Annotated in this window: 47 protein-coding genes and 1 pseudogene; 21 read left to right on the plus strand and 27 right to left on the minus strand. The window is 62.5% G+C overall.

Going from position 1 to position 52013, the window contains the following annotated elements:
• Window positions 1–203: 203 nt before the first annotated feature.
• Window positions 204–1199, minus strand: a complete 996-nt coding sequence (locus ATY75_RS20625; RefSeq protein ID WP_088938981.1) for a transporter — start codon at window positions 1197–1199, stop codon at window positions 204–206.
• A gap of 214 nt (window positions 1200–1413) precedes the next feature.
• Here ATY75_RS20625 and ATY75_RS20630 point away from each other — a divergent pair, with 214 nt between their 5' ends.
• Window positions 1414–3192 carry an acyl-CoA dehydrogenase gene (locus ATY75_RS20630; protein WP_088938982.1) on the plus strand — a complete coding sequence of 593 codons (1779 nt, stop codon included), beginning with the start codon at window positions 1414–1416 and terminating at the stop codon, window positions 3190–3192.
• A gap of 29 nt (window positions 3193–3221) precedes the next feature.
• Window positions 3222–3977, plus strand: coding sequence for a crotonase/enoyl-CoA hydratase family protein (locus ATY75_RS20635; RefSeq protein ID WP_088938983.1), 756 nt, complete (start codon window positions 3222–3224; stop codon window positions 3975–3977).
• A gap of 6 nt (window positions 3978–3983) precedes the next feature.
• Here ATY75_RS20635 and ATY75_RS20640 read toward each other — a convergent pair whose 3' ends face one another.
• Window positions 3984–5009 carry an MBL fold metallo-hydrolase gene (locus ATY75_RS20640; protein ID WP_088938984.1) on the minus strand — a complete coding sequence of 342 codons (1026 nt, stop codon included), beginning with the start codon at window positions 5007–5009 and terminating at the stop codon, window positions 3984–3986.
• Window positions 5010–5129: 120 nt separating this feature from the next.
• Complete coding sequence (locus ATY75_RS20645; RefSeq protein ID WP_064837063.1) at window positions 5130–5948, minus strand: oxidoreductase; 819 nt, start codon at window positions 5946–5948, stop codon at window positions 5130–5132.
• Window positions 5949–6033: 85 nt separating this feature from the next.
• Between ATY75_RS20645 and ATY75_RS20650 the strand changes: the two genes are divergently transcribed.
• Window positions 6034–6489 (plus strand): helix-turn-helix domain-containing protein, encoded by a 456-nt coding sequence (locus ATY75_RS20650; protein WP_064837065.1) that lies wholly within the window; start codon window positions 6034–6036, stop codon window positions 6487–6489.
• Between the two features lie 47 nt (window positions 6490–6536).
• On the opposite strand, the gene ATY75_RS20655 is transcribed toward ATY75_RS20650, so the two are convergent.
• The gene (locus ATY75_RS20655; RefSeq protein WP_088938985.1) at window positions 6537–7787 is read right to left on the minus strand and encodes a class I SAM-dependent RNA methyltransferase; all 1251 of its coding nucleotides are present in this window, start codon (window positions 7785–7787) and stop codon (window positions 6537–6539) included.
• Window positions 7784–8530, minus strand: coding sequence for a TlyA family RNA methyltransferase (locus ATY75_RS20660; RefSeq protein WP_088939015.1), 747 nt, complete (start codon window positions 8528–8530; stop codon window positions 7784–7786). Before ATY75_RS20660 ends, ATY75_RS20655 begins: the two co-directional genes overlap by 4 nt.
• A 132-nt stretch (window positions 8531–8662) precedes the next feature.
• Here ATY75_RS20660 and ATY75_RS20665 point away from each other — a divergent pair, with 132 nt between their 5' ends.
• Window positions 8663–9655 carry a DUF4424 domain-containing protein gene (locus tag ATY75_RS20665; protein ID WP_088938986.1) on the plus strand — a complete coding sequence of 331 codons (993 nt, stop codon included), beginning with the start codon at window positions 8663–8665 and terminating at the stop codon, window positions 9653–9655.
• A 233-nt stretch (window positions 9656–9888) separates the two neighbouring features.
• Entirely contained in the window at window positions 9889–11826 is a 1938-nt protein-coding gene (locus ATY75_RS20670; protein ID WP_088938987.1) for a methyl-accepting chemotaxis protein, read from the plus strand.
• A 226-nt stretch (window positions 11827–12052) separates the two neighbouring features.
• Here ATY75_RS20670 and dxs read toward each other — a convergent pair whose 3' ends face one another.
• Complete coding sequence (gene dxs, locus ATY75_RS20675; RefSeq protein ID WP_064837073.1) at window positions 12053–13969, minus strand: 1-deoxy-D-xylulose-5-phosphate synthase; 1917 nt, start codon at window positions 13967–13969, stop codon at window positions 12053–12055.
• Window positions 13970–14254: 285 nt separating this feature from the next.
• On the opposite strand from dxs, the gene ATY75_RS20680 reads away from it, so the two are divergent.
• Window positions 14255–16231 (plus strand): phospholipase D-like domain-containing protein, encoded by a 1977-nt coding sequence (locus ATY75_RS20680; protein ID WP_088938988.1) that lies wholly within the window; start codon window positions 14255–14257, stop codon window positions 16229–16231.
• A 40-nt stretch (window positions 16232–16271) separates the two neighbouring features.
• On the opposite strand, the gene ATY75_RS20685 is transcribed toward ATY75_RS20680, so the two are convergent.
• The 4 genes from ATY75_RS20685 to ATY75_RS20700 all read right to left on the minus strand — a co-directional run bounded on the left by ATY75_RS20685 (window position 16272) and on the right by ATY75_RS20700 (window position 19342).
• Window positions 16272–17195: a pirin family protein gene (locus ATY75_RS20685; RefSeq protein WP_088938989.1), complete on the minus strand. Its 924-nt coding sequence runs from the start codon at window positions 17193–17195 to the stop codon at window positions 16272–16274.
• 115 nt (window positions 17196–17310) lie between these two features.
• Window positions 17311–18078 (minus strand): SDR family oxidoreductase, encoded by a 768-nt coding sequence (locus tag ATY75_RS20690; protein ID WP_064837079.1) that lies wholly within the window; start codon window positions 18076–18078, stop codon window positions 17311–17313.
• A 74-nt stretch (window positions 18079–18152) separates the two neighbouring features.
• Window positions 18153–18404 carry an exodeoxyribonuclease VII small subunit gene (locus tag ATY75_RS20695; protein ID WP_047613900.1) on the minus strand — a complete coding sequence of 84 codons (252 nt, stop codon included), beginning with the start codon at window positions 18402–18404 and terminating at the stop codon, window positions 18153–18155.
• A gap of 2 nt (window positions 18405–18406) precedes the next feature.
• Window positions 18407–19342, minus strand: a complete 936-nt coding sequence (locus ATY75_RS20700) for a histone deacetylase family protein (protein WP_088938990.1) — start codon at window positions 19340–19342, stop codon at window positions 18407–18409.
• A gap of 189 nt (window positions 19343–19531) precedes the next feature.
• Here ATY75_RS20700 and ATY75_RS20705 point away from each other — a divergent pair, with 189 nt between their 5' ends.
• A complete protein-coding gene (locus tag ATY75_RS20705) occupies window positions 19532–19933 on the plus strand; it encodes a thioesterase (protein ID WP_088938991.1) in 402 nt (133 codons plus the stop codon).
• Here ATY75_RS20705 and ATY75_RS20710 read toward each other — a convergent pair.
• Window positions 19930–20553 carry a 2'-5' RNA ligase family protein gene (locus ATY75_RS20710; RefSeq protein ID WP_088939016.1) on the minus strand — a complete coding sequence of 208 codons (624 nt, stop codon included), beginning with the start codon at window positions 20551–20553 and terminating at the stop codon, window positions 19930–19932. The two genes, ATY75_RS20705 and ATY75_RS20710, sit on opposite strands and share 4 nt — an antisense overlap.
• Before the next feature lie 182 nt (window positions 20554–20735).
• On the minus strand, window positions 20736–21122 hold the full coding sequence (locus ATY75_RS20715) for an ectoine synthase (RefSeq protein WP_088938992.1): 387 nt from the start codon (window positions 21120–21122) through the stop codon (window positions 20736–20738).
• Window positions 21123–21361: 239 nt separating this feature from the next.
• Here ATY75_RS20715 and ATY75_RS20720 point away from each other — a divergent pair, with 239 nt between their 5' ends.
• From ATY75_RS20720 to metG, 3 genes are all read left to right on the plus strand, one after another.
• Complete coding sequence (locus ATY75_RS20720) at window positions 21362–22255, plus strand: LysR substrate-binding domain-containing protein (RefSeq protein ID WP_088938993.1); 894 nt, start codon at window positions 21362–21364, stop codon at window positions 22253–22255.
• Between the two features lie 103 nt (window positions 22256–22358).
• Window positions 22359–23516, plus strand: coding sequence for a hypothetical protein (locus ATY75_RS20725; RefSeq protein WP_088938994.1), 1158 nt, complete (start codon window positions 22359–22361; stop codon window positions 23514–23516).
• Between the two features lie 566 nt (window positions 23517–24082).
• Window positions 24083–25642, plus strand: a complete 1560-nt coding sequence (metG, locus tag ATY75_RS20735; protein ID WP_088938996.1) for a methionine--tRNA ligase — start codon at window positions 24083–24085, stop codon at window positions 25640–25642.
• 583 nt (window positions 25643–26225) lie between these two features.
• Here metG and ATY75_RS20740 read toward each other — a convergent pair.
• From ATY75_RS20740 to ATY75_RS20750, 3 genes are read right to left on the minus strand one after another with little or no spacing between them, the layout of a single operon-like run.
• The gene (locus ATY75_RS20740) at window positions 26226–26789 is read right to left on the minus strand and encodes a biotin transporter BioY (protein ID WP_088939017.1); all 564 of its coding nucleotides are present in this window, start codon (window positions 26787–26789) and stop codon (window positions 26226–26228) included.
• A 24-nt stretch (window positions 26790–26813) separates the two neighbouring features.
• Window positions 26814–27422 carry an energy-coupling factor transporter transmembrane protein EcfT gene (locus ATY75_RS20745; protein WP_088938997.1) on the minus strand — a complete coding sequence of 203 codons (609 nt, stop codon included), beginning with the start codon at window positions 27420–27422 and terminating at the stop codon, window positions 26814–26816.
• Window positions 27422–28096, minus strand: coding sequence for an ABC transporter ATP-binding protein (locus ATY75_RS20750; RefSeq protein ID WP_088938998.1), 675 nt, complete (start codon window positions 28094–28096; stop codon window positions 27422–27424). The genes ATY75_RS20745 and ATY75_RS20750 overlap by 1 nt, the downstream gene beginning before the upstream one ends.
• 328 nt (window positions 28097–28424) lie before the next feature.
• On the opposite strand from ATY75_RS20750, the gene ATY75_RS20755 reads away from it, so the two are divergent.
• The gene (locus ATY75_RS20755; protein ID WP_088938999.1) at window positions 28425–29615 is read left to right on the plus strand and encodes a winged helix-turn-helix domain-containing protein; all 1191 of its coding nucleotides are present in this window, start codon (window positions 28425–28427) and stop codon (window positions 29613–29615) included.
• Window positions 29616–29784: 169 nt separating this feature from the next.
• Here ATY75_RS20755 and ribB read toward each other — a convergent pair whose 3' ends face one another.
• From ribB to ATY75_RS20770, 3 genes are all read right to left on the minus strand, one after another.
• The gene (gene ribB / locus ATY75_RS20760; RefSeq protein ID WP_088939000.1) at window positions 29785–30888 is read right to left on the minus strand and encodes a 3,4-dihydroxy-2-butanone-4-phosphate synthase; all 1104 of its coding nucleotides are present in this window, start codon (window positions 30886–30888) and stop codon (window positions 29785–29787) included.
• An 8-nt stretch (window positions 30889–30896) separates the two neighbouring features.
• Window positions 30897–31994 (minus strand): chorismate synthase, encoded by a 1098-nt coding sequence (aroC, locus tag ATY75_RS20765; RefSeq protein WP_088939001.1) that lies wholly within the window; start codon window positions 31992–31994, stop codon window positions 30897–30899.
• Window positions 31995–32145: 151 nt separating this feature from the next.
• Complete coding sequence (locus ATY75_RS20770) at window positions 32146–35319, minus strand: EAL domain-containing protein (protein ID WP_088939002.1); 3174 nt, start codon at window positions 35317–35319, stop codon at window positions 32146–32148.
• 241 nt (window positions 35320–35560) lie between these two features.
• On the opposite strand from ATY75_RS20770, the gene ATY75_RS20775 reads away from it, so the two are divergent.
• Window positions 35561–35821 (plus strand): DUF1344 domain-containing protein, encoded by a 261-nt coding sequence (locus ATY75_RS20775; RefSeq protein ID WP_049736051.1) that lies wholly within the window; start codon window positions 35561–35563, stop codon window positions 35819–35821.
• 174 nt (window positions 35822–35995) lie between these two features.
• Here ATY75_RS20775 and ATY75_RS20780 read toward each other — a convergent pair whose 3' ends face one another.
• The 4 genes from ATY75_RS20780 to ATY75_RS20795 form a co-directional block, all read right to left on the minus strand.
• Entirely contained in the window at window positions 35996–36586 is a 591-nt protein-coding gene (locus tag ATY75_RS20780; RefSeq protein WP_088939003.1) for a histidine phosphatase family protein, read from the minus strand.
• 21 nt (window positions 36587–36607) lie between these two features.
• Window positions 36608–37426 carry an enoyl-ACP reductase FabI gene (fabI, locus tag ATY75_RS20785; RefSeq protein ID WP_049736024.1) on the minus strand — a complete coding sequence of 273 codons (819 nt, stop codon included), beginning with the start codon at window positions 37424–37426 and terminating at the stop codon, window positions 36608–36610.
• 122 nt (window positions 37427–37548) lie between these two features.
• Window positions 37549–38751: a DnaJ C-terminal domain-containing protein gene (locus ATY75_RS20790; RefSeq protein ID WP_088939004.1), complete on the minus strand. Its 1203-nt coding sequence runs from the start codon at window positions 38749–38751 to the stop codon at window positions 37549–37551.
• A 269-nt stretch (window positions 38752–39020) separates the two neighbouring features.
• A complete protein-coding gene (locus ATY75_RS20795) occupies window positions 39021–39479 on the minus strand; it encodes an RT0821/Lpp0805 family surface protein (protein ID WP_064837105.1) in 459 nt (152 codons plus the stop codon).
• 65 nt (window positions 39480–39544) lie between these two features.
• Here ATY75_RS20795 and pdxH point away from each other — a divergent pair, with 65 nt between their 5' ends.
• Window positions 39545–40165 (plus strand): pyridoxamine 5'-phosphate oxidase, encoded by a 621-nt coding sequence (gene pdxH / locus ATY75_RS20800; RefSeq protein ID WP_003584693.1) that lies wholly within the window; start codon window positions 39545–39547, stop codon window positions 40163–40165.
• 6 nt (window positions 40166–40171) lie between these two features.
• Here pdxH and ATY75_RS20805 read toward each other — a convergent pair whose 3' ends face one another.
• Window positions 40172–41209 carry a polysaccharide deacetylase family protein gene (locus ATY75_RS20805; protein WP_088939005.1) on the minus strand — a complete coding sequence of 346 codons (1038 nt, stop codon included), beginning with the start codon at window positions 41207–41209 and terminating at the stop codon, window positions 40172–40174.
• A 215-nt stretch (window positions 41210–41424) separates the two neighbouring features.
• Here ATY75_RS20805 and ATY75_RS20810 point away from each other — a divergent pair, with 215 nt between their 5' ends.
• Together ATY75_RS20810 and ATY75_RS20815 are read left to right on the plus strand one after the other, a co-directional pair.
• Window positions 41425–42708: a D-alanyl-D-alanine carboxypeptidase family protein gene (locus tag ATY75_RS20810; protein WP_088939006.1), complete on the plus strand. Its 1284-nt coding sequence runs from the start codon at window positions 41425–41427 to the stop codon at window positions 42706–42708.
• A gap of 59 nt (window positions 42709–42767) precedes the next feature.
• Window positions 42768–43085 (plus strand): MazG nucleotide pyrophosphohydrolase domain-containing protein, encoded by a 318-nt coding sequence (locus tag ATY75_RS20815; RefSeq protein WP_088939007.1) that lies wholly within the window; start codon window positions 42768–42770, stop codon window positions 43083–43085.
• A gap of 19 nt (window positions 43086–43104) precedes the next feature.
• Here ATY75_RS20815 and ATY75_RS20820 read toward each other — a convergent pair whose 3' ends face one another.
• The 3 genes from ATY75_RS20820 to ATY75_RS20835 form a co-directional block, all read right to left on the minus strand.
• A complete protein-coding gene (locus tag ATY75_RS20820) occupies window positions 43105–43596 on the minus strand; it encodes a GNAT family N-acetyltransferase (protein ID WP_088939008.1) in 492 nt (163 codons plus the stop codon).
• A 17-nt stretch (window positions 43597–43613) separates the two neighbouring features.
• Entirely contained in the window at window positions 43614–45029 is a 1416-nt protein-coding gene (tldD, locus tag ATY75_RS20825) for a metalloprotease TldD (protein WP_088939009.1), read from the minus strand.
• A gap of 371 nt (window positions 45030–45400) precedes the next feature.
• On the minus strand, window positions 45401–46066 hold the full coding sequence (locus ATY75_RS20835) for an invasion associated locus B family protein (protein ID WP_190241396.1): 666 nt from the start codon (window positions 46064–46066) through the stop codon (window positions 45401–45403).
• Window positions 46067–46382: 316 nt separating this feature from the next.
• On the opposite strand from ATY75_RS20835, the gene coxB reads away from it, so the two are divergent.
• From coxB to ATY75_RS20865, 6 genes are all read left to right on the plus strand, one after another.
• Window positions 46383–47267 carry a cytochrome c oxidase subunit II gene (gene coxB / locus ATY75_RS20840; RefSeq protein ID WP_064837119.1) on the plus strand — a complete coding sequence of 295 codons (885 nt, stop codon included), beginning with the start codon at window positions 46383–46385 and terminating at the stop codon, window positions 47265–47267.
• Window positions 47268–47284: 17 nt separating this feature from the next.
• On the plus strand, window positions 47285–48985 hold the full coding sequence (ctaD, locus tag ATY75_RS20845; protein WP_088939012.1) for a cytochrome c oxidase subunit I: 1701 nt from the start codon (window positions 47285–47287) through the stop codon (window positions 48983–48985).
• A 66-nt stretch (window positions 48986–49051) separates the two neighbouring features.
• Window positions 49052–50002, plus strand: coding sequence for a heme o synthase (locus tag ATY75_RS20850; RefSeq protein ID WP_088939018.1), 951 nt, complete (start codon window positions 49052–49054; stop codon window positions 50000–50002).
• Window positions 50002–50142, plus strand: a complete 141-nt coding sequence (locus tag ATY75_RS34675; RefSeq protein ID WP_088939013.1) for a hypothetical protein — start codon at window positions 50002–50004, stop codon at window positions 50140–50142. The genes ATY75_RS20850 and ATY75_RS34675 overlap by 1 nt, the downstream gene beginning before the upstream one ends.
• Window positions 50139–50747 (plus strand): cytochrome c oxidase assembly protein, encoded by a 609-nt coding sequence (locus ATY75_RS20860; protein ID WP_088939014.1) that lies wholly within the window; start codon window positions 50139–50141, stop codon window positions 50745–50747. Before ATY75_RS34675 ends, ATY75_RS20860 begins: the two co-directional genes overlap by 4 nt.
• Before the next feature lie 61 nt (window positions 50748–50808).
• A complete protein-coding gene (locus ATY75_RS20865) occupies window positions 50809–51687 on the plus strand; it encodes a cytochrome c oxidase subunit 3 (RefSeq protein ID WP_064837125.1) in 879 nt (292 codons plus the stop codon).
• Between the two features lie 222 nt (window positions 51688–51909).
• Here ATY75_RS20865 and ATY75_RS34055 read toward each other — a convergent pair.
• Window positions 51910–52013: pseudogene (locus tag ATY75_RS34055) on the minus strand (IS110 family transposase); the annotation flags it as partial.

Here is a 52013-nt window from a genome sequence, read left to right on the forward strand (position 1 = left end):
ATCAGGGCGATCGCCAGAATCCGGTTGCTCTATCGACTGCGCGAGCCGCCGCGAAGGCGACGATCCATCGCACATAGACAGCTAAGTTAGCGCATATGGGGTCAAGCCCGAGGAGGACGGAGGGTGGGGCAATCTCTGCGGCAAGAACCGTGACGTTTGCTGAAATAGCAGCGGAATTGCCAACGCCCACCGCACTTCTCAATTCAAAGAATATCCACCCGCCGCAGCAGCCACCAGGCAAAAGCGATCGAGGCGACGATGAGGGCGACGGCGTATTCGGTGCCGTAATCGCCGACGGCGAAGGGCAGGTTGGCGGTGTTCATGCCGAAGAAACCGGTCACCAGGGTCGGCGGCAGCAGGAAGGCGGTCATGATCGACAGCAGATAGAGGTGGCGGTTGGTTTCGGAGGATTGTTTCGAATCGATTTCTTCGTGCAGCAGGCGCGCCCTGTCCTGCAGCGCATAGATATCGTGGTCGACCGTTTCCAGCCGGCTCGTCAGCCGCCGCGCCACGTCGTCGAAACCGAAGGGCATTTCGTCGTCGTCGGCGGCCGCGGCGCGGCGCATCAGCGCCAGCACCGTGCGCAGATGCCGATGCAGCCTGACCACGGTTCGCCGGACCGGCGCCAGCCGCCGGCGTTCGTCGCGCGGCGCATTGTCGTAGACGAAATCCTCGATCAGGTTCAGTTCATCGGTCAGTTCGATGACGATCGAAATCAGCGTGCGCTGAAACTCGATCACCAGCAGTTCGAACAGATCGACCGGCCGCGAGAATTTGCCTGGATTCTTCTCGATCAGCGCCCGCGCCCGTTCGACGCTGCGCAGCGGCTGCAGCCTGGTGGTGATGATGAAGCGGTCGGACATGGCGAAATGCAGCCAGCCGAGATTGTTGGTATCCTCAGCGAAATCGCGCTGGCAGTCGACGAGGGTGCCGTAGAGCATCTGCTCGTCGACGGTGATGGTTGCATGCGTGTCACGCGTCGTCAGCGCCGATTTTGCGTCCTCTGTCAGCCCGGTGAGCGTTTCGAGCAATGCCGGCACGCGGGCGTCGACCAGGTTGAGGTGCAGCCAGTAGAAGCAATTGTCGGCGGTCAGATCCGCCACCGTCGCACTGTTGTTCAGCCGCACCGCGCTCTTGTCATCCTGCGAAAAGCGATAGGCCCAGACAAAACCGGGTATATTGACGGGCAGTGTATCCATTGGTCGCCGATCCTTTGCGAAGGCGATGTCCTTACAGGCTCTTCATGACGGCTATTTGCGCAGGGGTGCAAGAGCTCGGCGCCGTTTCCGGCGAATTATCGCATGGCGGGCGGGGAAATCGAAATTGACGTTTACGTAAAAATCAATTAGCCCTTTGCCTCGGAGGGCTTTGCCCAAATACAGGAAGTGCAGGCCGGTCCCGCGGAGGAAGACAATGTATAAGGCGCCCGTCGAGGAAATTGCGTTCACGTTGAAGCACGTAGCCGGCATGGGCGAAGCGCTTTCACAAGGGTTTCTCGGCGATCTCGGCGAAGATCTGGTCGATGCGATCCTCTCCGAGGCGGGACGTTTTGCCACAGAGGAAGTGGCGCCGCTCGCCGACATCGGCGACCGCCAGGGCGCCCGTCTGGAAGACGGCGAGGTCAGGCTGCCGGACGGCTGGCGCGATCTCTATCGCAACTGGATCGCCAGCGGCTGGAACAGCCTGACGGGGCCGGAAGCGTTCGGCGGCCAGGCCTTGCCGCATATGCTGAACGTTGCCGCACTGGAAATGTGGAATTCCGGCTCTATGGCCTTCGCGCTCGCCCCGACGCTGACGATGGGCGCCATCGAAGCGGTCAGCACCCATGGCAGTCCGGCGCTGAAGGAAACATATCTGGCAAGGATGGTATCCGGCGAATGGACCGGCACCATGAACCTGACCGAGCCGCATGCCGGCTCCGATCTCGGCGTGCTCAAAGCCCGCGCCGAGCGCCGCGCCGATGGCAGTTACCGCCTCTTCGGCCAGAAGATCTTCATCACCTGGGGCGAGCACGACGCGGCCGACAACATCATCCATCTGGTGCTCGCACGCCTGCCGGATGCGCCGGCCGGCACGCGTGGCATCTCGCTCTTTCTCGTGCCGAAATTCCTGGTGAAGGACGACGGCTCGCTCGGACCCCGCAACGATCTGTTCTGCCACTCGCTGGAGCACAAGCTTGGCATCCACGGCTCGCCGACCTGCACGATGATCTATGGCGACGGCCGGTTCGGCGACGAAAAGGGTGCGATCGGCTGGCTGGTCGGCGAGGAGAACAAGGGCCTCGCCTGCATGTTCACGATGATGAACAATGCCCGTCTGGCGGTCGGCATGCAGGGCGTGGCGATCGCCGAAGCCGCCACCCAGAAGGCACTCGCCTATGCCAAGGAACGCACCCAAGGCAGGGCGCCCGGCTGGGCCGGCGCCGGCATGAGCCCGATCGTCGAACATCCCGATGTCATCAGGATGCTGCTGACGATGAAGGCGCTAACGCAAGGGTCGCGCGCCATCTCCTATGCCTGCGCCCATGCGATCGACATGTCCCACCGGGCAGGCGATAGCAGCCGCCACTGGCAGGAACGCGCCGCGCTGCTGACGCCGATCGCCAAATCCTTTTCCACCGATGCCGGAGTCGACGTCGCCTCGCTGGGTGTTCAAGTGCATGGCGGCATGGGCTTCATCGAGGAGACCGGTGCGGCGCGGTATCTGCGCGACGCCCGCATCGCGCCGATCTACGAGGGCACCAACGGCATCCAGGCAATCGACCTCGTCACCCGCAAGCTGCCGCTCTCCGGCGGCGATCAGGTGAAGGGCCTCATCGCTGAATTGAAGGGGATCGCCGATAGCGTCCGCCGCTCCAATCTCGATGGTTTCGGTGAGACCGCCGTCAGGCTCGACGCAGCGCTTTCAGATCTCGACGCGGCGACCGCCTGGCTGACGAAAATGCTGGCCGATGGCAAGGCGGCCGAGGCGCTCTCGGGTGCGACACCCTATCAGCGCCTGTTCGGCCTCGCGCTCACCGGCTGTTATCTCGCCAAGGGCGCTCTCGCCGAAAGCGGCGATGGCAGGGGCGAGGGCCGCATCGCGCTCTGCCGCTTCGCCGCCGAAAACCTGCTGGCCGAGACCGCAGCCCTTCGCGACCGCGTCGTCAATGGCGCGGCAAGCCTTGTCGCCGCCCGCATCCTGCTCGCCTGAGGCGACCCCAAGACCTCTGAGGAGATTTCATGACCGATCACATCATTGTCGAGCAGCCTTCCGCCCATCCCGGCGTGCAGCTTATCCGCTTCAACCGGCCGGAGAAGAAGAACGCCATCACCCGCGCCATGTACCGGACAATGGCCGATGCGCTTAAGGCGGCGGACGCCGATCCCGCCATCCGCGCCACCGCCTTTCTCGGCACCGAGGGCTGCTTTTCCTCAGGCAATGATCTGAACGACTTCCTTGCCGCCGCAGTCGGTGGCGGCGGCCTGGAGCAGGAGATTCTCGATTTCCTCTATGCGCTGGTGAAGGCGGAAAAACCCGTGATCTCCGGCGTCGACGGTCTGGCGATCGGCATCGGCACGACGATCCACCTCCATTGTGACCTGACGATCGCCTCGAGCCGCAGCCAGTTCCGCACCCCCTTCGTCGATCTGGCGCTGGTGCCGGAGGCGGGGTCCAGTCTCGTTGCGCCGCGGCTGATGGGCCAGCAGCGCGCCTTCGCCCTGCTGGCGGCCGGCGAAGGCTTTTCGGCCGCCGAGGCCAAGGACGCCGGTCTCATCTGGAAAGTGGTCGAACCCGGCGAAGTCGATGCCATAACGCTGGCGACCGCCGCCCGGCTCGCCGCCAAACCGCCGGAAGCGCTGCGCATCGCCCGCGATCTCATCCGCGGCGATAGCGGCGAGATCATCGCCCGCGTCGACGAGGAGGCCCGCCACTTCTCCGCCCGCCTGAAAAGTGCGGAGGCCCGGGCCGCCTTCGAAGCCTTCGTGCGCCGCTAAACCGCTTCACACTTTTGCTGGAGTTGCTTGGACCGCCGGCACATTGAAGACCTCACCGGCCCTGAGCGGCCGGAACCGTTCCGCGGGAATATCGTGCGCGCGCATTGCATCTTGCAATGCCCTCGTCGGCGCATCGACCGCTTCATTCGTCAGTTGGAACGTCGCGAAGTGATGCCCCGCCACATAGGCGGCGTTTGCCAGCGTCATCCCGATCACCGCCTCCTGTGGATTCTGGTGCTGGCCTTGCATGAACCATCGCGGCTCATAGGCGCCGAAGGGTAGAATGGCCAGTCGAAAGCCGCCATGCTTCTGCTGTGCGGCTTTGTAATTGATGCCGTGGTGAAAGCCCGTATCGCCGACGTGATAGATCTTTCCGGCCGGAGTCGACAAAACGAACGAGGCCCAGAGTGCCATGCGGCGATCTCTGCCGCCGCGGGCGGACCAATGATGGGCCGGTTCCGCATCGATGCTGATTCCGGCGTGCGCAATGCGCTCGCCCCAGTCCATCACTGTTGTCTGTAGAGCGGGCACGGCGCGGTGGATGATCGTGTCGTTGCCGAGCGGCGTCACCACACGCGGCCGATGCTGCGCATGCAGCCGTCTGAGCGTTGCGATATCGAGATGATCATAATGATTGTGCGTTACCAGCACGAGATCGATCGGCGGCAGATCATCGAATGCGATGCCCGGTCGGACGACGCGTTTCGGCCCGGCAAAGGTGAAAGGGCTGACGCGCTCCGACCACACCGGGTCGGTGAGGATATTGAGCCCGGCGACCTGCACCAGCATCGTCGCATGCCCAACCATGGTCACCCTCAGATCCCCGCCGTCGACGCGTGGATCGGGCTTGGCCGCCGGATATGGGCTTGGGACCGACCGCGGCCAACGCGCACGGCCACCACCGAATTGCCACCGCAGCAAATCGCGGAAACCAAGCGGCTCAATCCCGTCCGGATTGAAGAAGTATGTGCCGTCGAAGTGATCGGACACCGGGCCGGCATAATAGGGGTTGCGTCGTTTGGTCTTGCGCATTCAGAAGCGGTTTCCTTGGCCTAAAGCGCGTCGCGATCTTTCAGATTCGCCCCTTGCGCTTTCGGTCTATGTTTTTATGCATGTCGGCTCGAAATCTGAATCCTATTCTCGATTAAAGAGTCAGGCTGAGGCCGGAAACTCATTGACCTTGCGCAGCAGGCTGTCGACCAGCCGCTCCGGGAGGTAGCGGCGAAGCGAGCGGACCTGGCGCGACTGCTTGCCGGCGGAATAGCGCAGCTTCGGCTTCTTCGCCGTTGCGGCTTTGACGACCATATCAGCGACAATCTGCGGCGCATCGCCACTCTCCACCCACTTGCGCATCAGCGCTTCGCTGCGGGCGCGCTCCGAAGCATAGGCCGGAAGAGGCTGGTCTGCTCGTGTCAGATTTTCCTCGAAGGATGTTCTGGTGACGCCGGGTTGGACGAGAACCACGCGAATGCCGAAGTTGCGCACTTCATGATCGAGCGATTCCGAATAGCCCTCGAGCGCATGTTTGGTCGAAGCATAAAAGGCGTTGTAAGGAGCCGGAATAAGGCCGAGGATCGAGCTCATGTTGATAATCCGGCCGCTCTTCTGCTTGCGCATGACCGGCAGGACGGCATTGGCGACGCGTGCCACGCCGAAGACGTTGACGTCGAAAAGCTGCTGGGCCTGCGTGATCGAGGATTCTTCGGCGCCGCCGATGAGGCCGATGCCGGCATTGTTGACGACAAGGTCGATGCGGCCGGTTTGTTGGACGATCTCCGCAACAGCCGCCTGCACCGATGCTTCCTCAGCCACATCGCAGATCAGCATCGTTATCCCGGGCCTGTTGCCGACTGGTTTGCGGCTGGTCCCGAACACGCGGTAGCCGGCCTTTACCAGAGATTCAGCCGTCGCAAGGCCGATCCCTGAGGACGCTCCAGTGACCAGTGCAACGTTTCTGCTTTTGTCGATCATATCGTCAGCTTTCAAAGGTGTGGATCATCGTTGGCCGATCTGTTACTATCTTTTCGATATCATGTCACTATCGAAAAGATACCGAATGAAAAATAATTCGATTCCGCAATGCCCGGTCGCCCGCGGCCTTCAATCCGTCGGCGATGCATGGAGCATTCTCGTGCTGCGCGACGCCCATACGGGCCTCACCCGCTTCGACCAGTTCAGGAAGAGCCTTGGCATCGTGCCGACGATGCTGACGAAGCGCCTGAAGGCGCTGACAGATGACGGTCTCATGGAAAAGCGCCTTTATTCCGAACGACCGCCCCGAGAGGAATACGTGTTGACGGAAGCGGGCCGGGATTTCCTGCCGGTGCTGATGATGATCGGGGCGTGGGCGCATCGCCACTGCGACGGCGAACTCGCCCGCTATGTCGATGTCGAGACGGGCTTGGAGATCGAGCCGATCGCAATCGACGCCGTCAGCGGTGCAAAGCTCGGAACCCGGGCTATGCGGCTAAGTGCGGGAGAGGAGAGTCCGGCACGCAATAGAGATGCTTGAGGGCATGCGCCCTCCGCACTGACGGGGAGGGTAAGGCGCCTGACGCCTTATTTCTCCAGCGTCGCCACCACCTCGACATGCGAGGTCCAGAGGAACTGGTCGATCGGCGTCACGCCGGTGATCCGGTAACCGCCCTCGACGAGGATCGCGAGATCCCGCGCCAGCGTCAGCGGGTTGCAGCTGACGGCGGCGATCTTCTTGACGCCGGAGCGGGCAAGCTCCTTGCACTGGAACTCCGCACCGGCGCGCGGCGGGTCGAAGACGACGGCGTCATAGGGCTTGAACTCCTGCGTCATCAGCGGGCGGCGGAAGAGATCGCGCTTTTCGATGCTGACCGGCTTCAGCCCTTGCGTGTTGCGGGCGGCGTGGTCGAGGGCGGCGAGCGCCTTTGCCTCGGCTTCGACAGCATGCACGCGGCCGATCCGCGCCAGCCTGAGCGAAAATGTGCCGGCGCCGGCAAAGAGGTCGGCGATCCTTTTGGCCTTGCCGGCATGGGCAAGCACCAGCTCGGCCATCGCCTCCTCAGCCGGTTTGGTCGCCTGGGCAAAACCGCCCGGCGGCGGGGAGACCTGGACGCCGCCGAAATCGATCAGCGGCTTCGATGGCTCGATGAGGATTTCGCCGTTCAAAGAAACGCGGGCGACGCCGCGCAGGCTGAGCACGGTTTCCACCGCCTTGCGCCGCTGCGCATCGGAGAGTTTCTTCACCTCGTCGACCGCGATGTCGAGGCCGGACAGCGTTTCGAGCACGGAGACGCGGAAGGGTTCGGCATTGGTCGCGAGCGATGCCGCAATCACCCTGATCGCCGGCAGCCGTGCGATAATCCCTGCCGACGAGATCGGACATTCCTCGATCGCGACGATATGATGGCTTTCGGCCTGGTTGAAACCGATCAGCATGTCCTTCTCGGTCTTGCGCGCCGCAAACACCACGCGCCGGCGTTCGCCCGGACGGGCCGGCACGATCTCGCCGACCTCAGGCGTCAGCCCCTTCGATCTCAGCGCATCGATGACCAGTTGGCGCTTAAAGGCGCGGTAGGGGCTCTCTGCCATATGCTGCAGCGTGCAGCCGCCGCAGGTGCCGTTGACGCCATCCGGGCCGAAATGCCGGCAGGGCGGCTCCTGCCGGTCGGGCGAGGCTGTCGTGATCGACATGATCGTGCCCTGGCTTTTGACGCGGGCGATCGCCACGGTTTCCCCCGGCAGCGAGAAGGGCACATAGACAGGCCCGCCGGCGCTGCCGGCAATGCCGTCGCCCTGGGCGCCGAGTTTCTCGATCGTGACGGTTTCGGTGCTCACGGTTTCAATCCTGCCAGAAGATATTCCTGATTGCCGTCGCCGCCGGCAATCGGGGAGGGGATGAGGCCGAGGCTGTTCCAGCCCCTATCCTCGGTGAACCAGCGCGCGAGTTCTGCGGCAACGGCGGGCGCGGACGAGGGATCCTTCAGCAGCCCGCCCTTGCCGATCGCCGCGCGCCCCGCCTCGAACTGCGGCTTGACCAAGAGCACGGCGACCGCACCCGCTTCGGCGATATCGAGAGCCGGCGCCAGCGCCAGCTTCAGCGAGATGAAGGAGACGTCGGAGACGATGAATGTGGCGGGCTCGCCGATATCGTCTGCCGTCAGGTTGCGGGCGTTGAGGCCCTCCTTGTTGGTCACCCGCGGATCGGCTGCAATGCGCGGATGCATCTGTCCATGGCCGACATCGATTGCCGTGACATGCCGGGCACCGCGCTGCAGCAGCACCTCGGTGAAGCCGCCTGTGGAGGCGCCGATATCGAGACAGTGATGGCCGGCGGGATCGAGCCGGAAATGCTCGAGGGCGCTGGCAAGCTTCAGCGCCGCGCGCGAGACATAGTCCTGCGCCGGATCGTCGATGGCGATATCGGCGTCGTCGCCGATGAGCGCGCCGGCTTTGGTCACCACCTGGCCGGCGATCCGGACGGTGCCGCGCTGCACGGCGTCGCGGGCCCGCGAGCGGCTGGCGAAAAGACCGCGGGAGACGAGAAGTTGGTCGAGGCGTTGGCTGTTTTGATCGGACATCGGCTGTGAATGACCGGCAAAGCCGCCGGTTGCAAGCATTTTGTTCCAGACAGCGTCATTGACCCTCGAAAGCTTTCGGCGATAATCCTGCGGCGGCGATGACGGGGCCAGCCGCAGACACGGGGGTGTTTTATGCTGAAGCTCTTCACTCTTCTTGTCGCGGCGGGGATCGCATCGCCGGCGCTGGCCAACGACACCATGGCCGAGGTCAAGACCGGCGGGCTGATCTTTGCCCAGTCGGATGATGTCAGCATGGTGCAAGAGGATCTCTTCATCTCCGCTTCGCAAGTGCGTGTCGACTATATCTTCGAGAACACGGCGGACAAGGACGTCGAAAGCCTGGTCGCCTTCCCGATGCCCGATATAACGGGTCAGGTGGACAACACCTCCGCCATCTCAGACTATGACAGCGACAATTTCCTCCATTTTTCCACCGTGCAGGATGGCCGGCCGATCACCGCCAAGCTGCAGCAGCGTGTCGTCTCGCTCGGCATCGACGTCACCGACGAACTCGCCAAAAACAACATTCCCGTCCTGCCTTACAGCCAGAAGACCCGCGACGCGCTCGCCAAGCTTCCCCAGACCGTCCGCAAGGACTGGATCGCCCGCGGCCTGATCTATCCGATGACGGACGCCGATCTTGTGCCGCTCTGGACGCTGCGCTCGACCTATTGGTGGCGCACCACTTTTCCGGCCAAGGCGAAAGTCAGCGTCGAACACCGCTATCAGCCGGCGGTCGGCGGCACCGTCGCCATCAGCTTTCTCGAAAACGGCCAGCCGAAGGGTGAGCGCTTCGAGGAATATTCCCGCAAATACTGCCTGGACGGCGACTTCGTCAGGGTCGCGCAGCAGCGTGCCGGGGAAGCCGAGGCCGGCGGCGCCAACTATACCGAAAGCTGGATCTCCTATGTGCTGTCGACCGGCGCCAACTGGGCGGGACCGATCCGGCACTTTCAACTGACGGTCGACAAGGGCAAACCCGGCAGCCTGATCAGCTTCTGCGGCAGCAATGTCGAGAAGATCGGCCCGACGACCTTCCGGATGACATCGGAGGATTTCGATCCGGCAAAGGACGTCGACATCCTCATTCTCAATCCGCCGGAAGCGGAACCGAAGCAGCCTTGATTTAAGCAACTTTAATCATGGCTTACGCCGCTTCGGCGGCGCCTAATTTAAGCAAATCTAAAGCTCGCCCGCATAGCGTCGCCTCGATTGCAGCGGTTCGTCCGGACCGCTCGGCGCCATGACGGCGCAAGCGTTTCAACGTCGATCATGGTCTCAATTCAGAAGGTCTTGCGGTTGCGCCTCACGCGCGACCCGCTTTCGCCGCGTCGACTGTCGTCAGGAGAAATTCACCGATGTTCGCTAAAAACATATCCTTGAACGGGAAGCTCGCGGCCACGTTCGCAGCCCTCATTCTTATTTTCGTCGCCGTTTCCGCCTTCGTCTATTCCAAGGCGACGGCCTCGGCGGCCGCCTCCGCCGAGCAGGAAAAATCGGAGCTGCTCGTCAACCAGATCGACGATGCGCTGCAGGCGATGCTCGAACAGGCCGTCAACCTGCGCGGTTTCATCCTTTTCCGCAGCGACAGCACCTATGGCGATGTCTTCGCCAATCGCGAACGCATGCTGAAGGCGATCGCCGCCGCCAGACAGACGGCCGCGGCCGAGCCGCAGCTGGTCGAGATGATCGACGGCATGCAGAAGGCGGCCGATCTCTATTTCCATGAACTGGCCGAGCCGCAGACCAAGGCGCGCAAGGAAACCGACATGCCGATCGCCGACGTCGTCAAGATCGGCGTCAACGCCACCAAGGGCCAGCTCGACGGCTTCCGTCAGGCTTCGGCCAAGATTAAGGCCAGCGCCCGCGAAAAGTCGGAAGCGCTCGCTGAAATCCGCGCCGACGCCAATAGCGATCTGAAGACGACGCTGCTTGCCGGCGGTATCGTCGCCTCGCTTGCCGCCGCCGCGCTCGCCTGGCTGATGTCGCGCATCATCGTCCGCCCGATCGTCGGCATGACCGGGGCCATGGATCGCCTCGCTGGCGGTCAGAACGATATCGAGGTCCCGGCGACCGACCGCGGCGACGAAGTCGGCCGCATGGCCCAGTCGGTGCTGGTCTTCAAGCAGGCGGCGATCGAAAAGCTGCGCCTTGCTGGCGAGACCGACCGCATGCGCGGCGACGCCGAGCGCCAGCGCCGGGCAACCGACGAGCAGAAGGCCCGCGAGGAAGGCGAGATCCGCCATGCGATCGATGCCTTGGCCGGCGGCCTTGCCGAGCTTGCCAATGGCGATATGGCCGGCCGTATCCAGACGCCGTTCGCGCCGCAATATGACAGCCTGCGCAATGACTTCAACCATGCCGTCGAAAAGCTGCAGGCAGCGCTGCAATCGGTCGGCCGCAACGCCTCGGCAATCAATGCCGGCGCCGGCGAAATCCGCTCGGCCGCCGACGATCTTGCCCACCGCACCGAACAGCAGGCTGCCGCCGTCGAAGAGACCGCCGCAGCGCTCGAAGAGGTGACGACCACCGTCCGCGACAGCGCCAAGCGCGCCGAGGATGCCGGCAATCTCGTCGAGCGCACCCGTCTCGGCGCCGAAAAATCCGGCGAAGTCGTCCGCAAGGCCGTCTCCGCCATGCAGCAGATCGAAAAGTCCTCGGGCGAGATCTCCAACATCATCGGCGTCATCGACGACATCGCCTTCCAGACCAATCTTCTGGCCCTGAACGCGGGCGTCGAAGCCGCCCGCGCCGGCGATGCCGGCAAGGGTTTTGCGGTCGTCGCCCAGGAAGTGCGCGAGCTTGCCCAGCGCTCGGCCAAGGCGGCGAAAGAGATCAAGGATCTGATCACCACCTCGGGCGAACAGGTGGTTGCCGGCGTCTCCCTCGTCGGCGAGACCGGCAAGGCGCTTGAGGCCATCGTCGCCGAGGTGCAGGAGATCAATCACCACGTCAGCGCGATCGTCACCGCCACCCGCGAGCAGTCGATCGGCCTGCAGGAGATCAACACCGCCGTCAACAACATGGACCAGGGCACGCAGCAGAACGCCGCCATGGTCGAGGAGCAGACGGCGGCCAGCCATGCGCTCGCCCAGGAGGCAAGCGCGCTGGACGAGCTGCTGCGCCAGTTCAAGCTCGGCCAGGGTGCTCCGGCCCAGAAGACCGCCGCCGCAACGCCAGCCTCCCGCCCTGTGGCGTCTCCGGCCCGCGCCCTTGCCGGCAAGGTCAGCAAAGCCTTCGGCGGAAGACAGGCAAGTGCTGCGGTTGCGGTTCAGGAAGACTGGACGGAGTTCTGAGAGAGGGCCCTTTCTTAGGGACGTTAAGTAAAGAGGGCGGGGCAGTGATGCGCCGCCCTTTTTGTTGAGAGGACCTGCCGCGTGGCCACCTCATCCGCCCTACGGGCACCTTCTCCCCGAGGGGAGAAGAGGGGATCGAAACGTTGCCGCAAATCTCTTCTCCCCTCGGGGAGGAGGTGCCGGCAGGCGGATGAGGGGGCCACACGGCACACCCTCACAAATTCATCTACCCCGCAACCCCAACCGCAACACCACGTCCCAGCGCCCGGAACACCGTCGAAACGATCCCGGCGCGATCCAACCCGGCATGGGCGATCATCGCTTCGGGTTTGGCCTGTTCCATCCAGATATCGGGCATCACCAGCGAGCGGATCTTCAGGCCGTTGTCGAGCAGGCCCTCGCTCGAGAGATATTGCATCACCTGGCTGCCGAAGCCGCCGACGGAGCCTTCTTCGACGGTGATCACCATCTCGTGGTGGCGGGCGAGCTGGCGGATCAGGTCGTGGTCGAGCGGCTTGGCGAAGCGCGCATCGGCGACCGTCGTCGAAAGCCCGGCGGCCTCGAGATCTTCGGCGGCCAGCAGGCAATCGGCAAGCCGGCTGCCGAAGGAGAGCAGCGCCACCTTGGTGCCTTCCTTGACGATGCGGCCCTTGCCGATCTGCAGGATCTCGCCGCGCGCCGGCATGTCGACGCCGACGCCCTCGCCGCGCGGATAACGGAAGGAGATCGGCCCGGCATCATAGGCGACGGCCGTGCGCACCATATGCTTGAGTTCGGCCTCGTCGGCTGCCGCCATCACCACGAAGCCGGGCAGGGTGGTCAGGAAGGCGGTGTCGAAGGAGCCGGCATGGGTCGGGCCGTCGGCGCCGACGAAGCCGGCGCGATCGATCGGAAAACGCACCGGCAGTCCCTGGATCGCCACGTCGTGCACCACCTGGTCGTAGGCGCGCTGCAGGAAGGTGGAATAGAGGGCGGCAAACGGCTTGTAGCCTTCCGCCGCGAGCCCGGCGGCGAAGGTCACGGCATGCTGCTCGGCAATGCCGACATCGAAACAGCGCGACGGAAAGGCGTCGGCGAGCTTGTCGAGACCGGTGCCGTTCGGCATGGCGGCGGTGATGCCGACGATCTTGTCGTCGAGGGCGGCTTCCTGCACCAGCGCTTCGGCAAAGACGCTGGTATAGCTCGGCGCATTCGGCTTGACCCGTGCCTGGGCGCCGGTGATGACGTCGAATTTGTTGACGCCGTGATATTTGTCGGCGGCGGCTTCGGCCGGCGGATAGCCCTTGCCCTTCTGGGTGACAACATGGATCAGCACCGGCCCGCGGCCATTGTCGCGCACGTTGCGCAAGACCGGCAGCAGATGATCGAAGGAATGTCCGTCGATCGGCCCGATGTGATAAAAACCCATCTCCTCGAACATGGTGCCGCCGGTGACGTAACCGCGCGCATGCTCGACGGCGCGGGTGATGGCGCGATCGATGTTCTTGCCGAGATAGGCCGTCAGCTTCTTGCCGAAATCGCGGAAGCCCATATAGGTGCGGCCCGAGGCGAGGCGGGCGAGATAGGCACTCATCGCCCCTGTCGGCGGCGCGATCGACATGTCGTTGTCGTTGAGGATGACGATGAGGCGGGCATCGAGCGCGCCGGCATTGTTCAGCGCCTCATAGGCCATGCCGGCCGACATCGCCCCGTCGCCGATGACGGCGATGACGCGGCGGTCGTTCTTGTCGAGATCGGCGGCAATTGCCATGCCGAGGCCGGCCGAGATCGAGGTCGAGGAATGCGCCGCGCCAAAGGGGTCATATTCGCTCTCGGCCCGGCGGGTGAAGCCGGACAGCCCGTCTTCCTGGCGCAGCGTGCGGATCCGGTCGCGCCGGCCGGTCAGGATCTTGTGCGGATAACATTGATGGCCGACATCGAAGATCAGCCGATCCTCAGGCGTGTCGAAGACGCTATGGATGGCGATCGTCAGCTCGACGACGCCGAGGCCGGCGCCGAGATGGCCGCCGGTGCGCGACACAGCATCGATCATTTCGTCCCGGACTTCGCGGGCAAGCTGCGGCAGCTCGCGATCCTCGAGCTTGCGCAGGTCGGCGGGGTAAATGACCTGGTCGAGCAGGGGGGTCTTCGGCAGTTGTGTCACGGGCGGGCGCTCTTTCTTACTTTTCCTTGTACCGCTTTATTCGATTAGAACGAGGCAAAACAAGTGATTTCAGGAACCGAAGGTTTTCACCTTAGAGCATGGCGGAAAAATGTGTGAGCGGTTTCGGGAGATATCACATTCTATTTCCGTGAGTTGCATTCGCCTGATCTCTGCCGGGTCGCGCCCTGGTTTTCCGCCCCGCCGATCGAAGCGCCAAGCGCCGGCGAGCCGCTTGAATATGACACGGAATGGTAGCAATGTTGCCGGGCTGACAGGGGGCGGGCCATGGGAACGATTGTTGCAGCGCATGCCTATGTGAACAACGAGGTCGCTTTCGTAGCCTGGGATATCGACGCCAAGATCGATGGATGTCTCGGCTTCGAAGTCGTCCGCGTCTATCTCGACGAGCAGGGAGACGTGGCGAAAAGACCCGATGGCAGCGAGGACCGGGTGACCTGCGCCGCCTGGGTCGCCTTCAAGGGGCAGCGCAATCCGCACTGGCTGCCGCAGACGACGTCGCTCTGGCCGGTGCAGAAGCTTTCCTGGCGCGACCTGACGCTGCGCAAGCGGCGCAACGAAATGAAACGGCGGCCGGACGAGGTCCGGGTGCGCTACGAGATCCGCCCGCTCGGCGACCTGAAGCCGGGCATGCAGGCAGCCCCCGATCCGACGCCTGCACTCGTCGAGATCAACAAGCGGGATCAAAACGGCAGGCCGATCAGGAAGGCCGACGGCACTTTCGAGAAAATCGCGGTCAAGGCCTATGAGGGCGCCCCGCGGCCGCTCGGTTATCTCGGGCCGGCCGTCGTCACCAACCCGGTCCATGTGACGCGCAAGCGCGGCCAGTTCGAGTCGAGCTTCACCAACGGCATTCTCGCCGCCCAGTGGCTGCGCAACGTCCTGCTGGAGGACGGCGTGAAACAGCCGAACGAGCTGATCGACATGATTTCCAATCCGGAAAACGGCATCCGCAAATATCTGGCCGGCGATGTCATTCCGATGCTCAGGGGTTTCATGAATGCGCCAGGCCGCTTCCTCGTCGCCCTCTACGAACTGGAGGACGAGGAGCTGCTGGCGCTGCTGATTGCCAACAAGGAGAAGCTGCGCATCATCCTCGCCAATACCGGAAAGGTTGGGGACGCCTGGGATGTGCGCAATGCGCATGCACGCCAGGCGCTGATCGAGGCCGGCGTCGAGATTCACCACCGGATGTTCAACAATTCGAGCCAGATCGGCCACAACAAATTCGTCGTGCACATACCACCGAATGGCGCTCCGCGCAGCGTCTTCACCGGCAGCACCAACTGGACGGCGACCGGGCTTGCCGGCCAGTCCAACAATGCGCTGATCGTTCGCAACGACGCGATTGCCGCGGCCTATGTCGGCTATTGGGAGCGGATTCTGGAAGACAATGGAACGCTGGAAGCGCCCGTCGAATTCGATGACGGCATGCCCGACAACCAGCAGAGCAAGAAATTCCGGCGCTCGAACGAGACGCCCTCCATTGTGCCGACAGGCGACGGGACTTCGGTTGAAGCCTGGTTTTCGCCGAACATGCAGAGCCGCAGAAAGGGCAAGGCAACGCCGCCCGATCTTCGTGAAGTCTACCGCCTGATGCGCCGCGCCGAGCACGCGGTGCTGTTTCTGGCCTTCTATCCCGGCCAGTCGGGCAAGGATTGCATCGTCGGCGAGGCGATCGATATCGGCCTCAAGGATCAGAAGCTGATCGTCACCGGCGCCGTTTCAAGCGCCCAGGCCATGCCCAATTATGTCGCCGGCAAGGACCATGATCCCGAGGATCCGGACGATGACGAAGACGCCGTCTCGCCCCACACCTTCGGCGAAGCCAATGTCTCGATCGTCCGGGCCTCGCGCATCGATGACCGCCAGCTTTTAGCCGATTTCGGCGCCGAGGAACTGACCGCCAAGAAAGTGGGCGCCATCATCCACGACAAGGTGCTGGTGATCGATCCCCTGTCGGACGATTGCGTCGTCGTCCTCGGCAGCCACAATCTCGGCTTCAAGGCCTCTTACGCCAATGACGAAAACATGCTGATCGTCAAAGGCGACCGGGCGCTCGCCGAGGCCTATGCCGTCCATATCCTCGACGTCTACGATCACTATCGCTTCCGCGCCGTCGAGGCGGAATTGAAGCGGCAGGGCAAGAAGGGCTGGTCGGGCTTTCTCAACGTCGATGACAGCTGGCAGGATGGCTACGTGAACCGCACCAAGGGCGCGCTGACGCGGTATTTCGCGGGTTGAGAATCCGCAGCCAGTCGTCGGCGGCGCATCGCCGCCGCCGTCACCCTTCCGGCAAAGGCACGAATTCCTCTTCGTCGCCGGGAACGATATCGAAACGGCCGCTGCGCCATTCCTCCTTGGCCTTTTCGATCCGCTCCTTCGAGGAGGAGACAAAATTCCACCAGATATAACGCTTGGAATTCAGCGCCGCGCCGCCGAACAGCATCAGGTGGCAGCCGTCGCCGCCGGCTTCGAGCGTGATCGGATCGCCCGGCCTAAAGACCAGCAACTGGTCGGCGGCGAAGCGGTCGCCCGAGATGACGACCTCGCCGGAGAGCACGTAGACGGCACGTTCTTCATGCGCCGCGCCGAAGGGAAACTTCGCGCCCGTCTGCAGGCTGAGATCGACATAGAGCGTGTCGGAGAACACCCCGACCGGCGATGCCATGCCTTCGAACGAGCCGATGACCACACGCCCGCGCACGCCTGGAGTCTCGATCAGCGGCATTTCGGACTTTTCCGTATGGGCGAAGGAAGGATCGATCTCCTCCTTGTCGTCGGGCAGCGCCAGCCAGGTCTGCAGCCCTGACATCAGCAGCGGGTGGCCACGCAGATTGTCGGGCGTGCGCTCGGAATGCACGATGCCGCGGCCTGCCGTCATCAGGTTGATATCGCCGGGACGGATGACCTTTTCGGTGCCGAGGCTGTCGCGATGGCGGATCTCGCCGTCGAAGAGATAGGTAACCGTCGACAGCCCGATATGCGGATGCGGCTTCACGTCGAGCGCCTCGTTGGGCTTCAGGATCGCCGGCCCCATGCGGTCGAAGAAGATGAACGGCCCGACGAGGCGCCGCTGCCGCGTCGGCAGCGCCCGCCGCACCTGAAAGCCGCCGATATCGCTGGTGCGCGGAATGATCAGGTTCTCGATCGCATCACAGGCGAAGGCATCGCCGGGCAGGGGATCTTTTCCGGGAAAGAAGGACATGACGGATCTCCGATCTGAGGCGCCGCTGCAGCACTTTGATCGCTGCAGCGTCGCATTGCCCACAGATAGCGCTTAGAGCCCCGCCCGTCCAATCGGGCGTTGCGCCCGCCCTGTCTCAAATCGCCGTAAAACCGTTGTCGACGAAGAGGTGGGCGCCATTGACAAAGTTCGATTCGTCGCTGGCGAGGTAAAGGGCGGCCCGCGCCACATCCTCGGGCTCGCCGATCCGGCCCTGCTGGGCGGCGATGGCGGCATCCGAGACATCGACGCCGAGCGCCTGCAGGTCCGCCACCTCGCGCAGGCCGTGCGGCGTGCGGATGAAGCCGGGGCAGACGGCGTTGCAGCGGATGTTGCGGTCGCGGAATTCCACTGCGATGGCACGGGCAAACATATGCACGGCGCCCTTGGTGGTGTCGTAAAGCACTTCCATCGGCGTGGCGGCGACCGCCGAGATCGACGAGGTGCAGACGATCGATCCGCCGCCAGCGGCAATCATCTTCGGCAGCACCGCCTTGGTCATCAGAAACATCGAGCGCACATTGACGGCGTGCAGCCAGTCCCATTCCTCAAGCGTCGTTTCCAGGAAGGGTTTGATGACGATCGTGCCGGCATGGTTGAAAAGTACGGTCACCGCGCCATAACGTTCCTCGACGCCGGCGACGGCTGCTTTGACAGCGGCTTCATCCGAGACATCCGCCGTCCAGCAATCAGCCTCGCCGCCGGCATCGCGGATCGCCTTGACGGTCTCGGCGGCTGCTTCGCCATTGCGGTCGATAATGGCGACACGCGCGCCTTCAGCCGCAAACAGCTTCGAGGCCGCACCGCCCATGCCGGTCGCGCCGCCAGAGATGATGGCGACCTTGCCCTTCAATCTATCCGTCATTTGTCTGTCCCCTCATGGTTCTGGAGGGGATCATAGATCGGCCGCAAGCCGATCGCCAAGCGCCTTCGATCCGCTCAGGCCCCGTCCAGCGGCTCGACGGCCTGCGGCTTGCCGGCGCGGTCGAGCCGGATCTTCTCGATGCGATTTTCGGCGGCCGAAAGCAGCGTCTCGCAATGTTTCTTCAGCGCTTCGCCGCGCTCATAGATCTCGATCGATTCATCCAGCGCCACGTCGCCGCGTTCCAGCCGGGCGACGATGCTTTCGAGTTCGGCCACCGCCTTTTCGAAGGAAAGGCCCGATACCTCAGGCTTGGCGCTGTCAGTCATTCTCAACCCTTCATCATTCGCAGAATATGCATGCCCGCCGATTCGGCGAGGCCTTCGAGATCATAACCGCCTTCGAGCAGGCTGACGACCCGGTTCTTCGCGTAGCGATCGGCGAACTCCAGGACCCGCCCGGTCGCCCAGTCGAAATCCTCGCCCGTCAGATTGATCTGCGCTAAGGGATCGCGGTGATGGGCGTCGAAGCCGGCGGAGATGATGACGAGATCCGGCCGGAAATCGGCAACGGCCGGCAGCACGCGCGATTTGAACGCCTCGCGGAAATGGTCGCTGCCGACATTCGGCGAGAGCGGCGCATTGACGATGGTATTGTGTTTGCCCTTTTCGTCTTTGGCGCCGCTGCCGGGGTAAAGCGGCATCTGATGCGTCGAACAGAACAGCACCGAGGGGTCGTCCCAGAAAATATCCTGGGTGCCGTTGCCGTGGTGCACGTCCCAGTCGATGATGGCGACGCGTTCGGCGCCATGCCGCTTCTGCGCATGGCGGGCGGCGATCGCCGCATTGTTGAAGAAGCAGAAGCCCATCGCCGTCATCTTTTCGGCATGGTGCCCGGGCGGCCGGGCGGCGACGAAGACATTGTCGGCGGCGCCGGAAAAGACGTCGTCCACCGCCGCCATCGCCCCGCCGATCCCGGTCAGCGCCGCCTGCAGGCTTTTGGGACTGGCATAGGTATCGGCTTCGAGCTGGTTGATCCGGTCTTCTTCCTCGGGGATCTCCCGCATCACGGCTTTGAGATGCTCTTCCGGATGGGCCAGCAGCACCGCATCCGCGCTCGCTTCGGGCGCCTGCCGGCGCTCCAGCCGCTCGAAATTCGGATGTTCGAGCGCGACATTGATGGCGCGGATCCGGTCCGATCGCTCCGGATGGCCGGCCGGCGTCACATGTTCCAGGAAGATCGGATGTTCATAAAGACGGGTGCTCATGGAGACACTCTATCGGTCGCTTATGTCATGTTCCACAGCAGATGGGGCATCGCCTGACGATTTCAACAAGCGCTCCTGCCGCGCCATCTCGCCGCCGGCGGCATTATAAATTCCTGTCATCTCAGCCGTTTACTTCGAAAAACCGCGTGCTACTGTCATAGACGGGGAATTTTGTAGGCAGAGTTGTTGATGAGTCAGTCTAAACGCCCGGGTGTGACGGAAATACATGTGCCGTTTCGCGATGTCGATATGACCGGCCGGATGTTCCTGGCCTCCTATATTTCTTATGCCGAATCCGTCATTGCAAGCTTCTGGTCGTCGCGGCCCGAGGTCGAGGACGAACCGGTCTACAGCGCCACCAAGATTACCTGCGTTCTTCACCGCCCGCTGCATTACGACGAGCCGGCCCTTTTTACCGCCGCCGTTGACAAAATCGGCGTGCGCTCCATCGGCTTCATCGTCTCGATCGATACGGGGGAGGAACGCGCCGCCGAGGTGGAGATCATCTGGCAGGCCCGCAGCGGCGAGGATAAGCAGCCGGTGTCTCTGCCGGAGGAGACGCGGGACTGGCTCTATGGGTTTCTGGATTAAAACCTGTCATTCGCGCTTTTGCCGCAGAGAAGCGGTGCGCTGAGTATATTGGTTTCGACATTTGGATAAACGCGCTCTTCCAGTAAAGTGAGGGATCCAGCCCGCACGCCTATCGGCAAACAACCGGTGTCGAAGCCGACCGCCGGCACCGGCTCTTCGGCAAAAAACCGGAACAGTGTTATGTGCGCTATATTGGGCGGGCTTGGATGCCACTGTTCGAAGCAGATGGCCTGTGAAATGGCCGAACGAAGCCGGCGCAATTCCGCCGGTTCTTCCGCTTTCACGAAGACAGCGGCTTCCGAAACCGCCACCTCGTCAAAATCAAGGTCAAACGATGGGGTCTGTTCGACCAGTCTCTCGACGACCTCCGTCCATCTTTCTCCGTTGCGCTTCCAGACCTCCTCGTTCGGAATGCTGAATTGGGCCGTGGCATCGATCAGGGTGGCGATCGTCATGTGCAGGCTTGTGGCCGGGACGCGCAAGAGCGGCGCTCCACTGTCTCGCTCGAGCCTGTCTTGCAAGTCGCAAAGCTTTGACAGTGCCTCGTGATCGGGCAAAAAGTGCAGGTGAAAGGCGCAGTGCCGTTTGAACCACAGCGTGTCGATCTTCGTGCGGATCACGGCGGCAGACCCTTCCATCCGATGCGGGGCACGCCGCACCGAGAGCGTGCAATTCCGCCCTTGGCTATCACATCGCCGAACCGTTCGCCAAGGATGGCAGGCAGCTGCCGAAGATCGACGATGATGGTGACGGCTTGAAATCGCTCAGGGCGATTGCCGCGCTCCCGCTTGGTTCGCCCGGCTCAGTATTCCGAACCGCTTCTGTTGTTCAGATCGTGACGTTCCGTCCCTTTCAGGGGCGGATTGAAGACGCTGACAAGAATGAGGTCCTTGTTCTTGCCGCCCCGCAAATAGTGGCGATCATGTTGATCGAGGACGTAGATGTCGCCGACGCGGATCGGAAAGACGTTGCCGTCCATATCCTCGACCTCGCCTTCTCCCTGGATGCAGTAGCAGGCCTCCAGGTGGTTGCGATACTGCAGCAGGGCCTGCGTGTTGGCGCGAACGACCGTGTGGCAGACGGTAAATCCCATCCCGTCATCATTCGTCAGCAGGCGATGGCTGGTGCCATTGCCCCAATCGACGAAGCGCTCGGTCTGCTCCACATCTTTCAGGCTTCTCACAAACATAGTCTTTCTCCTCGTCAATGATGGAGGCTTCCGATCTCCATGATCCATTAGGCCCTGGAATCCACACCCGCTTCAAATGATCAAAATTGCGAAATATGTTAGAATAAATTACATGTAGTGCGTAAGCTCGACGCGTGGCGAGCTGATGCAGATTTCCACTCCGCCATCTGAAAGGCTGAATAGGTTTTGACATTTCGGTGAAGCATGAATTCTGCAGGTCATGTAAGGAATTCGAACAGATGCAACTGCCGCCGCTGAACGCCTTGAGAGCCTTCGAAGCGACCGCCCGGCTCATGAGCCTCTCGAAGGCCGGAGACGAGCTGCATGTGACCCACGCCGCGATCAGTCATCAGCTCAAACATCTGGAGGCGTGGCTCGGACGCAAGCTGCTGCAGAAATCCGGGCGCGGCGTTGCGCTGACCCCGGCGGGCAGCGAATATTATCTGGCGATCTCCGGCGCCTTGGCAGCCATAGCCCATGCAACGGGCAATATGCGCAGAGACCACAATATGCGCTCGATCACCGTCGGATGCATCCCGTCGATCGCGTCGCGCTGGCTGGTTCCGGCGCTGCCGTCCTTCCGGGAGAGCGATCCCGACCTCGACGTCAGGATCGTCTATGCAAAAGCGGAAGAGCGCTTCGATGACGAAAGCCTGGACGTTCTCATCACCATGGGAGACGACCTGTCGGCAGGACGGGAGAGCCGTTTGCTGTTCTCCCGGCGCAACCAGCCGGTGGCGAGCCTTCATTATCTGGCAAAGCGGAATTGGACTGTCGATAGCGTTCCCTTTGCCGCGGCCGACCTGCTGCACGACGAATCCGTCGACGGCTGGAAAGAATGGTTCCGAAAGACTGAGATAAAGGCACCCGAGCCGGTTCGCGGGCCGATATTCCAGGACTTCAACATTCTTGCCACGGCGGTGATCGCCGGGCATGGGGTGGCATTATGCCCGGTCGAAGTGTTTCGGCGAGAGATCTATCGCGGCGACCTCGTCGTGCTTTCGGACATCTCGACGGCAGAGACCCAGGGATATTACCTGATCACCAGCGCGTGGGCGAAAAAGCCGGTGCGCCGTTTTGCGGAATGGTTCACAAAGGAATGCCGATCCGCTGAGCCGCCGGTCATCGAATAAGCCGTCAAGTCGGGCCCTCGATGCACTGATGAAGACATTCAGAGAAGCGGCCGGCGCCAACGGGCGCGGTCGAGCAGAGCGACGAAAGCCGCGAGCATAACGCTTGGAATCAAACGTCTTGCGTCACAAGCGACCGTTTGAGGAGAATATTTTTACGCCCATTGATCTGCAGTTGTTGGTGACCCAAAATCAGCTAATGACCAAATCAGATATCTTGTCACCCGATTTTCGAAAATCGCTCGCTGCCGTTGGTGAACGCCTGCATAGTGGCCGAAGCGTCAAAGCTGAGCTTCCTGCCGTTTTGGCCCACATGTCCGCTCTCCCGGCCGCATCGATCAGCCAAGCCGATCCGGAGATCGCGGCAGTTGCAAATCTAACTCGTTGGCGTCCTAAGCCCGCATGGCTTGACAAGCTATTTTGGCGTCATCTCTCAGATAGAGAACAATTATTGAGATTGCCCGATCTCAGTTATCTGTTCATATTTCACCGCGACGGGCGAATGAGGGAAGCTGCTCTCCAGAGGATAACCGGGGCACTGGAGAGTCCTTTTCTGTTCGCTGCTGTCGCTATGCGTCTGAATGACTGGGCTCAGCCGGTTCGCGTTGCCGCGTTCGCCTGTGCGAAACGCTGTTTCCCGCTGACGTCGGCCGAGGTGATCGCCAATGCCGCGGCCTCCCTGGTTCTGCACCAGGACAGTTGGGGACGATGGGATGTTGAGCGGCAAGCGATGGAAGAAACGCTGGCAAGGCCTGACGTCGCTGAAGGGCTGGCATATATCCTCTGCGAAGGGCAAACCGGACCTGTTTCTCGGATTTTTCGTCTCGTGCTGAAGAATAGTTCGATGGATCCCCATTTACCGCAATTGGCGGCGAACGCGAGAGAACCTTGGGTCCGTGCCGTGGCGGTTCAAGCCATCGCGGACATGCGCGCAGCTTGGCTCGTTGGTAGGGAGTGGCAGTGGGTGGACAAGTCTATGGGACTAAGGACGAGGACGCCTAAATTCGATTTTCGCGATATCAAGCTCTCAATCGACCAAGCAGGAGTCATTAGAGCTGCGGCTTCAGATGCATCGCCGATTGTCCGGCGTGCTGCATTGACGGCGGTTATTCAGCACTGGGGCGGAAGCCGCGAGGCTCAGGAACTTGCGTTGACGTTGAGATCTGATCCGAGCCCTTCAGTGAGAGAGCGGGCCGTCTTCATCTTATCGAGGATAAGTGAATCTGTTGCTCCGCATGACCGCATCGGGATACCTTCGCGATAGACGGGCGAAGATTGGGCGATACCGTTGAAAACTTGGGCACCCGACATCAACTTATTTCGAGCTATGGCCTGCACCTCGCAAAATGGTGCGCGTCATTGGACCTACTGATCGCCCTTCACATGTGGAGTTTTCGGTGAAAGACAAGCAAGAGAAAGGGGGGTGGGATACCAATGACGTGGTGACGTTCATGTACGGAAAATACAACGGCGCACTCCTACTGGCGTTGCGGGATTTTTGGAAAGCACTTTGTTCAGCTTGGCCTGACAAGCGAAATCCTCCCGTGTCTCCCGATCGTCGAGAAGAACCTTAAGACTAAGTACCCGTTTTGATGATCAAACGGGCGGGTGGAAAAGCGCAGCGGCTCAACCGACGCTTGTTCGAAACCGTCCTTGATGCTAGAAAGTGGCATGGACAACAACGTGATCAGCATTTCCGTGATGATGATGCCGCGCTCATAGCGTGGCGGGTTTCGTGCGTCCATAATGCACCAGCGACCGCCCTCGAGGCGGTTTTTTCATGGGTCGATCCGTCTCGCCGGCAACTACAGCCTTCGAAAGGAAACGCCGATGAACGAGATCTACATCACCACCTCCATCCCCTACGTCAATGCCGCGCCGCATGTGGGCTTTGCCCTCGAACTCGTCCAGGCCGATGCCTATGCCCGTCATTTCAGGCTTCTCGGCCACGACGTCAGGCTTCAGTGCGGGACCGACGACAACAGCCTGAAGAATGTCAGGTCGGCGGAAGCCGCGGGACTGCCCGTGGAGGAATTCGTCGATGCGAATGCAGACCGGTTCGAGCGCCTGGGCCGCCAACTCGATATCTCCAACGAGGAATTCGTGCGGACCTCCCGCGATCCCCGGCACGCTGCCTGCGTCCATGTCTTGTGGAGAGCATGCGCTGAAAATGGCGACCTTTACCGCAAGGCCTATGAAGGCCTCTATTGCGTTGACTGCGAGCAGTTCTACGAGCCGTCGGAACTCGATGACGGGTGCTGCCCGGAACATGGCATTGCCCTTGAGGTTGTCCGCGAGGAGAACTGGTTCTTCCGTCTCTCCCGATATGGCGGCCGGCTTCTCGAACTCGTCGAGGCCGGCGAACTTCGGATCGTTCCAGGCCATCGGCGCAACGAGATTCTTGCCCTGCTACGGCGCGGCCTGACCGACATCAGCGTGTCGCGCAGCGCCGAACGGGCGCGAGGCTGGGGCGTTCCGGTTCCCGACGGCGAAGAGCCCAGTGGAGGTGAGGTCGTCTACGTATGGTTCGATGCCTTGGCGAACTATCTCACAGGCCTGGGTCACGGGTCCGATCGGGCGCTCCTGCATCGCTACTGGAACGGCGGAGAACGTATCCATGTCGTGGGCAAGGGCATTTCCAAGTTCCACGGCATCTACTGGCCGGCCATCTTGCTCTCCGCCGGCCTGCCGCCTCCATCGTCGATCTTCGTGCACGGCTACGTCACGCTGGGCGGCAGGAAGATCGGCAAGTCGGCCGGCAACGGCATCGATCCGGAAGGCGTCATCGACGCCTACGGAACGCCGGATGCACTGCGATATTACCTGCTCAGGCATATACGCTCGGGAGATGATGGCGACTTCTCCAGCGAACGTCTCGAGGCCGCATGGTCGGGAGAGCTCGCAGGCCAGCTCGGAAATCTCGCCAACCGGATGCTTGCCCTTCTACATCAGTCTTTCGACGGCATCGTACCGCCCGTGCCGAACAGCGAGTTCGTGCAGCAAGCCGCCCGCCTTCCGGGGAAGGTGGCGGAGGCTTTCGAGGGCTACGAGCTCCATATCGGCCTCGCCGACATTTTTGAGTTTGTCGGCGAGGCGAACCGGCGGTTTACAAAGCAGGCGCCATGGGCGGATGCGAAAACGCTGCTTGGTCATCCCTCTCCGCAGGATCGCAAGGCGACCGCCGAACGTCTCGGCGCCTGCCTGGCCGAGCAGGTCTACGGCCTTGCGACCGTTGCCCGCTGTCTTCTCCCGTTTCTACCAGGCTCGGCCGCAACGCTGCATTCCAGGCTGGGAATAGCGTCTCCTAGTCTCTATCGGGATACTCTAGTCGTGGCAGGGGTCAAAGCCGCCCCGCACGCCGTGCTCTTTCCCCGAAGGGCGACAGCTTGAATTAACCCAGCGCCGGCCTTGGGTGTAGCGCAGAGTCGGGGCCGCCTGGCGGTGACAAGAGAGGGCATTTCGACGCGATCCCGGATGTCATAAAAGTTTCATATTGGAGCAATTGCCGGGATCGGCAAAATAATCTATTATTTAAATAGGGAAACAGGATTTCCCGATGCAAACGGAAGGATACTGATTGGACACATTTTTCTCGGACGCCATGCCCCTCGCATGCTTCGTCCTGGTTTTTGCCCTGATAATCGTGAGTGGCAAGCGCAGTTCAGGAAGCTCCGGCGATGGCGGGGGAGGCTGGTTTGACGCCTCGGACGACGGTGGTTGTGATGGCGGCGGCGACGGGGGTGGAGGAGACTAGATCAAACTGAAATCGATAGAATGCCCGACCGCCTCAAGGCGGTTTTTTGTTGCCTGCGTTTCAGGCCGTATCTTGTTCGCAGCAAGCTTTCCTTCCTCAATCCATCGGCATCGAGACGCAGAGCCTGCGCTGCAGGCAAGCGGTTTTGGCGTGCCGCAAACGCAAATGGCCGCCTTCGAGGAAGACGGCCATTGATGATATGAAGGGCGACTTGGGCGCTTATGCGCGCGCCGGCAGCAGGGGATAGCCGACCATGACGGCGCGGCCGAGGAGGGCTGCGGCGAAAGCCTTGATGACGTCGCCCGGAATGAAGGCCATCGAGCCGACGAAGGCTTTGGTGAAGCCGAGGCCGGCGACGGTGGCGAGATAGGCGATGCCGAAGGCATAGAGCACGACGACCCCGCCGACCATGGCGGCGAGGAAGAAACTCACCGTCTGCACCAGGCCGGATTGGCCGTGATTGACCAGGCGCTCGCTGAGATAGCCGGTGACGAAGGCGCCGAAGATCCAGCCGACGAGAAAGCCGGCCGACGGCGAGGCGAAGATGGCAAGGCCGCCGCGGCCGCCGGAGAGCACCGGCAGGCCGATGGCGACGAGCAGCAGCACGATCAGCACCGCAATCGCGCCGCGGCGGGCGCCGAGCACGACACCGGCCATCATGACGCCAAGCGATTGGGCGGTGATCGGCACCGGAATGAAGCCGAGGGAAATCGGCGGCAGCAGGCCGAGCGCCACGATGATCGCGGCGAAGAGGGCGGTAAGGACGAGGTCGCGGGTGCTCATCATGAACTCCGTGGTTAAAATTGGTTAACTTCCATGCCGTCGAATACGGCGCGCGTCAATCGCCGCGGCGACATTATCCGCATCCCTGAGCGTCAGGATGATCAGCGGCGCAAGCAGCGTCGTCGGCCGGGCCTTCAGCCCGCGCGCCTTGTGGGCCTCGCGGATCGCCTGATAACGGCCGACAATATCGGGCACGAAACGCAGGACGAGCCCGAGCGCCAGGCCGATATCGTCGGCCTGCACCCAGCCGGTGCGCTCCAGCGGGCGGGCGAGCGCCGTCACCTCGTCGATGAAGGCGGTGATCGACGTCGTCGCCGTCACGGCGGCGGCAAAAAGCATCAGCGCTGTCAGCCGCAGCACCGGCACGAGTGCCGCCTGCCAGGGATTGAAAAGGAGATTGAAGAGCGCCACGACCACAATGGTCAGGAAGACCGGCCGCAGCCGCCGCAGGCCCTCGCCGAGCGGCAGGCCGGTCGTGCGGTAGACGACCGCCGTCAGCACCACAAGGCCGCAAAGCAGGGCGATGTTCTGGCTGATGAACAGCACGATGCCGAACACCGCAAGCGACACCAGCTTGATTCGCGGCGAAAGCCGGTGCATCGGGCTGTTGCCTTCGACATAGAGCGATTGCATCAGGCGGCGATCTCCCTGTAGCGGGCGATCGCCTCGGTCGCCGGCGCATCGGCGGCGAGCCGCCCTTGATGAAACACCAGCACCCGCTCGAAATCGGCGATCAGCTCCAGATCGTGGGTGATGACGATGGCGCTTTCCGGCAGCCCGGCGATAATCCGCTCGACCAGTGCCCGGTTCTTCAGGTCGAGCTGGTTTGTGGGTTCGTCGAGGATGAGAATGCCGGGTCCCGTCACCAGCACCGAGCAGAGGGCCGCCACCTGCAGCTCGCCGCCGGAAAGCTCGTGCGCCCGGCGGTCGGCGAGCGCTTCGGCCCCGAAACGGGCGAGAACACGCTCGACCTTCGCCTCGATCTCCGCCTTGCTGAAACCGTGCCGCTTCAGCCCGAAGGCGATGTCGTCCCGGACGATCGGCAGGATGATCTGGTTCTGCGGCGACTGGAAGATGAAGCCGACATCGACTGCGGCAGCCTTGTCGTCGGCCGTGTCGCGGCCATTGACGGTGACACGTCCGACCGTCGGCTTGGTCAGCCCGTTGATCAGCCGCGCAAAGGTGGTCTTGCCCGAGCCGTTCAGCCCGATGACGCCGATGCGTTTGCCGCTGATGCCGAGCGTCAGCGGCTCCAGCGCCACCCGCGCCCCGAAACTGACCCCGGCCCCTTCGAATCGTATGTCCAAACCAGTTCCTCGCATTTTTCATCGGAGGAGATTGCCGATGCCGGCCCCTCATCCGCCTGCCGGCACTTTCTCCCCGTAAACGGGGCGAAGGGACCATGCCGCGACCTCTCCATTCCCACCAAACCTCTCGTAGGACACGTCCCCTCTCCCCGCGAGCGGGGGTCCGGAGGACGGGGCGAGACGAGTGGCTCGACCCCGGTAGGTTAGGGTGAGGGGCAGCCATTCGCGCCAACCTGACAGCAGCGCTTCTATACGGGTAATCGAGGGTGATGAAGAGCAAATCTCGATATCGGGTGGCTAGGAAGATTTTCCGCGATATGATGCCCTCATGACGAATCTGCTTTCCAATTCCGACGCCCGCCGGGTCTTCCTCGCCAAGCAGGGCCTCAGCGCTCCGCCGAATCGCGCCTTGACCAAGGAGGGCCTGCTGCAGCTCATCCGTGAGCTGGGTTTCGTCCAGGTGGACAGCATCCAGACGGTGGAACGGGCGCATCACCAGATCCTGTTTTCGCGCAACCAGACCTACAGGCGCGAACATCTGACCGCGCTGCTCGAAAAGGACGGCACGCTGTTCGAGCACTGGACGCATGACGCCTCCATTCTGCCGAGCGCCTTTTTCGTCTATTGGAAGCACAAGTTCCGCCACCAGGAGAAGGTCATCATCGAGCGCTGGCGCAAATGGCGCGGCGAGGGTTTCGAGACGGCGTTCGAGGAGACCTACGAGCGCGTTGCGCGCGACGGCGCCATCCTGGCGCGTGACATCAAGGCCGACGGTCACGTCTCCGGCGGCTGGTGGAACTGGCATCCGAACAAGACGGCGCTCGAATATTTCTGGCACACCGGCAAGTTCGCCATCGCCGGCCGCTCGAACTTCCAGAAGATCTATGATCTCACCGAGCGCGTCATTCCTGCCGAATTCCGCGAGCCGGAGGTGAGCCGCGAGGAGTTTATCGACTGGGCCTGCCGCAGCGCCCTCGGCCGCCTCGGCTTTGCCACCCATGGCGAAATATCGGCCTTCTGGAGCCTCGTCTCGCCGGAGGAAGCCAAGGCCTGGGTATCAGCTCATCGCAACGAGCTGATCGAGGTGCTGATCGAACCGGCGCTCGGGGCCAAGTCGCGCCCCTCCTGGGCCTTTGCCGATTTCCTCTCGACGCTCGACAGCTATCCCGGCGCACCGCCGCGCATCCGCGTGCTCAGCCCCTTCGACCCGATGATCCGCGACCGCAACCGCACCGAACGCCTGTTCGGCTTCTTCTACCGCATCGAGATTTTCGTGCCCGAGCCGAAGCGCGAATATGGCTATTACGTCTTCCCGCTGCTCGAAGGCGACCGGCTGATCGGCCGCATCGACATGAAGGCGGACCGGAAGAAATCGACGCTCGATGTCAGGCGGCTGTGGCTGGAGCCGGGTGTGAAGGCGTCAGCGGGGCGGCTGGAGCGGCTGGAGGCGGAGCTCGAGCGGGTCGCACGGTTTGCCGGCGTGGAGAAGGTGGTGTTGCTGGAGGGGTGGAGAGGATAAAGCCCCTCCCCAACCTTTCCCCACAAGGGGGAGGGACTAACTCGCGGCCGGGTCTTGCGACCAAATTACGCTGCCACAAGCTGCATCGTCGGGGATGAAATGCGACGGCGCCACACGATAGTCCCTCCCCCTTGTGGGGAGGGGTTGGGGAGGGGTCTTTCTCCGAGCCTCAGCAAATCTCCGTCTTGCTGATCTTGATCCCGAAACCTTCCAGGCCGACATAGTGGCGCTCGCGGCTGGTCAGCAGCTTGATCGAGCTGACGCCGAGGTCCTTGAGGATCTGGGCGCCGAGGCCGATTTCCAGCCATTCGCTGTCGCGGCTCTGGGCTTCGGCATGGGCTTCGCGGCCCTGGTTGCGGGCCTTGCGGCCGTTGTCGTGGTGGCCGACGCCGACGGAGCCCTCGCGCAGGTAGACGATGACGCCGCGGCCTTCCTCGGAAATCTTCTGCATGTAGAAATCGACCGGGCTGTTCTTGCCGAACAGATCCTCGGCGACATTCTCCGGATGCAGGCGCACCGGGATGTCGACGCCGTCACGGATGTCGCCGAAGACGACGGCGAGATGCTGCATCGGGTCCCAGGGCAGGGCATAGGTATGGGCCTTGGCCTTGCCGAAGGGCGTGTCGATGTCGAAGCTCGTGCCGTGCTCGACCAGCGTTTCCTTGCGCTGGCGATAGGCGATGAGATCGGCGACGGAGACGAGCTTCAGCCCGTGCTTCTCGGCGAAATCGACCACCTGCGGCCCGCGCGTGACGGTGCCGTCATCATTGACGAGTTCGGAGATGACGCCGATCGGCGGCAGGCCGGCAAGCTTGCAGAGGTCGACGGCCGCTTCCGTATGGCCGGAGCGCATCAGCACGCCGCCTTCGCGCGAAACCAGCGGGAAGATGTGGCCGGGGCGGACGAAATCGGCGGCGCCGACATTCGGATTGGCGAGGTTGCGCACTGTCAGCGTCCGGTCGTCGGCTGAGATGCCTGTGGTCGTGCCGTGCTTGAAATCGACCGAGACGGTGAAGGCGGTCGTGTGGGCCGAATCGTTTTCCGCCACCATGGCGTTGAGGTTGAGGCGCTTGGCCTCCTCCTTCGGCATCGGCGCGCAGACGATGCCGGAGGTGTGGCGCACGATGAAGGCCATCTTCTCCGGCGTCGTGTGCACGGCGGCGACGATCAGGTCGCCCTCGTTCTCCCGGTCATTGTCGTCCATGACGACGACGATTTCACCGGCCTCGAAGGCCCTGATGGCGTCGACAACGCGTTTCTGATCGTAAGACATGGACGCTCCTATTTCAGCCGGCCGGTCTGGCCGCGGTCGCGAAGATAATGATCGGCGATGGCGCAGGCGACCATCGCCTCGCCGATCGGCACAGCGCGGATGCCGACGCAGGGGTCGTGCCGGCCCTTGGTGCGGACATCGACATTCTTGCCGTCGGCATCGATCGACTGGCGTTCGGTCAGGATCGACGAGGTCGGCTTGACGGCGAACCGCGCCACGACCGGCTGCCCGGTCGAGATCCCGCCGAGAATACCGCCGGCATTGTTGGAAAGAAAGATTGGCGTGCCGTCATTGCCCATGCGCATCTCGTCGGCATTGTCTTCGCCCGATGTTTCGGCGGCGGCAAAACCATTGCCGATCTCCACGCCCTTGACGGCGTTGATCGACATCAGCAGCGAGGCGATGTCCTGGTCGAGCTTGGCATAGATCGGCGCGCCGAGACCGGCCGGCACGCCCTCGGCGACCACTTCGACGACGGCGCCGATCGACGAGCCGGCCTTGCGGATGCCGTCGAGATATTCCTCCCACACAGGCACGATCGCCGCATCGGGGGAGAAGAACGGGTTCTGGCCGACCTGGTCCCAGTCCCACTTGCGCCGGTCGATCTTGTGCTTGCCGATCTGCACCAGGGCGCCGCGCACGGTCACACCGGGCACGACGAGGCGGGCAATGCCGCCGGCGGCAACCCGTGCTGCGGTCTCGCGCGCCGAGGAGCGGCCGCCGCCGCGATAGTCGCGAATGCCGTATTTCAGATCATAGGTAAAATCGGCGTGGCCGGGGCGGTATTGCCGGGCGATCTCGCCGTAATCCTTGGAGCGCTGGTCGGTGTTTTCGATCAGCATCGAGATCGGCGTGCCCGTTGTCGTCATCGTCTCGCCGTCGGCGTCGAGCATGACGCCGGACAGGACCTTCACCAGGTCGTCCTCGCGCCGCTGTGTGACGAAGCGGGATTGGCCCGGCTTGCGCTTGTCGAGCCAGACCTGGAGATCCGCGAGCGTGAAGCGCAGCCCCGGAGGGCAGCCGTCGACGACGCAGCCGAGCGCCGGACCATGGCTTTCGCCCCAGGTGGTTACGCGGAAGAGGTGACCGAATGTATTGTGCGACATGTGTTCCCACGGTGGCGCGCCAAAGCCGGCCGCGCCATTGCTTGAAAAGGCGCGACACTCATAGGCCAAAAAACCGTCGAGGCAAAAGCCTTTCTTTGCGTCAAACCGGCAGCGGCGGAAATGCTGTTCCGTCCCTGTCAGAGGAAGCCGGTCAGGATGCCAGCCGCCATCCCGTTCCGGTGGCCTCGGTGGTGAAATCCTCGAAGGAGAGCGGCCGCGAGAAGGCGTAGCCTTGCAGGATATCGCAGCCGAGATCGCGCAGCAGTTCGGCATGGGCCGCCGTCTCGACGCCTTCGGCCACCGTCTCGACGCCGAGCGAGCGGGCAATGTCGATGATCGAGCGGACCAGCGCCCGTTCCTGCGTGGCGCCGACGATCGGCTGCACCAACTGACGATCGATCTTCAGCCGCTTGGGCTTCAGCTTCAGCAGGCTGACGATCGAGGTATGGCCGGTGCCGAAATCGTCGATCTCGATATCGATGCCGAGCGCCTTGATGCGCTCGAGATTGTGCGAGGCGACATCCTCGCTCTCGTCGAGGAAGATCGATTCCACCAGTTCGAAGGAAAGTTCGCCGGGGCGGATATGCAGGTCGGCGAGCGATTCCAGCAGGCTGCCGTCATGCAGCCGCCGCGCCGAGACATTGACCGAGACCTTGGGCACGGCAATGCCCAGCGCCGTCCAGCGCATTCTGTCGCGCAGCGCCGTTTCCAGCACGATCCGGTCGAGCATCTGCACGACATTGATCTCGTCGGCGATGCGCAGGAACCGGTCGGGCGCGAGCCAACCCTTGGATGGATGCTTCCAGCGCACCAGCGCCTCCACCCCTGTCAGTTCCATCGTCCGGGCGGAGAATTGCGGCTGATACCAGGCGGTGAATTCGCCATTGTCGATGCCGGCGAGGATCTCGTCGGCGGTGCGTTTGGTGTTGACGATATCGGCCTGGAGATTGTGGTTGAAGAATTCGAAGCGGTTGCGGCCCATGCTCTTGGCGCGGTAGAGCGCGATATCGGCATTGATCAGCACCTTGCGCGCATCGACATGAATGCCGTTGGCAAGTGCGATGCCGATCGACACCCCGCAGCGGCAGGCAAAACCCTGGAAATCGATCGGCTGGCGCATCTCCTCGATGATCCTGGCCGAAAGCTCGGCCATCTCCTGATCGCCGACATCGACGGCGAGGATGACGAATTCGTCGCCGCCGATGCGCGCCACGAGATCGCTGCCGCGGACATTCTTGGCGAGCACCTTCGAGGCGTGCACCAGCATCGCATCGCCGGCGGCATGGCCGAGCGTGTCGTTGATCTCCTTGAAGCGGTCGAGGTCGATGTGCAGGATCGAGAATTTCTGCCGCTGCCGGCGGCCGTCATTGGTCAGCTCTTCCAGCGCGATATCGAGCTTGCGGCGATTGGCGAGCGCGGTCAGCGGGTCGTGCAGCGAATTGTGCTCGATCCTGTTCTTGGCGAGCTCGAGCTCGATATTCTTGGCAACGGCCTCGTCCTTGGCCGCCTTCAGCCGGATCGTCATCAGCACGTCTTCAGTGGCATCGAAGGCGATGCCCATGATCTTCATTTCGCCGGTCCCCGTCTGGTGGACCTTGCCGACCGAGCGCACATAGCGCACCGCGCCGTTATCGACGATCACCCGGCAGACCAGGGTGTGGGTATCGCCGTTCTTCTTGAAGTAGCGGGCGCTTTCGAGCGCCAGGCCGCGATCCTCGGGGTGGATGCAGCCAAGCCAGGTCTCCTCGGTCATGAAGCCGTTGCGCGGCGCAAGCCCGTAGAGTTCGTGCATGCGCTCGTTCCAGATCGAGCCGCCCCGGTCGGGTCGCGCTTCCCAGATGCCGCATTGATAGGAATTGAGCGCCAGGTCGAGCCGGCTCGACAGTTCGGCCAGCTGCCCCTCGCGGCTGGAAAGCTCTTCAAGCGCCAACTCCAGCTCGGCATTCTTGACCTCGCTCATATCTTTCGCCTTGCGCAGCGTGTCGGTCGTCTCCGCATCGACGGTCACGTCCCAGACGATGCCGATCGTCTTGCTGACGCCGCCGGCATCCGTATAGAAGGCGCCGACCGAGCGCAGATGCCGGATTCCGCCATCGGCAAGCAGGATGCGGTATTGCGCCGTACAGGCGGTGCCGGCGATGCTGCAGCTGAAGAAATGCACTTCGGCAATGTCGCGGTCCTCGGGCAGGATCGCCGCCAGCCATTCGTCGAGCGCCCGGCTGCCCTCCTGCGCCGGCTTGCCGTGCAGGGCCGCTGCGCGCGCATCCCAAAGCAGGCTGCTCGAATGATCCTGCAGTTCCCAGATGCCGATATTCGAGGATTTCAGCGCCAGATCGAGCCGCTGCGACAGTTCCTTGAGTTTCGTCTCGCGCGTCTCCAGCTCGGTGATGTTGCGATTGCGCTCGCCGAGCAGGAGGGTTGCGAAGAAGATCGGGATGATGATGATGCAGCCGGCGGCAAGGACGATCAGGCGCAGCTCGGTTCGGTTTTCCGGAATCGCGTTCCAGCCGCTGTTGGGGACGACGGAGAGTTCCCACTTGCCGCCGGCAAAGCCGATCTTCTGGCGCATCGGATTCTTGTCGTCGATCTCGGACGACCCGAAGAACGGCGCGGCTGTCGCGCCCCTCGCCGGTGAGCCGATATCCCGGATGGCGATCGAAAGATGGTTGAGATGCGGAAAACGTTCCCGGTTTTCGCGGTCGCGCGCCGGCATCAGCCCGGTCGCCTCGTAGAACATCTGCTGGTCGATGACGAGCTCGACCGCCCCCCAGAGCCGCCGCTGGCCGTTCTCCTTGACGAAGACCGGGAAGAATATGGCAAAGCCGTCCCGGCCGTCGGTGCGGACAGGGCCATAAAAGCGCGCCGACAGATCGGCGGCCGCCGGCGTCATTGCCTGGCGTGAAAACAGCGTTGCGCGCACGTCGCGGCCGATCTCCTCATTGCCGGGTAGCCTGGGATAGACGTTGTCGATGATGAAATCCGGTGCGACGGCGATGTGAATGAAGGACGGATTCTGGATCAGCAGCCAGTTGATCTGCCGCTCCATCTCCTCTCCGTTTGCGGCGCTGACGGAGATCAGATTGGCAAGGTCGCGGACCATGCTGAGATCCATATTGATCTCAGCCATCACCCGGGCGCGGATGAGGTTCGCCTCGCTTTCGGTGCGGATATGAAGTTCGCGCCCATAAGATTGAGTATTGGCCCGGTCGAGGCCGAAGCCGACCATGATGACGACAAGGGCGACAAGCGATGAAACCAGAAACGAGACGCGGGTATTCTTCAACACGCGCCGTAACTGCTTGTTGTCGCTCAGCCTGGATAACAAAACGAAACTCCCATCTTCCGGGCGACTTTAGGCCGTGGGAGTTAATTTACGATTGCCCCGAGACGATGCCAAAAATCATGGAAAGGGAAAATCAGCGGTTAACGCTATGTCTTGATTATATTTAAAATCCTATTCATCAATTAGGCGGGAAAAGCCATTCTTACGGGCAATTTTCGCCATATTCAGGAGGCTATGTGTGGCCAGTCATATTCTCGTGCAGCGTTTCAAAAGGATTGCCGCCATGCGTTTCGTCGTCGCCACGCTTTTGGCAACAGCAAGTTTCCTGTCGCCGATGAGCGGTTTTGCCGAGAGCGCCGATGTCGAGGCGACGATCAAGAAGGTCGACACCGCCAATCTCGTGCTGACGCTTGATGACGGCAAGACCTATCAGGCGCCCGAGGAATTCAATTTCGACGGGCTGGCGGCCGGCGTGAAGGTCATCGTCTTCTACACCGAAGTCGACGGCAAGCGCGTCATCAACGATCTCGATATCGTCAAGTAGGGCCGCTTCTGGAGAATGGTAAGGTGAGGTTCGCGCCAATGGCTGCCCCTCACCCTCGCCCTCTCCCCGTAAAACGGGGCGAGGGGACGTGCCCTGCGAGACGCCAGTGGGGAACGAGAGGTTGCGGCACACCCCCTTCGCCCCGTTTACGGGGAGAAGGTGCCGGCAGGCGCCCTACAGCCAGACGATCGTCCGCTCGCCGGTGTCGATCCTGACGATCTGGTCCTGTGGGATGCCGCCTTCCGCGGCACTGGTTTTCGGCAGGTCGGCGATCATCTGGAACAGCGTGCGGATGACGCCGCCGTGGGTGACGCAGACCGTTGGGCGGTCGACGGATTGCAGCCATGAGCCGGTGCGCCAGGAGAGAATCTCGTAGCTTTCCGCGTCGTCGCCGGGCGGGATGAAATCCCATTTCGAGTCGTTGCGTTCGGCCACCCGCTCACGCTGCGTCGCCTTCAGCTCCTTGAGCGTCGAGCCCTCCCAGTCGCCGAAGGAAATCTCCACCAGTCTCGGATCGGTGCGATAGGCAAGCGGCGGCAGGCCCATGGCGGCGCGGACGATTTCCATCGTCGCGCGCGTGCGCCCGAGCGGGCTTGCGACGAAATCGAATTCGCCGACTCTGTCGCCGAGAATTTCGCCAAGCGCCAGCCCGTTCTGCCGGGCCTGTTCTAGGCCCGTGGCATTCATCGGGATATCCTTCTGGCCTTGCAGGCGGCGCTCGGCATTCCAGTCGGTCTGACCGTGTCTGATCACGTAGATAAGCACGGGTCTCGGCTCCGGAATGCTTCAGTCCTTGACGACCGAAATGTCGGGCGCGTCGACCGCTTTCATGCCGATGACATGATAGCCGCTGTCGGCATGGTGGACTTCGCCGGTGACGGAGCGCGACAGGTCCGACAGCAGATAGAGGCCGACATCGCCGACTTCCTCGATGGTGACGGTGCGGCGCAGCGGCGCGTTATATTCGTTCCACTTCAGAATGTAGCGGAAATCGCCGATGCCGGAGGCGGCAAGCGTCTTGATCGGGCCGGCCGAGACGGCGTTGACGCGGATGTTCTGCGGTCCGAGGTCGACGGCCAGATATTTGACGCTCGCTTCGAGCGCGGCCTTGGCGACGCCCATGACGTTATAGTTCGGCATCACCTTTTCGGCGCCGTAATAGGTCAGCGTCAGCATGGCGCCGCCATCCGTCATCAGCTTCTCGGCGCGGCGTGCGACCGAGGTGAAGGAATAGACGGAAATCTGCATCGTCTTGGCGAAATTGTCGGCCGAGGTGTCGACGTAACGGCCGGTCAGCTCGTCCTTGTCGGAGAAGCCGATCGCGTGCACGAGGAAATCGATCTTGCCCCAGAGCTTTTCGACGTTTGCGAAAACCTCGTCGATGGTGGCTTCGTCGGCAACGTCGCAGTGGCCGACCAGCGTCGCGCCGATTTCGGCGGCGAGCGGCTCGACGCGCTTCTTCAGCGCATCGCCCTGGTAGGTGAGCGCGACTTCTCCGCCCTGCGCATGAATGGCCTTGGCAATACCCCACGCAATCGAGCGATTGTTGGCGACACCCATGATGACGCCGCGTTTGCCTGCCATGAGGCCGGATGCTTGAGCCATATTTCGCTCCCTAGGAATTCTGATCGATCCTGCCTATGGCATAGGCCGCTAATCGGTTCAAGCTTGGCCTGGATCATCAACTGTTAGGTATCGTAACAAAGGGTGCGAAAGTCATAAATATTTCACAGGAACAGGCCTTCGCGCATGCTCCGCATGAGATCGGTGACTTTGTCGTCGGGCTTTTCCCACAGGATAATGCGCAATTCGACGACGAGATCGCCCCTGCCGCCCTCTTCGCGGGGCAATCCCTGGCCGGGGATTTTGATCGTCTTGTCGGAGCCCGACCACGCTGGGATAGTAACGTTGAGCGGCCCGCTCGGTCCCTCGATGCGCGCCTCGGTGCCGAGCACGGCATTTTCGATGCTGAGCGGCAGCACGGCATGCAGATCGAAACCGTCGACGGTGAAGCGCGGATCGGGCGCAATGCGAATGTTGATGACGGCATCGCCCCGCTGCATGCCCGGCAGCTTGAAGCCCTGTCCCTTGAGCCGCAGCTCGTGACCATCCTTGGTGCCGGGCGGCAACGCGAAACCGATCTCGCGACCCTCTGGCAGTGAGGCGGTGATCCAGCCGCTCTTCAGCACGTCGTCGATCGTCACCGTCGCCGTCGCCACCTCGTCGGGTGCTTTTTCGAGGCCCGTATCCTTGGCGCCGGTGAACCGGCGCACCAGGGATGTCAGGATGCTGAGCGGCAGCGGCAGGTTGGCGCCGGCATTGCCTGCCATCTCGGCGGCGTCTTCGTCGCCCGTGGCGTCGGCCTCGGCGGCGTCGCCATCCACGCGCCTGCCGGCCTCGCTCGCCTGCTGGCTCTGGGTCTGTTGGTTCTGGGCCTGCTGGTTCTGGGCCTGCTGATATTGCGCCTGCTGCGCGCGGCCCTGCGCCTGGCCGCCGGCAGCGCGTGCCTGGGCGCCGAAAATGCGCTCGACCATCTCGTCGGCCGGCTCGGCCGAACCTGCCTGTTGTCTGGCGCTCTCGGCGGCCGCCTTCTGGGCGGCGCGTGCAAGCTCTTCCATCACCCGCTCGGCATTGGCCTGCGCTGCCTTGGCGCGCACGGCAGCCTCGCGCGCAGCCTGGCGCTGCTGCATGATCGTCTGTTCCTGCTTCTTGGTTTCCGCCATCCGCATGGCATTGTCGAACAGGCTGCGTTTGCGCGGGTCCTTCAATGTTTCATAGGCGCGGCCGATCTCGGCGAACCGGGCCGTCGCCGTCGGGTCCCCCTGATTGTGGTCGGGATGGGCCGATTTGGCCATGTTGCGCCAGGCCGCCTTGATCTCGTCTGCCGCCGCGTCGCGTTTGACGCCCAGAATTTTATAAGGATCGCGCATGTCAAACCGCCGGTGTTGCGATGCGGGAAGCCACGTCCTTGCCCGGCATCCCGAAATCCCAAATCAAAGCCAATATCAACTCGTGACGCGCCATCCCGCCGCAACGGCAAGGACAGCCACTCTCAACCCCGATCGTGCGCGGGAGTTGCTAATCACTTCTTATTTCCATGGAGAGATGTGGAGTGTTTTGCGCTGAATGGTTAGCTCTTTGCTAAGCATTCGGCAGAGAGCCGTCAGGCGTTAACCTGTCGGGCCGGATCGGCTTCCGATCAGCTTTCCGGCTGGAAGCTTAGCAGCTGCCAGTTGCCGCCGCCGACGAGGCAGGTCTTGCCGTAGAATTTAGCGATGCCGACATAGGAATGCCGCGTCGTGCGGAACTGGCGGCAGACCTGGCCTGATTCGTTGTTCTCGACGATCGTATCGATGACGCCGGCACTGCCCGTCGATGCATTCGCCCAGGGAAGCGGCTGGCCCTCGAGCCTTTGCACATCGGCCGAGGTCACGGCATTGCGCACGGTCATCTCGTCCGACAGCGTATCGGTGCTCGGCGGCGTCTGCGGCACGGTGCCGGTTGCCACCGACCGGTCGACCTTGGCTTCACTGAGAAAATCCATGCCGCCTGCCAGGCAGCCGGAAAGCGAAAGCATGGCAACGCCGATGACGAAGAACGCGCAGCTGCGTTGCCGCAGGCTCTTTGTATGGCGATATGACTTTGCTATGACTTCCACCCTGCATCCTGTCCAGTTATCAAAAGCTGGGCGAGTTTTGAATAATCCGGGGCATTTGAACCAATATGTCGGCAAACGAGTTAACAAGCGGTGACTTTACCGAAAGTGGCGAACCCTTCAAGCTCTTTGCCGAATGGCTTGGAGAAGCGGAGGCTTCCGAACCCAACGACCCGAATGCCGTGGCGCTGGCAACGGTCGATGAGGATGGTCTTCCCAATGTCCGCATGGTTCTCCTGAAGGGATTCGACGAAGACGGTTTTGTCTTTTACACCAATTTCGAGAGCCAGAAAGGCCGTGAAATTCTCGGCCAGAAAAAGGCCGCCATGTGCTTTCACTGGAAAAGCCTGCGCCGCCAGGTCAGGCTGCGCGGCCCGGTCGAGATCGTCACCGACGCCGAAGCCGACGCCTATTTCAAGACGCGGGCTCGCGGCAGCCGCATCGGCGCCTGGGCTTCGAAACAATCCCGCCCGCTCGAAAGCCGATTCGCGCTTGAAAAGGCGGTGGCCGAATATACCGCCCGTTACGCCATCGGTGAAATTCCGCGCCCCGCTCACTGGTCGGGCTTCCGCATCCGACCGACCTCGATCGAATTCTGGAAGGACCAGAATTTCCGCCTGCATGACCGCATCGAATTTCGCCGGCCCTTGCCGGAAGGCGCATGGGACAAGGTCAGGATGTATCCGTAAGCGGCGTTATTTGCCCATCAGTTTCAGCGGAATGCCGGAGGCGAGCGCCGAGACGTAGCGTCGCTTCTGGTAGAAGCCGTTCAGCGATATGCGGCTGAGATAGCCGGTTTTCCGCGCCAACGGCAGGCCCGGCTGGGTCGTAACCGCAAGCTGAAAGCCGAGATTGCGGGCGATCGCCGCCTCGCGGCTGGTCGCAGCCTCCGGCGTGCCGTAGGGATAGGCGATCGTCTTGGGGCGGATGCCGGTCACCACTTCCACGTAATCGGCCGAAACCTGCATTTCTATCCGCGCTTCGGCCTCCGGCAGACGGGCCAGCGCCCGGTGGCTGATCGTATGGGCGCCGAGTGCGGCGAGGGGATGGGCCGCCAGCCATTGCAACTGACCAGGACCCATCACCAGTTCGCGGGTGATATCGGTCGGCTCGATGCCGTTTTCCCGTGCTAGCATGTCGATCGCGGCAACGGCGCGCGCCTCGTCGGAGCGGTGGATATAGGCGGCGAATCGATCGAAGGCATTCCATTGCTGTTGCGGATCGTCGAGCGCCAGGCGCTCGCTGCCGTGGCCGAAATCGAAGCGGAGTTCGCTTGAGCGGCGCAAGAGCACGGCGAGCGTCTCCCACCAGATGCTGTGGGAGCCCTCGGCAAAACCCTTGGCGACGAACACCGTGAACGGCGCCCGATGCTGTTCGAACACCGGCAGCGCGTGCTCCAGATTGTTGATGTAGCCGTCGTCGAGCGTGAAGGCGGCAAACGGCTTTCCGCCCTCGGGCTCGGCCAGCAGCGCCGGCACCTGATCGAGCGGCACGAAGCGATAGCCCTCCCGCCTCAACCGCCGCAGCGCCGCATCGAGAAAGCCGGGGGTGATTTCGAGATGCGCATTCGGCTCGAAAGCCTCCGGCACGTGCGGGCGGACATGATGCAGCGTGAAGACGACGCCGCGTCCGCGCGCTTGACGCATCAGCCCGGCGGCGGCGATGAGCCAAGAAACCTCGAGCCCGGCGCCGATTGCCGCGCGTTTTGCCAGTCGCTTGAATTGTCCCGCCATGCGCCGTCCGTTGCCTTTTTCCGGAAACTAGCAAGCGCGGCTTAAGCCTTGCTGAATCCCGATTTCGCACGCGTCTTTTCATTTCCTGTTAACCAAGGCGATGAAAAGACTAGAAAAATGATAGGAGTTGCCTCAAAGTCGCGCCAAACTTGCCGCTTCTGTCACATTACGGCACAAAGGCCGATCCTGTCCGCCGACGCATCAAGGGGAACTGCATGAGAACGCTTCTGGCGGCTGTTTTGACCGTAACGCTGGCCATTTCGGCGCCTCTTACGGCCTTGGCCGGCAGCGCTTCATTGATCCTCGATGCCCGCACCGGCAAGGTTCTCGCCGCCGAGAACGCCGATACGCTGAACCATCCGGCCTCGCTGACCAAGATGATGACGCTCTATCTCACCTTCGAGGCTTTGAAACGTGGCAAGATCGGCTGGGATACGCCGATCAAGATGTCGAAATATGCCGCCGCCCGGCCGCCGACCAAGCTCGGCGTCAAGGCCGGTGGCACGATCACTGTGCGCGAGGCGGTCTATGGCATGATCATCAAATCCGCCAATGATGCCGCCGCCGCCATGGGCGAGACGCTCGGCGGCTCGGAAAGCGGCTTTGCCCGGATGATGACGGCCAAGGCCCGCCAGCTCGGCATGAGCCGCACGGTCTTCGTCAACGCCTCCGGCCTGCCGGACGGCCGTCAGGTCACCACCGCGCGCGATATGTCGACGCTCGCCATCGCGCTGATGAAGAATTATCCGAACGAATACCGGCTGTTTTCGGCGGCAAGCTTCAATTTCCGCGGCCGCACTGTGCGCGGCCACAACAATCTCATGTACCGCTACCAGGGCATGGACGGCATCAAGACCGGTTACACCAACGCCTCCGGCTTCAACCTCGTCAGCGCCGTCAAGGACGGCAACCGCCGCGTTGTCGGCGTCGTGCTCGGCGGCCGCACCGCTCGCAGCCGCGACGCCAAGATGGCCGGTCTGCTCGACCGCTATCTCGGCCGTGCCTCCTCTTCCGGCGGCGCCAAGCTGGTGGCGAGCGTCGGGGCCAGGGAGCCTGTCGAAATCGCCTCCGCCGCCGACGATTCCGATGTTCCGGTGCCGCTGAGCGCGCCGCGCCCGGCCGACGATCTTGCCGCAAAGAGCCTGGCCTATGCCGATGACGCCGTTGTGCCGCTGGAGCGTCCGGTCGCGATGGACGAGATCCTGAACGCCGGCAAGGCGCCGAAAATGTCGGCAGACAAAGCCGAAGGTGACTGGCAGATCCAGATCTCGGCCGCGCCGAGCGCCGATGCGGCGCGCGCCCTTCTCGCCCAGGCGAAATCGGAAGGCGGCGCGCCGCTCAGTTCCGCCTCGCCCTATACCGAGGCAGTCGGGACGGGCGCCAACAAGATCTATCGCGCCCGCTTCGTCGGCTTCGCCAGCAAGGATGCCGCCGTCTCCGCCTGCGATGCGCTGAAGCAGCGCTCCTACGATTGCATGCTGCTGCCGGACCACGGCTGATCTACTCTGGACAAGCATCGGGAATCAGCGTCTCTTCCATAAACAAAAGGAGAACGCCGATGTTGCGTCGTCTTGCCGATCAGTTCGAAACCTCATCCGCCACCTATGCCGCGGCCAACGGCATCGAGCGTGACCCTGACTGGTTTCTCCTGAAGCTGCAGGAGGAGGTGGGTGAACTCACCCAGGCTTGGAACCGTGTGACCGGCCGCGGGCGCCGCAGGGACCGAACGCCGGAAGAACTCCACCGCGATCTCGCCGACGAAACTGCCGACCTGCTCGGCCATATCCTGCTCTTTGCCCGCCGCAACGATATCGATCTGGCTGCGGCGATCGAGCGTAAGTGGCGGTTTCAGCCGGCGGAAGTGTCGAAGAGCTGAGGAAGATCCGCCGCCGGAATCAGCCGACCTTGTAGCGATAAAACTTGGTGTCCACCGCCATCAGCGGGAAGGCGCGGGGCAGGGCGGTCTTGGCGATCTCGGTAAAGCCGTTCTTCTCGTAGAAGCGATGGGCGGCGACAAATTTGTCCGTCGTGCCGAGGAAGATATCGGTGAGGCCGGCATCCCTGGCATGGGCGAACAGGCGGTCGAGGAGCAGCGCCGCCACGCCATGCTCGCGGCCGCGCACGGCGGCTGAGACGAACATCTTGCGCAGCGCCGCCTGGTTGTTGCCGATATCCTTCAAGCCTAGCGTGCCGACGATGGCGCCGTCCCTGACCGCGACCCAGAACTCTCCCTTGCCGGACTGGTAGAAATCCGGGATGACCCTGAGGTCCGGCTGCGCATCGGCAGTGATGTCGATGCCGAACTCTTCGCGCTGGATCGGCAGGATCACCGAAAGCACGGCATCGGCGTCGCCTTCCGCAAAACGCCTGATCTCGACCTCCGCCATCACAGGCTCCTTTCGCCTCAGGTCTGCGTGCCGCCGACCGTCACCTGATCCATGCGCAGATGCGGCTGGCCGACGCCGACCGGAACCCATTGGCCAGCCTTGCCGCAATTGCCGATGCCGGTATCGAGTTTCATGTCATTGCCGATCATCGATACCCGCTTCATCGCATCCGGGCCGTTGCCGATCAGCATCGCGCCCTTGATCGGCGCGCCGACCTTGCCGTTCTCGATCAGATAGGCCTCGGTGCAGCCGAAGACGAATTTGCCGGAGGTGATATCCACCTGGCCGCCGCCGAAGGAAACGGCATAGATGCCCTTCTTCACCGAGGCGATGATTTCCTCGGGTGTCTTGTCGCCGCCGAGCATATAGGTGTTGGTCATGCGCGGCATCGGCACATGCGCATAACCCTGGCGGCGGCCGTTGCCGGTCGGCGCCATGCCCATCAGCCGGGCATTCTGCCGGTCCTGCATATAGCCGACGAGCTTGCCGTTCTCGATCAGCACGTTGTAGCCCGACGGCGTGCCCTCGTCGTCGATGGTGATCGAGCCGCGGCGGTTGTCGATGGTGCCGTCGTCGACGACGGTGACGCCGGGAGCGGCGACCATCTGGCCGAGCAGGCCTGCAAAAGCCGACGTCTTCTTGCGGTTGAAATCGCCTTCCAGCCCGTGGCCGACGGCCTCGTGCAGCATGACGCCCGGCCAGCCGGAGCCGAGAACGACGTCCATGGTGCCCGCCGGCGCATCGATCGCCTCGAGATTGACGAGCGCCTGGCGCAGCGCCTCGTCGGCGCCGTACTGCCAGCTGCCCTCGGCGATGAAGTCGCCGAAGCCGATCCGCCCGCCGCTGCCGTAGGAGCCGCTTTCCTGCCGATCGCCTTCACCGACCATGACCGAGATGTTGATGCGGGTCATCGGCCTGATGTCGCGCACGCGATGCCCGTCGGCGCGCAGGATGTCGACCACCTGCCAGCTCGCCGCGACCGAGGCCGTCACCTGCCGTACCTTGTCGTCCTTGCCCCTGAGATAGGCGTCGATATCCTGCAGGACCTTGACCTTTTCCTCGAAGCTCGGCTGGCCGATCGGGTTCTGGTCGCCGTAGAATTTCTTATTGGTGCCTTGCGGGGCTGCCGCATAGGAGCCGGAATAGCCGCGCGTCACCGCCCCCACGGCATCCGCCGCCCGCTTCAGCGCCGCCACCGAAAGATCGCCGGCATGGGCAAAACCGACCGCTTCGCCGGCAACGGCGCGCAGGCCGAACCCCTGCTCGGTGTTGAAGCTGCCGCCCTTCAGCCGGCCATTGTCGAAGGTCAGCGCTTCGGCCTGCGCATGCTCGATAAACAGCTCGCCGTCATCGGCGCCGGCGAGCGCCTCGGCGACCAGACCACGCATCGTGGCTTCGTCGGCATCGAATAGCGTCAGGAGATCGGTGGTCATGGTCTGGCTCCAATAGGCATGCGTGCGGGAATGCGCTTACGCATCTAGATAGGGCTCCCAATGATAAGGAGTGAAGCCCTGCGGCGGAATATTCTTTGTTACTTGGGAGAGACCTAAGCGTTTTTAGGGTTTTCCGCGCAGGAGACGCCTCCTGCGGATGGGGTTCCCCACGCGCCAGCATCACGTTTGGCTGGAACGTCACCTCATTCTCCGTCCTCCTCGGCCTTGAGCCGAGGATCCATGCCACCACCGAGGGTGCCGCGTGGATGCTCGGGTCAAGCCCGAGCATGACGGAGGGTGGGATAAGCCTCTGGAGCAAGTACAGCGACGATTGAGGGGCGAGCGTAATTGCGCGCCGCACTCGCATACCCTTACGGCAGCGCGTCAAAACCTTCGGCGAAGCCCTTGAGGTCGACGGGGATGCCGATGCCTTCTTCGGGGGTCTGGAAGACGATGAAGGTTGCCTGGGCGCCGCTGCGGAAGGTCTTCAGCAACTCGTCCTCGAGCACCACCTCGGCATAACAGCCGTCGGCGAAGCAGCGCACGAAATAGGCGCGGCCGATATCCTTGCCGTCGACATTGAGGCCGAGGCCGTTCGGCAGGAGCACGCCGAGCGGCGCCAGCACCCGCAGGATCTTCGACTTGCGGTCGGCGGTCTTCAGCACGACGACGGAAAGCCCGACCTCGGGCCGATCCTCGGCGATGACGTTCTGCATCAGCGCGCATTGTTCGGTCGAAGCCCCTGCCGGTTTGTCGCAGACGACCGACCATGCGCCGTGATTGGATTTCACCGTGCCCGGTGCCTGCGGCTGGGTCTGGCCGGGTGACACCTGGATATTCGGATTGGCCGCGTTCGGCTGCTGCGGCGTCGCGCTCGGAGCGGGAGCAGGGGCCGCAGCCGGCGGCTTGGCCTGCGCCGGCGCCGGTTGCTGCTGTGCGAAAACGGGCGTCGTCGCTGCGGCCGCGATGCTGGCAGTCACGAGAAGCGACTGCGCGAGGGAACGGAAACCCATGGAAACCTCTGGATATCGAATCATTGCCGCTATTGTTGAAGCTGCCCACCAAAAATGAAAAGCCCCACCCCGTGAAAACCGGGGGACTGCGGCGGAAATTGGACCTTTCGGCAAGAATGTGCGGCGCGCGGATTGGCCGGAAAGCCGATTTTTCATATGCTGATGAAAAACTTGGGATGTTTTGCCCTTCCGGCCTGCCTATGCTTTCAGCAAAAATGCCGCATAGACAATTGCTCTGACCTGTTGCGGCAAATGCCAAACTGTGGTTTGAAGCGCTGAAGATGGCAAGGATTCTGCGTTCTATTCTGCAGGTCAAGCGCTCGAGGGAGATAATAAGGTGATGAAGAAGGCTTATGCAGCCCTGACCACGCTGGTCTGTCTGCTTTTTGCTTCCGGCACATATGCCGACCAGCCAATGCCGTGGCAGGCGACGCTGCAGCCGGCGGCAACGCCGATCATGCGGGAAATCCACTGGTTCGAACAATATACCCTGTGGTTTATCGTTCCGATCACGCTCTTCGTTCTGGTCCTGCTCATCGTCGTCTGCGTCAAGTTCCGCGCCAGCGCGAACCCGGTCCCCTCGAGGACGAGCCACAACACTATGATCGAGATTGCCTGGACCGTGGGGCCGGTCCTGGTGCTGCTTCTTCTCGCCATTCCTTCGTTCAACCTGCTGACGGCGCAGCTGACGCTGCCCGAAAACCCCGACGTGACGATCAAGGCGACCGCCACCCAGTGGCAGTGGAACTATGAATATGAAGGTTCGGGCGACAGCCCGCTGGCATTCGACAGCTATCTCTTGAAGGATCAGGACCGCGCTGCCGCCGGCAAGGAAGACAAGTCGGTTTATCCCAGGCTTCTGGCCGTCGACAACGAACTGGTGCTGCCGGTCAACAAGACGGTCCGCGTTCTCGTGACCTCTGCCCCGACCGACGTCATCCACGCTTTCGCCATGCCGTCCTTCGGCGTCAAGATCGACGCCGTTCCGGGCCGCCTGAACGAGACCTGGTTCAGGGCCGAGCGCGAAGGCCTGTTTTATGGCCAGTGTTCCGAGCTCTGCGGCAAGGACCATGCGTTCATGCCGATTGCCATCCGCGTCGTCTCCGAGGACAAGTATAAGCAGTGGCTGACGACAGCCGCGAGCGACCTGCCCGGCGCCTACAAGACACTCATGGCTGCAACCGATGGTCCCGCAAAGACCCTCGACGTCGCCGAAGCACAGTAATTAAGGGGATCGGGACAATGGCTGGACCTTCCGCTCACGACGATCATTCTCACGGTCATGCCCATGATGACCACGCCCATGATCATGACCACGATCACGGGCACAAGCCGAGCTTTGTCAATCGCTGGCTGTTTTCGACCAACCACAAGGACATCGGCACGCTCTACCTGATCTTCGCGATCATCGCCGGCATCATCGGCGGCGCGCTGTCGGTGGCCATGCGCATGGAGCTGCAGGAGCCTGGCATCCAGATCTTCCACGGCCTGGCGTCGATGGTCTATGGCTATGAAGGCGATGCCGCGATCGACGGCGCCAAGCAGATGTTCAACATGTTCACCACCGCGCACGCGTTGATCATGATCTTCTTCATGGTCATGCCGGCGATGATCGGCGGTTTTGCCAACTGGATGGTGCCGATCATGATCGGCGCGCCCGACATGGCCTTCCCGCGCCTGAACAACATCTCCTTCTGGCTGATCGTTCCGGCCTTTGCGCTGCTGCTTCTGTCGATGTTCGTCGAAGGCCCGGCAGGCGCCTACGGCACCGGCGGCGGCTGGACGATGTATCCGCCGCTGGCGACCAGCGGCACGCCCGGACCGGCGGTCGATCTGGCGATCTTCGCGCTGCACATTGCCGGCGCCTCGTCGATCCTCGGTGCGATCAACTTCATCACCACGATCCTCAACATGCGCGCTCCCGGCATGACGCTGCACAAAATGCCGCTGTTTGCCTGGTCCGTGCTGATCACCGCCTTCCTGCTGCTGCTGTCGCTGCCGGTTCTGGCAGGCGGCATCACCATGCTGCTCACCGACCGTAACTTCGGCACCTCCTTCTTCTCCCCGGAAGGCGGCGGCGACCCGATCCTCTACCAGCACCTGTTCTGGTTCTTCGGTCACCCCGAGGTTTACATCCTCATCCTGCCGGGCTTCGGCATGGTCAGCCACATCATCTCGACCTTCTCGAAGAAGCCGATCTTCGGCTACCTCGGCATGGCCTACGCCATGGTCGCGATCGGCGCCGTCGGCTTCGTCGTCTGGGCCCACCACATGTACACGGTCGGCCTGTCGCTCGACGCGCAGCGCTACTTCGTCTTCGCGACGATGGTCATCGCCGTTCCGACGGGTGTGAAGATCTTCTCCTGGATCGCGACGATGTGGGGCGGCTCGATCTCGTTCCGCACGCCGATGCTCTGGGCGATCGGCTTCATCTTCCTGTTCACGGTCGGCGGCGTCACCGGCGTCCAGCTCGCCAATGCCGGTCTCGACCGCTCGCTGCATGACACCTATTACGTCGTGGCCCACTTCCACTACGTTCTGTCGCTCGGCGCCGTCTTCGCGATCTTCGCCGGCTGGTACTACTGGTTCCCGAAGATGACCGGCTACATGTACAACGAGTTTGTCGGCAAGCTGCATTTCTGGGTGATGTTCATCGGCGTCAACCTGGTGTTCTTCCCGCAGCATTTCCTCGGCCTCGCCGGCATGCCGCGCCGTTACATCGATTATCCGGATGCCTTTGCCGGCTGGAACTATGTGTCCTCGATCGGCTCCTACATCTCGGCCTTCGGTGTGCTGATCTTCCTCTTCGGCGTCTTCGAGGCCTTGGCCAAGAAGCGGGTCGCCGGCGACAATCCGTGGGGTGAGGGTGCAACGACGCTCGAATGGCAGCTGCCTTCGCCGCCGCCCTATCACCAGTGGGAACAGCTTCCGCGCATCAAGTAATTGCGCGGGTGTCAGGACGCCGTATCGACTGCGGCGTCCTGATATTCTGACATTCGGGACGGAATGATGACGGTTATCGACAATCACGGGACGCTTGCAAAGGACGGCGAATTGTCGGAAGCGAGTGCGCGCGATTATTTCGAATTGCTGAAGCCGCGGGTGATGTCGCTCGTGGTCTTCACTGCCTTTGCCGGTCTGGTGCTGGCGCCGGGCCACATCCATCCCGTCCTCGGCCTGATCGCCATACTCTGTATCGCCGTCGGCGCCGGCGCCTCCGGCGCGCTCAACATGTGGTACGACGCTGATATCGACGCCATCATGAGCCGCACCGCCAACCGTCCGATCCCGGCCGGCCGCATCGCGCCCTCGGAGGCGCTGGCCTTCGGCCTGGTGTTGTCGGGCTTCTCGGTCGTCATCCTCGGCCTTGCCGTCAACTGGCTGTCGGCCGGCATTCTCGCCTTCACCATCTTCTTCTACGCCGTCGTCTACACCATGTGGCTGAAGCGCTCGACGCCGCAGAACATCGTCATCGGCGGAGCCGCCGGCGCCTTCCCGCCGATGATCGGCTGGGCCTGCGTGACCAACAGCGTGACGATCGAAAGCACCGTGCTCTTCCTGATCATCTTCCTGTGGACGCCGGCGCATTTCTGGGCGCTGGCCCTCTTCAAGATGCGCGATTACGAGGCCGTCGGCGTGCCGATGCTGCCGAACGTTTCCGGCGAGCGGGTGACCAAGCATCAGATCGTCGCTTATGCAGTGTTGACCGCCGTTTGCGCGGTGTTGCCCTCCTTCCTTGGTTTCGCCAGCCTCGGCTACGGCCTGGTGGCCGCCACGCTTGGCGCAATCTTCATCTACTGTTCCATCGCCGTCTGGCGTATGCCCGACGGCGATCTGAAGATGATTCCGGCGAAGAAGCTCTTCGCCTTCTCGATCTTCTATCTCTTCGCCGTGTTCTCCGCCCTGATGATCGACCGGCTGACCTCGGTGCTGGTTTCGCATGCGGGAGGTTGGTTCTGATGGATCTCGTTAAGCTCACGGAAAAGCAGCTCAAGTCGCGCCGCAATCGTAATGTCGCATTGGGCCTGGTGCTTGCCGGCCTCGTCATTCTCTTTTACGCGATCACCATCGTGAAGATCGGCGGGGGAATGGCCGGATGAGCGAAAAGCCCGCCACACCGAAAAAGCCGGGACGCAACAACGGCGCCGTCGTCATGATGTGCCTGAGCTTCGTCTTCGGCATGGGCGCGATGAGCTACGCCGCCGTGCCGCTCTACCGGATCTTCTGCCAGGTCACCGGCTATAACGGCACGACGCAGCGCGTCGACCAGGTGTCGAGCGTCGTGCTCGACCGGACGATGCGCGTGACCTTCGACGCCAATGTCGCACCCGGCCTGCAATGGGACTTCAAGCCGGTCGAGCGCGAGGTCAATCCGAAGATCGGCGAAACCATCCAGGTCAATTTCACCGCCGAGAATCGCTCGAACGAGACGCAGCGCGGCCAGGCGGTTTTCAACGTCACGCCGGGTGAAGCGGGCGTCTATTTCAACAAGGTGCAATGTTTCTGCTTTACGGAAACAGACCTGAAGCCGGGCGAAAAGCTCGACATGCCGGTGGTGTTCTACATCGATCCGGAAATCGTCAAGGCCGTGGAATCGAAGAACATCCATACGGTCACGCTGTCATATACGTTCTACCCGAAAGAGGGTCCGAAGCCGCTGGCTTCGAATGAGGGTGGAGCGGTAAAGAGTGAAAAGAAACTTTGATCAAGGCTCGTTTCCGGCTATGCCGGGAGCGGAGTGAAGGAAGACATCCGGGGATAGCTACATGGCCGATGCTCATCAGAAGAATCACGACTATCACATCATCGATCCGAGCCCGTGGCCGATTCTCGCCTCGCTCGGCGCCTTCATCATGGCGATCGGCGGCGTCTGCTACATGCGTTACCTGAACGGCGGATCGTTCAAGGTCGCCGGCGCCGAACTCGCCAATCCCTGGCTCTTCTATATCGGCTTCGCGCTGGTTCTCTACGTCATGTACGGCTGGTGGGCCGATACGGTGAAGGAAGCCCATGAGGGCGCCCACACCCGAGTCGTCTCCCTGCATCTGCGCTACGGCATGATCATGTTCATCGCTTCGGAAGTGATGTTCTTCGTCGCCTGGTTCTGGGCCTATTTTGATGCCAGCCTCTATCCGAACGAGGCGATCCAGGCTTCGCGCCTGCTCTATACCGGCGGCACCTGGCCGCCGAAGGGCATCGAGGTGCTCGATCCCTGGCACCTGCCGATCTACAACACCGTCATCCTGCTGCTCTCCGGCACGACGGTCACCTGGGCGCATCATGCGCTGCTGCACAATGACCGCAAGGGCCTGATCCAGGGCCTGGTTCTGACGGTGCTGCTTGGCATCTTCTTCTCCAGCGTCCAGGCCTATGAATATGCCCACGCGCCCTTCGCCTTCAAAAATTCGATCTATGGCGCGACCTTCTTCATGGCGACCGGCTTCCACGGTTTCCACGTCCTCGTCGGCACGATCTTCCTGCTGGTCTGCCTGATCCGGGCGCTGCGCGGCGACTTCACCCCGAAACAGCATTTCGGCTTCGAGGCCGCCGCCTGGTACTGGCACTTCGTCGACGTCGTCTGGCTGTTCCTGTTCTTCTGCATCTACGTCTGGGGCGGCTGGGGCGCCCCCGTCGCAGCCGGCTGACGGCAGCGAGTTTCAAGTGAAAAGGCGGGCCGGGTGCCCGCCTTTTTTGTATGGCGGACGTCTAGTTGGTTTGTCCGGTTTGCGCGGAAAGCTGCCCCTCACCCTAACCCTCTCCCCGTAAAGCGGGGAGAGGGGACGTGCCCTGCGAGAGGTGGGAGAGGGACGGAGAGCTTGCGGCTTGCCCCTTCGCCCCGCGCGCGGGGAGAGCGACTGTCTTCTTTGTCAAGCGTTTTGCCATGGTCGTCCGTCCCTGATGATGGCGTTGAGGATGGTGAGCAGCTTGCGCATGGTGGCGACGGTTGCGACGATCTTGGGCTTGCCGGCCG

Source organism: Rhizobium sp. N122, assembly GCF_002211295.1.
Lineage (GTDB): Bacteria > Pseudomonadota > Alphaproteobacteria > Rhizobiales > Rhizobiaceae > Rhizobium.

Bases quoted from the DNA above. Each gene is read 5' to 3' on its own strand.
- metG (WP_088938996.1), top strand. From the start codon at position 24,083: ATGAACGAGATCTACATCACCACCTCCATCCCCTACGTCAATGCCGCG.
- pdxH (WP_003584693.1), top strand. From the start codon at position 39,545: ATGTCGGCAAACGAGTTAACAAGCGGTGACTTTACCGAAAGTGGCGAA.
- coxB (WP_064837119.1), top strand. From the start codon at position 46,383: ATGAAGAAGGCTTATGCAGCCCTGACCACGCTGGTCTGTCTGCTTTTT.
- ATY75_RS20860 (WP_088939014.1), top strand. From the start codon at position 50,139: ATGAGCGAAAAGCCCGCCACACCGAAAAAGCCGGGACGCAACAACGGC.
- ATY75_RS20680 (WP_088938988.1), top strand. From the start codon at position 14,255: ATGGGAACGATTGTTGCAGCGCATGCCTATGTGAACAACGAGGTCGCT.
- fabI (WP_049736024.1), bottom strand. From the start codon at position 37,426: ATGGCTCAAGCATCCGGCCTCATGGCAGGCAAACGCGGCGTCATCATG.
- ATY75_RS20815 (WP_088939007.1), top strand. From the start codon at position 42,768: ATGTTGCGTCGTCTTGCCGATCAGTTCGAAACCTCATCCGCCACCTAT.
- ATY75_RS20635 (WP_088938983.1), top strand. From the start codon at position 3,222: ATGACCGATCACATCATTGTCGAGCAGCCTTCCGCCCATCCCGGCGTG.
- ATY75_RS20685 (WP_088938989.1), bottom strand. From the start codon at position 17,195: ATGTCCTTCTTTCCCGGAAAAGATCCCCTGCCCGGCGATGCCTTCGCC.
- ATY75_RS20670 (WP_088938987.1), top strand. From the start codon at position 9,889: ATGTTCGCTAAAAACATATCCTTGAACGGGAAGCTCGCGGCCACGTTC.
- ATY75_RS20645 (WP_064837063.1), bottom strand. From the start codon at position 5,948: ATGATCGACAAAAGCAGAAACGTTGCACTGGTCACTGGAGCGTCCTCA.
- ATY75_RS20650 (WP_064837065.1), top strand. From the start codon at position 6,034: ATGAAAAATAATTCGATTCCGCAATGCCCGGTCGCCCGCGGCCTTCAA.
- ATY75_RS20865 (WP_064837125.1), top strand. From the start codon at position 50,809: ATGGCCGATGCTCATCAGAAGAATCACGACTATCACATCATCGATCCG.
- ATY75_RS20810 (WP_088939006.1), top strand. From the start codon at position 41,425: ATGAGAACGCTTCTGGCGGCTGTTTTGACCGTAACGCTGGCCATTTCG.
- ATY75_RS20630 (WP_088938982.1), top strand. From the start codon at position 1,414: ATGTATAAGGCGCCCGTCGAGGAAATTGCGTTCACGTTGAAGCACGTA.
- ATY75_RS20745 (WP_088938997.1), bottom strand. From the start codon at position 27,422: ATGCAATCGCTCTATGTCGAAGGCAACAGCCCGATGCACCGGCTTTCG.
- ATY75_RS20805 (WP_088939005.1), bottom strand. From the start codon at position 41,209: ATGGCGGGACAATTCAAGCGACTGGCAAAACGCGCGGCAATCGGCGCC.
- ATY75_RS20700 (WP_088938990.1), bottom strand. From the start codon at position 19,342: ATGAGCACCCGTCTTTATGAACATCCGATCTTCCTGGAACATGTGACG.
- ATY75_RS20775 (WP_049736051.1), top strand. From the start codon at position 35,561: ATGCGTTTCGTCGTCGCCACGCTTTTGGCAACAGCAAGTTTCCTGTCG.
- ATY75_RS20625 (WP_088938981.1), bottom strand. From the start codon at position 1,199: ATGGATACACTGCCCGTCAATATACCCGGTTTTGTCTGGGCCTATCGC.
- ATY75_RS34675 (WP_088939013.1), top strand. From the start codon at position 50,002: ATGGATCTCGTTAAGCTCACGGAAAAGCAGCTCAAGTCGCGCCGCAAT.
- ATY75_RS20715 (WP_088938992.1), bottom strand. From the start codon at position 21,122: ATGTTTGTGAGAAGCCTGAAAGATGTGGAGCAGACCGAGCGCTTCGTC.
- ATY75_RS20705 (WP_088938991.1), top strand. From the start codon at position 19,532: ATGAGTCAGTCTAAACGCCCGGGTGTGACGGAAATACATGTGCCGTTT.
- ATY75_RS20640 (WP_088938984.1), bottom strand. From the start codon at position 5,009: ATGCGCAAGACCAAACGACGCAACCCCTATTATGCCGGCCCGGTGTCC.
- aroC (WP_088939001.1), bottom strand. From the start codon at position 31,994: ATGTCGCACAATACATTCGGTCACCTCTTCCGCGTAACCACCTGGGGC.
- ATY75_RS20820 (WP_088939008.1), bottom strand. From the start codon at position 43,596: ATGGCGGAGGTCGAGATCAGGCGTTTTGCGGAAGGCGACGCCGATGCC.
- ATY75_RS20790 (WP_088939004.1), bottom strand. From the start codon at position 38,751: ATGCGCGATCCTTATAAAATTCTGGGCGTCAAACGCGACGCGGCGGCA.
- ATY75_RS20850 (WP_088939018.1), top strand. From the start codon at position 49,052: ATGACGGTTATCGACAATCACGGGACGCTTGCAAAGGACGGCGAATTG.
- ATY75_RS20740 (WP_088939017.1), bottom strand. From the start codon at position 26,789: ATGAGCACCCGCGACCTCGTCCTTACCGCCCTCTTCGCCGCGATCATC.
- ATY75_RS20660 (WP_088939015.1), bottom strand. From the start codon at position 8,530: ATGTCCGATCAAAACAGCCAACGCCTCGACCAACTTCTCGTCTCCCGC.
- ATY75_RS20690 (WP_064837079.1), bottom strand. From the start codon at position 18,078: ATGACGGATAGATTGAAGGGCAAGGTCGCCATCATCTCTGGCGGCGCG.
- tldD (WP_088939009.1), bottom strand. From the start codon at position 45,029: ATGACCACCGATCTCCTGACGCTATTCGATGCCGACGAAGCCACGATG.
- ATY75_RS20755 (WP_088938999.1), top strand. From the start codon at position 28,425: ATGACGAATCTGCTTTCCAATTCCGACGCCCGCCGGGTCTTCCTCGCC.
- ATY75_RS20720 (WP_088938993.1), top strand. From the start codon at position 21,362: ATGCAACTGCCGCCGCTGAACGCCTTGAGAGCCTTCGAAGCGACCGCC.
- ATY75_RS20695 (WP_047613900.1), bottom strand. From the start codon at position 18,404: ATGACTGACAGCGCCAAGCCTGAGGTATCGGGCCTTTCCTTCGAAAAG.
- ATY75_RS20835 (WP_190241396.1), bottom strand. From the start codon at position 46,066: ATGATTCGATATCCAGAGGTTTCCATGGGTTTCCGTTCCCTCGCGCAG.
- ctaD (WP_088939012.1), top strand. From the start codon at position 47,285: ATGGCTGGACCTTCCGCTCACGACGATCATTCTCACGGTCATGCCCAT.
- ATY75_RS20665 (WP_088938986.1), top strand. From the start codon at position 8,663: ATGCTGAAGCTCTTCACTCTTCTTGTCGCGGCGGGGATCGCATCGCCG.
- ribB (WP_088939000.1), bottom strand. From the start codon at position 30,888: ATGTCTTACGATCAGAAACGCGTTGTCGACGCCATCAGGGCCTTCGAG.